The organism is Streptomyces sp. 130 (genome assembly GCF_007096885.1).
Lineage (GTDB): Bacteria > Actinomycetota > Actinomycetes > Streptomycetales > Streptomycetaceae > Streptomyces.
On record NZ_VJNO01000022.1, the window covers coordinates 56,783 to 107,962 of the forward strand.

The window sequence follows — 51,180 nt, forward strand, 5'->3', positions numbered from 1 at the left end:
GGACCACGGCGCTCGGCCGGGTCACACCGGAGGCGGCGGCCGTCGGCGCCGACGACGGCATGCTGTACGCGGCGGAGGGCAGCGGGCTGCGGGCCTTCGCGACACCCGGCGGCAAGGCGCGGTGGACGCTCAAGGGCGGCCCCGCATCCGCGTTCGGCGTCTCGGTGCCGAAGGGCGACGCGCTCTACACCACCAACCGGAACCACGTCGTCGGGGCGGTCGACCGCGCGAGCGGGAAGGCGGTGTGGCAGCGCTCCACGGAGGCGGCGGGCGACGGCACGCCCGTGATCACCCTCAGTTCCACCGGTGAGACCCTGCTGGCCGCCGAGCACAGCCAGGTCACCGCCTTCTCCGCCTCCGACGGCAAGCGCCTGTGGAAGTTCCAGGACATCGGCGACCAGGGCCCGGACGGCGAGACCGTCAAGGCCGGCTACCAGGTGCTGGCGTACGACAGGACGGCGGTCGTGCGGCGCGGCCGCACGGTGTACGCGTTCCCGGTCGACTGACGGCACCCGGCCGGCCCACCGCCCGCCGCCTTCCGGGCGAATCCGGAGGGCGGCGGAGGGGCGCCACGGCCGCGGGTTCTTGCATCGCCCCGTCGCACGGGTGAGCGTATGGACGAATTGCGCTCACTCATGGGGTAGTCGCACGATTCACCCCGGTTTCGGAGGTGATGTCGTGTCGTCGGGCACCCTGGTGCGTTCCCTCGGTACGGCGGCCCTGGCCGCCGTCGTCGTGGTCTCGCCGGCCACCGCCGTAGCGGCCCCCTCGCCCGCGCCGCCCGCACCCGGCGCTCCGCCCGACGGGGCCGCCGGGCTGCTGAGCGAGCTGCGCCTCCTCTATCAGCAGGCCGAAGAGGCCACCGAGAGCTACAACGGCACGACGGCCGAGCTGAAGAAGCGGGCCGCGAAGGCGAAGAAGCTCGACGCGGCCCTCGTCACCGCACGGCGCTCGCTGGCCAAGGGCCGGGACGCCGCCGGGCGGCTCGCCCGCGAGCAGTACCAGGGCCGGTCCGAGCTCTCCGCGTATCTGCGGCTGCTGCTGATGCGCGACCCGGAGGCCGCCCTGACCCAGGGCCAGGTCATCCAGCGCCTGGCCGCCGGGCGGGCGGCGGCCGTGCGGCGGCTCGGCGCCGCCGAGAAGCGGGCCGACGAGCTGGCGAAGGAGTCCCGCAAGGTGCTCGCCGAGCAGCGGACCCTGACCGCGCGGAAGAAGAAGGAGCGCGACACCGTGCGGACCCGGCTGAGACAGGTGGAGGCGAAGATCGCCACGCTCTCCCCCGACCAGCTCGCCGAGGTCTCCGGGCTGGAGCGGAAGAACACGGACCGGGCCCAGAGCGCCCTGGTGGCCTCCGGCGCGCTCGCCACGTCCCGGCCGCCGACCGCCCAGGGCGGCGAGGCCGTCCGGTACGCGGTCCGGCAGATCGGCAAGCCGTACGTGTGGGGCGCGGAGGGGCCCAGCTCCTTCGACTGCTCCGGGCTCACCTCGCAGGCGTGGGCGAGCGCCGGCCGCGTCATCCCCCGCACCTCGCAGGAGCAGTGGCGGCAGCTGACCAGGATCGCGATGAACGCGCTGCGCCCGGGCGACCTGGTGGTCTACTTCCCGAAGGCGACCCATGTGGCGCTGTACATCGGCAACGGCCTGGTGGTGCAGGCGCCCCGCCCCGGCACCCGGGTGAAGGTCTCGCCCGTGGCGTCCAACCCGGTGCTCGGGGCGGTCCGGCCCGACCCCGACGGCACGCCGCTGGCCTCGTACGAGGGTCCGGAGCTGCCCGCGGGCGCGACGGACGGCTCGGACGAGGGGTACGGGGCCTCCTCGGCCCCGGGCGCGTGACGGCCGGGGCCGGGGGGCCGCGGGGTCAGGCGGCCTGGGCCGCCACCGAGGCGAGGTAGGCGTCCGCCTTCTCGGGCTCGAAGAAGAAGTTCTCGAAGTCCGCCGGGTCGTTGAAGCCGTTGGCGAAGCGGTCCGCGACCGGCTGGAGCTGCCCGGCGGCGCCGATCAGGTTCAGCACGTGCTCCGGCGGGACGCCGAGCATGGCGTTGGTCCACTTGGTGACGTGCTGGGCGGTGTCCCAGTACCGGTCGAAGGTGGCCTGCATCCACGCCTCGTCGAACTCCCGGTCGCCGTGCTCGACGATCGCGTCGAGATAGGCGGCGGCGCACTTGGACGCCGAGTTGGAGCCCTGGCCGGTGATCGGGTCGTTGGCGACGACGACGTCCGCGACGCCGAGCACCAGGCCGCCGCCGGGCAGCCGGCCGACCGGCTTGCGGACGGTGGGGGCGTAGCGGCCGGCGAGGGTGCCGTTGGCGTCGGTCAGCTCGACCTTGGTGGCGCGGGCGTACTCCCAGGGGGTGAAGGCCTCCATCAGCTCCAGGGTCTTCGCCAGGTGCTCGGAGGGGTCCTTGATGCCCTGGAACGCGTCGAGCGGCCCGCCCGGGACGCCCTCCCAGAACAGGATGTCCGCGCGGCCGGTCGTGGTCAGGGTCGGCATCACGAAGAGCTCGCCGACGCCCGGGACCAGGTTGCAGCGGACCGCGTCGAACTCCGGGTGCTCCGGGCGCGGGCCCATGCCGTGCACGTACGCGACGGCCAGCGCGCGCTGCGGGGCGTCGAACGGCGAACGGGAGGCGTCCCGGCCGAACATCGAGACCAGCTCGCCCTTGCCGGCGGCGACCAGCACCAGGTCGTAGGCGCGGGAGAAGTAGTCCAGGTCGGAGACGGCCGCGCCGTGGATGACGAGCTGTCCGCCGCGCTGGGCGAAGGTGTCCATCCAGCCGGCCATCTTGACGCGCTGGTCCACGGACTGGGCGTACCCGTCGAGTCGGCCGACCCAGTCGACGGCCCGCGAGGAGTCGGGGGCGGCGACCGAGACGCCGAGCCCCTCGATGCGGGGGGCCTGGGACTCCCAGAAGTTGAGCCGGAGGTCCCGCTCGTGCTGGAGCGCGGTGTGGAACATGCACTGCGTGGACATGACCCGGCCGGAGCGGATCTCGTCGGCGGTGCGGTTGGACATCAGGGTGACTTCGTACCCCTTGGACTGCAGACCCAGGGCGAGCTGGAGCCCGGACTGACCGGCTCCGACTATCAGTATCTTCCGCATCGCGGTTCTCCGTTGTGTGGTGCTGAGGGGGGAGGTGGGGGGCTACGCGGGGGTGGCGTCGAGGGCGTGGCCGACGAGGGCCAGCAGGGACTCGACCACCGTGATCCGGTTGCGCGCGTCCATGATCACTACGGGCACGTGCGCGGGTACGGTCAGGGCCTCCCGGACGTCCTCCGCCTCGAAGCCCGGCGTCCCCTCGAAGTGGTTGACGGCCACGATGTACGGCAGTCCGCAGCTCTCGAAGTAGTCGAGGGCGGGGAAGCAGTCGGCGAGGCGGCGGGTGTCGGCCATGACGACGGCACCGATCGCCCCGCGCACCAGGTCGTCCCACATGAACCAGAACCGCTGCTGGCCCGGGGTGCCGAACACGTACAGCACGAGGTCGTCGTCCAGCGTGAGCCGGCCGAAGTCCATGGCGACGGTCGTGGTGGCCTTGTCCGGGGTGCCGCTGAGGTCGTCGGTGTCCTCGCTGGCCCGGGTCATCAGGGCCTCGGTCTGCAAGGGGGTGATCTCGGAGACGGCGGTCACGAACGTCGTCTTGCCGACGCCGAAGCCGCCCGCGACCACGATCTTCGTGGCGATCGGGGCCCGGGTGCGGTCCAGCTGCCAGGGCTGGAGCTGCTCCTCGGGCTGCTCCTGCGGGCCCGGCTGCCGCGGTGCGAACAGCGACTCAGAGACGGCGGAGTCCATCGAGCACCCTTTCGAGCAGTGCGCGGTCGGGCTGGCCGGTGCCGTGCCCGGTCCCGTACACGCGGATCTTTCCCTGGTCGGCCAAGTCGCTGAGCAGCACCCGGACCACGCCGAGCGGCATCTTCAGCAGGGCCGAGACCTCGGCGACGGTGCGCATCCGGCGGCACAGCTCGACGATGGCCCTGAGCTCCGGCATCAGACGGGTGGTCAGATTGCCGTTGGTGAGTTCGCGGCGCTCCTCGGGGGCGTCCAGCGCGGCGACGAACGTCTCGACCAGCAGGACGTGCCCGAAGCGGGTGCGTCCGCCGGTGAGCGAGTACGGGCGGACTCGCGCGGGCCGTTTGCCGGCCCCCCGGACGGGCAGCTTGCGGGCGGGTCCGGCCGCGGCGTGGCTCACTGGGCGCTCTCCATCGATTTGCGCAGCTCACTGCGGAGTTCGGGGGTGAGTACGTGTCCGGCGCGGCCGACGAACAGCGCCATGTGGTACGCGATGACGCCCATGTCGCAGTCGGGGGCGGCGTGCACCCCGAGCAGCGAGCCGTCGCTGATCGACATGACGAAGACGCTGCCCTCCTCCATGGCGACCATGGTCTGTTTCACGGAGCCGCCGTCCATCAGCTTCGCGGCGCCGACGGTGAGGCTGCCGATGCCGGAGACGATGGTCGCCAGGTCGGCGCTGGAGCCGCGCGGTCCGCTCCGCGGGGCCTCCGGTCCGGCGGCGGAGTGGTGGTGGCCGGGGTCGGAGGACAGCAGCATCAGCCCGTCGGACGAGACGACGGTGACCGAGTGGACCCCTGGCACCTCCTCCACGAGATTGCTCAGCAACCAGTGCAGGTTCCGTGCCTCGGTGCTCAGCCCGTATGTGCTGGGCGCAGTCAACTGCGTGCCTCCTCGACTGTGTCCCCCGTCTCTCCGGTCCGGCCGTCGCTACGGCCTGCCGGCTCGGCGTGCTCGGTACGTGTGGGGCTCGCGCCCTCGGCGAGTTCGGCCTCGACGTCGCGGCGGCCGTCCCTGGCCCCCTGCTGGAATCCGCCGAGCCTGCGCCGCAGGGCCTCCTTGTCGACGCTCCCCCGCCGCTCGGCGACGGGCGCCCCGGCGGGCCGGACCACCTTGGGCGTCCGCTTGGGCAGCCCCTTGTCGGTGACGGGTCCGGCCTCGGGCCGACGCGGGCCGGGGACGGTGTCCGCTGCCTCGGGGGCGGCGGGGGCCGGGCCCAGGGGCGGGGCCTCGTCGGCGGCGCGCTCGTGGCGGTCGGGCCCGATGGCGTACGGACCGGCGGCGGTGGCGTCCGGCACCTGCGGCGGGCGAGGCAGGCGAACCTGGAGAGTCCGCTCGGGATCGGCCTCGTTGGGGGCGGGGGCGGGGGCGGGAGTGGGCTGGGGGGCGGGGGCCTCGTGGGCCTCTGCGGGCTCGTGGGCCTTGGGGGCCTCTGCGGGCTCGGAGGCGGCGGGTTCCGGGGCGGGAATGGGCTCGTGGGCCTCCAGGGCCTCGGGGGCCTCTCCGGGCTCGTGGGCGGGCGCAGGCTCAGGGGCGTGGGCCTCGGAGGCCTTGTGGACCTCTGCGGGCTCCGGGGCGGGGGGGGGCGCCGGAGCGGGCGCAGGCTCAGGGGCGGGGGCCGCGGGGGCCTTGTGGACCTCTGCGGGCTCGTGGGCCTCGGGGGCCTCGCGGGCCTCCGTGGCCTCGGGGGTTGCGCCGGCCTCAGGCACCTCCGGCGTCTCGGGAGCCACATCGGCCTCGGGGGCCTCATCGGCCTCGGGGGCCACCAGCGTCTCACGGACCACCGGCGGCTCCGCCGCCACCGCGAGGGCCCGTTCCGCCGCGGCGATCATCGGGTCGTCGGAGGTCGGCCCGGAGCGCCCCGGCAGGGTGTTGGAGTTGGCCTCGGCCACCGAGCCCGGCAGGTTCAGCGCGGGCGCGTCGCCCGGGGCGGTGACGGGCGGGGGCGTCGCCGCCGGAAGGGCCTTGGGCAACAGGGCCTCGGGGAGGACGACGACGACGGTCACCCCGCTCCCCTTCTGCTCGCGCAGCTCCACGCGTACGCCGTGCCGGGCGGCGAGCAGCGAGGTGACCTGGAGGCCGAGCCCGGCGCCGTCCGCGTTCTGCTCGCCGGCCGCGAAGAGCGCCGGGTCGGCCAGGCGGGTGTTGAGCTCGTCCATCCGTACGGACGACATGCCGATGCCCTCGTCCTGGACGGAGAGCATCACCTCGCCGCTCTCCAGGAGCCAGCCGGAGAGCTGGACGTGGGAGTCGGGCGGCGAGAACGAGGTGGCGTTCTCCAGGAGCTCCGCGACCAGGTGGCTGAGGTCGTCCGCGGCGAACCCGGCGACCTGGGCGTGCGGCGGCAGGGACTGGATGGTGACCCGCTCGTACCGCTCGATCTCGCTGACGGCCGCGCGCAGGACGTCGACCAGCGGGATCGGGCCCGGGTGGCCGGGTCCGTGGTCCGCGCCCGCGAGGACGAGCATGTTCTCGCTGTGGCGGCGCATGACCGTGGCCATGTGGTCGAGCTTGAAGAGCGTGCCGAGCCGTTCCGGGTCCTGCTCGCGCTCCTCCAGGGACTCGATGACGCCGAGCTGCCGTTCGACCAGGCCGAGGGTGCGCAGCGAGAGGTTGACGAAGGTGTGGTGGACGGTGTTCCGCGCCTTCTCCAGCTCGGCCGTCAGCTCCTCCGTACGGGCCTTGAGTTCGGCGCACCGCGCCGTGAGGTCTTCGCGTCCGGCGAGCAGTTCGGCACGCTCGGTCTCCAGGTGCGCGAAGCGCCCGTCGAACTGCTGGAGCAGCTCCCTCAGGCGGCCGTGCAGGGCGTTGATGGAGCGGACGGTCTGGGCGAACTCGTCGTTGCGGCCGGCGTAGCGGACCGGTTCGGCGGTGGCGGGTTCGGCGGCGAGCCGGGCGGCACCGATCCGGAGCACGGCGAGCGGCTGGGTGAGGGTGCGGGCGACGGCGGTGGAGACGGCGACCGCGACGAGCAGGCAGCCGCCGAGGAGCGCGACGCGCAGTTCGAGGGCGGTGACGTCGTCGTCGCGGAGCTCTTCGAGGCTCTGGACCTGGGCGGTGCCGAGCGCGGCCTCCACGGAGCGCATCCGGTCGACGCGGGCGGCGAGGGCCGCGGCGACCTTCTTGTCGCTGACCTTCAGGTCGGAGTCGGACAGCTCGGGGCGGTCGGTCAGCTCGGCGAGGTACTTCTCGGCGCTGTTGACCTCCGGTCCGGTGACGGTGGAGGCCAGCTTGTCGCGGGCGGTGGCGCCGGCGGACTGGTCGAATTCGGCGAGGGCGGAGAGTTCGCCGACCCGGGCCTGCTGGGCGGCGGCGCTCAGCGCGTTCCGGGTGCGGTCCTCCTCGGTCTCGCCCTCGTCCTCGCTCTGCACGGGCAGCCCGGTGAACGGGTCGATGCGCGGCGGGGCCGGCTCCGGGCGGGGCACGGCGAGCGCGGCGAGCAGCAGCCCCCGGGCGGCGGACGCCTCCTCGGTGGCCCGGCCGAGCGCCTGCGGGGTGCGGGCGGCGTCGGCGGCGCGCGGCGGGGTGGAGCGGGCCAGCTCGTCGGCGAGGCCGTGGAGTTTCGCGATGACCTCGGAGTACGCCCGGTGGGCCGCCAGGGCCGTGCCCTTGCCGCTGATCGCGTCGCGGCGCAGGGACGGGATGGTGGACAGGTCGCGCAGGAGGTCCGCCGGGGCCGCTTCCCGGATCTCGTCCACCTGCTGGTCGACACGGGCGCCCCGGCTGCCCGGCTCGCCCTCGCGGCCGGCCGCGATGTAGACGGTGACCTCGTCGCGCTCGTCGGCGAGGGAATGGGCCAGGGAGATCGCCTGCTGGTTCAGCTCGGCGAGGGTGACCAGGTGCTGGGAGTCGGTGAGGTCGGAGGAGGCGGCGAGCACGGCCGGGGACCCCGCCGCTATGACGGTGATCCCGACGACGGCGACGCCCGCGACCAGCCGGCTGCGGACGCGCACACGGCGACCGCCCTCGGCCGGGGTCGTCGGCGCCGCCTCGGAACCGCTGTTGCTGGCGCCCTTGCTCCGAGGCCGCTTCTTCTGCACCGGTGCTCGCAATCTCGACTCGTCCGCCCTTGAAGCAGAGGTGACGCACGGTCACATGAACGAGCGTCCCGCCCCCTGGTACGGCTCCCGACCATTCCAGTGCTTTTCAGGAGGGGACGCGCATCAACCGCTCCGCCACACGAACGAGTGAACAACACTCCCGAGTTGGCGAACAAGTCTCCCCAGCGGGACCCCGCGCCATGCGCGGACACCGGCTGGAACTTCCGCACGGGCTTTGGCAGGATGCCCGCCCGCACCTTGGGGCGGAGTGGCTCCTTCCGCCTCGGCCGACCTTCTGACCTGCTGGTACACACCAAGCGCGGGACCGTGCAGGCACGGTGAAGGCATCGTGCAGACTGGCCGCATGCGCATCGAACTCGCAACCGCTCCCGGCGCACCGGACCGCCCGAACGAGGACTGGACGGCCTCGGTCCTTCCGGCTTCCGGTCGGGGCGGGGGGCTGGTGCTGCTCGACGGTGTGACCCCGCCGCGGGGCGATGCCGGTTGTGTGCACTCGGTTCCGTGGTTCACGGCCCGGCTGGGCGGCGCGCTGGCCGAACTGTCCGGTTCGCGGCGGGATCTGACCTTGCGGGAGATCCTCGCGGAGTCCATCCGGCGCACCGCGGACGCCCACCGCTCGACCTGTGACCTTTCTCACGTACGTACGCCACAGGCGACCGTCGTCGTGGTGCGTTGGGACGAGGACGGGGTGGAGCACCTGGTGCTGTCCGATTCGGTGCTGCTCCTCGAAGCGCCCGGCGGGGGAGTCCGCGCGGTGCTGGACGACCGGCTCGACCGGCTGCCCCGGGATCTCCTGGTCTCGGACGCGGTGGCCGACGCCCGGGCCCGCAACAAGGAGGGCGGCTTCTTCACGGCCGCCGCCGACCCGGCCGTGGCGGAGCGCGCGGTCACCGGGCGGACGCCGCGGGCGCAGGTGCGGGCCCTGGCCACGATGACGGACGGGGCGAGCCGCTGGACGGAGATGTTCGGCGAGGGCGACTGGGCGGCGTGCCTGGCGGTCCTGGAGGAGGAGGGCCCGCAGGCGCTGATCGACCGGGTCCGCGCTCTGGAGGACGCGGACACGGAGCGTAAGCACCTCCGGGGCAAGACCCACGACGACGCGACGGCGGCGTACGTACGCCTGTAGGCGGACCTCAGTCCTCGGCGCGGGCGTTCAGCTGGTGCAGCAGGCGGGCGAGTTCCGCGACCTCGGCGCGGTCCCAGTCGGCCAGCTTGCGGACGTAGCGGTCGCGGCGGGCGTCGCGGACGCTACGGAAGCGGGCGAGCCCTTCCTCGGTGAGGTGGACGAGAAACGCGCGCCCGTCGGCCGGATCGGGCTCGCGCGCCACCAGGCCGAGCGCCTCCAGGGCGCGGAGCTGCCGGCTCATGGTGGCCTTGCCGACGCCGAAGTAGGCGGCGAGATCGGTGGCCCGCTGCCGGCCGGCGGACTCCAGGCGCACGAAGAGGCCGTAGGCGGCGGCCTCCAGTTCGGGGTGCACCTCGCGCGCCATCTCGCCGGAACTGGCCCGCGCCCGGCGCAGAAAGACGGCCAGCTCCAGCTCCAGTGCGAGGAATTCGTGGTCCACACCACTTCCCCCGGTAGCGCCGCGTTCACGTCCGCTTTCGCTCCCGTGCACGTCAACTCCCCTCAAGAGCTTTCCCGCAGATGAAAGTTTCTTCCGCCGACGGCCATCACCGCAGCTCCGCCAGTATTTCGCAGGAGTAGACCAACGGCGCCGCCCAGGCCCCCTTCCGCCGAAAGGGTCTACGTGCGTAGCGTCATGCATGGCATGTCCACACCATGGCATGCATCCGGGGTCGCCGCGCGGCGCCTCCCGGGTCGGCAGATCCCCCCACCGAGGTCTCGGAGGCACGCAATGCCCGTGCACAGATCCGGCTCCAAGAAGTCCCGCCGCTCGCGCTTCGCCGCGGCCGGCACCCTGCTCGCAGCGCTCTCCCTCCTCATCGCGCTCCCCGGCGCGTCGAACGCGGCGGGCGGCGACCCCACCGCCCCCGCACGCGGCACCGCCACCATGGGCATGGGCGTCGTCGCCCACGACGGCAAGGGCGGCCTGCCCGTCGGCTCCACCGTCACCCAGACCGAGGGCGTGGACGTCAGCAGCCACCAGGGCAACGTCGCCTGGTCCACGCTCTGGAACAGCGGCGTGAAGTGGGCCTACACCAAGGCGACCGAGGGCACGTACTACACGAACCCCTACTTCGCGCAGCAGTACAACGGCTCGTACAACGTCGGGATGATCCGCGGCGCGTACCACTTCGCCACGCCCGACACCACGAGCGGCGCCACCCAGGCCAACTACTTCGTGGACCACGGGGGCGGCTGGTCCAAGGACGGCAAGACCCTGCCGGGGGTGCTCGACATCGAGTGGAACCCGTACGGCGCGCAGTGCTACGGCAAGACAGCGGCCCAGATGGTCTCGTGGATCCGTGACTTCGTGAACACGTACAAGGCGCGCACCGGGCGCGACGCGGTGATCTACACCGCGACCAGCTGGTGGCAGTCCTGCACGGGCAACAACGCGAGCTTCGGGACGACCAACCCGCTGTGGGTGGCCCGGTACAACAGCACGGTCGGGACGCTCCCGGCCGGCTGGGGCTTCTACACGATGTGGCAGTACACGTCCTCCGGCCCGACGGTGGGCGACCACAACCACTTCAACGGCGCCCTCGACCGCGTACAGGCGCTCGCGAACGGCTAGCCTCCCGGCCCGCGAAGCCCGGCGACACAGTCCGTCGCCGGGCTTCGCCGTGTCCGGCCACCCCGCTATGAACCCCGTGTATACAGCACAGGTATAGTCGCCGCTCAGGTCGCACACGAGTGCGACCGTGCACCAGAAGGGGTGGCACGCCGTGCCCAGGAAGAGGAAGTCGACCGGGACGGGGTTGGCCGTCGCTCTAGTGACAGCGCTCACTCTGACGCTGAGCGGCTGCACGATGGAGACCACCGCGCCCGGCTCGGCCCGCGACGACGCCGCCGCGGACGCCAAGGCGCCGATGGGCCCGGTGGACTGCCGCGAGGCCAAGTGCATCGCCCTGACCTTCGACGCGGGCCCGGGCGAGGACACCCCCCGCCTGCTGGACATCCTCAAGGAGAAGAAGGTCCACGCGACGTTCTTCCTGCTCGGCGAGAACCACGTCAAGAAGCACCCGGACACCGTGCGGCGGCTCGCGGCCGAGGGCCACGAGATCGCCAACCACACCTGGTCGCACAAGATCCTGACCGACCGGAAGCCGGCCGAGATACGCGCCGAGCTGGAGAAGACGCAGGACGCCATCGCGGCGATCACCGGGAAGAAGCCCCGGCTGATGCGCCCGCCGCAGGGCCGCACCGACGACACGGTCTCCGGCATCTGCAAGGACCTCGGGCTCTCCCAGATCCTGTGGAGCGCCACCGCCAAGGACTACTCGACCACCGACTCCGCGCTGATCAGGAAGCGGATAGTCGACCAGGCGGGCAAGGACGGCATCATCCTGCTGCACGACATCTACAAGGGCACCGTGCCCGCCGTGCCCGGGATCATCGACACCCTGAAGAAGCAGGGCTACACCTTCGTGACGGTCCCCCAGCTGATGGCCCCCGCCGAGCCGGTGCCGGGCACGATCTACCGCCCGTAGGCGCGGCCGTACGCGCGACGGCCCGCCTCCCCGCGTGGGATGAGGCCGGCCGTCCGCGCGACGGCCCGCCTTCCCGTGTGGGAGAGGCGGGCCGTCGAGGGCCGTTACGCCGCGGCCGGAATCCTGCGCTCCGCCGTGGCCGGGGCGAGGGCGATCTCCAGGACCTGGCGGACGTCGGTGACCGGGTGGACCTCCAGGGTCTCCAGCACCTCGGCCGGCACGTCGTCCAGGTCGGCCTCGTTCCGCTTGGGGATCACCACGGTGGTGATGCCCGCCCGGTGCGCGGCCAGGAGCTTCTGCTTCAGGCCGCCGATCGGCAGCACCCGCCCGGTCAGCGAGACCTCACCGGTCATCGCCACATCCGTGCGGACCAGCCGGCCGGAGAGCAGCGAGGCCAGCGCCGTCGTCATCGTGATGCCCGCGCTCGGGCCGTCCTTGGGGACCGCGCCCGCCGGGAAGTGGATGTGCACGCCCCGGTCCTTCAGGTCCGCGACCGGCAGCTCCAGCTCCGCGCCGTGCGACCGCAGGAAGCTCAGCGCGATCTGCGCGGACTCCTTCATGACGTCGCCCAGCTGGCCGGTGAGGGTCAGCCCGGACGCCCCGGTCTCCGGGTCGGCGAGCGACGCCTCCACGAAGAGGACGTCCCCGCCCGCCCCGGTCACCGCGAGTCCGGTGGCCACGCCCGGCACCGACGTACGGCGCTCGGCCGGGTCCTGCGCGGACTCGGGCACGTGGTGCGGGCGGCCGATGAGACCGCGCAGGTCGTCCGCGCCCACCGTGAACGGCAGCTCGCGGTCGCCCAGTTCGCTCTGGGCCGCGACCTTGCGCAGCAGCCGGGCGACGGCACGCTCCAGATTCCGCACGCCGGCCTCGCGGGTGTACTCGCCGGCCAGCTTGCGCAGCGCCGGTTCGTCCAGGGTGACCTCGTCCTTCTCCAGGCCGGCCCGTTCCAGCTGGCGCGGGAGCAGGTGGTCGCGGGCGATGACGACCTTCTCGTCCTCGGTGTAGCCGTCGAGCCTGACCAGCTCCATGCGGTCCAGCAGCGCCTCCGGGATGGCCTCCAGGACGTTGGCGGTGGCGAGGAAGACGACATCGCTGAGGTCGAGCTCGACCTCCAGGTAGTGGTCGCGGAAGGTGTGGTTCTGCGCGGGGTCCAGCACTTCGAGGAGGGCGGCGGCCGGGTCGCCCCGGAAGTCGGAGCCGACCTTGTCGATCTCGTCCAGCAGGACGACCGGGTTCATGGAGCCGGCCTCCTTGATGGCGCGCACGATGCGCCCGGGCAGCGCTCCGACGTACGTACGCCGGTGGCCGCGGATCTCCGCCTCGTCCCGGACGCCGCCGAGCGCGACGCGGACGAACTTGCGGCCCATGGCGTGCGCGACGCTCTCCCCGAGCGAGGTCTTGCCGACACCGGGGGGCCCGACGAGGGCCAGCACCGCGCCGCCGCGCCGCCCGCCGACGACGCCGAGTCCGCGGTCGGCCCGGCGCTTGCGCACCGCGAGGTATTCGGTGATGCGCTCCTTCACGTCCTGCAGGCCGGCGTGCTCGGCGTCCAGGATCTCCTGGGCGCCCCTGATGTCGTACGCGTCCTCGGTGCGCTCGGTCCAGGGCAGTTCGAGGACGGTGTCGAGCCAGGTCCTGATCCAGGACCCCTCGGGGCTCTGGTCCGAGGCGCGCTCCAGCTTGTCGACCTCCTTGAGCGCGGCCTCGCGGACGTGCTCGGGCAGGTCGGCGGCCTCGACGCGGGCCCGGTAGTCGTCGGACTCGTCCTCGGGGTCTCCGTTGAGCTGGGCGAGCTCCTTGCGCACGGCGTCGAGCTGGCGCCGCAGCAGGAACTCGCGCTGCTGCTTGTCGACGCCCTCCTGGACGTCCTTGGCGATGGACTCGGCGACGTCCTGCTCGGCGAGGTGTTCGCCCAGCCACTGGATGGCGAGCTTCAGCCGGGCGACCGGGTCGGTGGTCTCCAGCAGGCGGACCTTCTGCGCCGTGGTGAGGAACGGGGAATAGCCCGAGTTGTCGGCGAGCGCGGAGACTCCCTCGATCTGCTGGACCCGGTCCACGACCTGCCAGGCGCCGCGCTTCTTCAGCCAGCTGGTGGCGAGCGCCTTGTACTCCTTGACCAGCTCGGCCACGGCCCCGGGCAGCGGGTCGGGGACGGATTCGTCCACCCGGACCCCCTCCACCCAGAGGGCGGCGCCGGGGCCGCTGGTGCCCGCTCCGATGCGGACCCGGTCGCGGCCCCGGATCAGGGCGCCCGGGTCGCCGTCGGAGAGCCGCCCCACCTGCTCGACGGTGCCGCGGACACCGATCCCGGTGTACGTCCCGTCGATGCGCGGGACCAGCAGCACCTCGGGCTTGCCCCCGCCCTCCCGGGCGGCGGCCTGCGCGGCCTCGACGGCGGCGCGCACCTCGGTGTCCGAAAGATCCAGCGGCACCACCATTCCCGGCAGCACGACCTCGTCGTCGAGCGGCAGCACGGGCAGGGTGAGCGGTGTGACGGCGTTGGACTCAGTAGCCATGATCTCCCCTTCGGCAGTCAAGTTGAGCTATACAGGCTCAATGCTTATGAGCCCTGCAATGTTCCCCAAGCCCTGTTCGCTCTGAGCGATCAGGCTGCGGCCCACCGGGACGGTCGCCCCGGGCCGTTGTCAGTGGTGCCTGTCACCATGCGGGGAGACCGATTCGCCAGGGAGACACATATGGGTGCGTGGGACGTGGGCCCCTTCGACAACGACACCGCCGCCGACTGGTGCGGCGGCCTGGACGACGCCGCGCCGGAGGCGCGCGAGGGGATGGTCCGGGCCGCGCTGGCCGAGACGGCGGGCACGACGGACTACCTGGACTCGGACGTGGCGAACGAGGCGATAGCGGCGGCGGCCCTGGTCGCGGCGCAGTGCCCCGGGGGCGCCCCCGCCGACTCCGCGTACGGCCCGGACGAGCCCCTTCCGGACCTCACCGGCCTGCGCGAGCTGGCGCTCCGGGCCCTGGACCGGGTCCTGACCGAACCGTCCGAGGCGCTGGAACTCTGGGAGGAAGCGGAGGACGGGCCCTGGCACACGGGGGTCAACCAGCTGCGCGAGGTCCTTATGCCCCGGGCGTGAGCGGCCCCCGTATCCCGTGCAGCACCGGCATATCCCGTGGAGCACCGGCCCCGCGCCGGACAGGATGGCCGCATGACCGAGACCCCGCTCCCCGTGCAGGCCCTGATCGTCGTGGACGTACAGAAGGACGGGGTGACCGGCCCGGGGGCCGTGCCCGCGGCCGATGTGCTGCTGGACCGGACAGCCGGGCTGCTGGCGCGGGCCAGGCGCGCGGGCGCGGTCGTCGTCCACCTCCAGAACGACGGCCCGCCCGGGGCAGGCGACGAGCCGTACACCCCGGGCTGGGCGCTGCACCTGCCCGTCGTGGCGGGGCCCGCGGAGTCCGTGATCCGCAAGACCCGGGACGACGGCTTCGCGGGCACGTCCCTGGGCGCCGTCCTGGCGGAGGCGGGCGTCGAGGCGCTGGCGGTCTGCGGGGTCATGTCGGAGATGTGCGTCCAGGCGACGGCCCGCACCGCCCTGGAGCTGGGGCACCGGGTCGTCCTCCCGTACGACGCCCACGCCACGCACGACGTCCCGGCCGCGCCCGGCATCAGCGCCACGGTCCCGGCCGCCGTCGTCTCCCGGGTCGCAGCCTGGGCGATCAGCGCGGACGCGGACGTCACCACGCCCGCCTCGGCCGTACGGTTCACGGCGCCGCCCGGGGCGTGAACCGGGCGGTGGACGGCCGCCGATAGAGGGGGTGTGAGCGACTTGCGCCCCTCGGGGGACGACCGGAGCGACGAGGCGCTGCTGCGTGCCGTCGCACAGGGGGACACGGCCGCCCTGGCGGCGTTCTACGACCGGCACGCCGGCTGGCTGCTCGCCCGGCTGGCCCGCCGGTGCCCGGACCCGGAGACCGTACGGGAGGTCGTGCAGGACACCTTCGTGACGGTGTGGCGCTCCGCTGCCACACACCGGGGCACGGCGGCGGGCGGCTGGCTCTGGGTGATCGCCGCCCGCCGTCTGATCGACGCCCAGCGGGCCCGGGCCCGGGCGGAGCGCGCGACGGCGGCCGGACAGGCGGACGCCGTCCGCTGGGCGGCCCCCGCTCCGTCCGCCGAGGACAGGGTCCTGGCCGGCCTGGAGTACGGGGACGTGGGCGCCGCGCTCGACCGGATCTCGCCCGAGCTGCGGGAGGTCCTGCGGGCCACGGTGGTCGACGGCCTGACCACCGTGGAGGCCGCCCGGCAGCTCGGCATACCGGAGGGCACGGTCAAGACCCGGGCCATGCGGGCCCGCCGCGAGCTGCGCGCCGCCCTGGACCGGCTGGTCACGGAGAACGGTCCCCTGGGAGGCACGGCATGACGGGATGGCACGTGACGGACGACCTGGTCCTGCGGTACGCGCAGGGCACGGCCCGGGAGACGGACTCCTGGTCCCTGGAGAAGCACGTCGAGTCCTGCACTCGGTGCGCGGAACGCGTGACGGCGGTGGTACGCGACCGGGCGGCCGGAGCGGCGGTGCTGGACGCGGTGAGGGCGGCGGTGCTGGCGACGGCGGAGGCGGAGCAAGCCCCGGCGGGGGCCGGACGGAGGGCGTCCGGGGCGGGCTCGGCGCCTCGGACGCACGGCCGCCCCCGCTTCGGCCGGGTGCTCTGGGCCGCCGGGCCCGCGCTGCGGGGGCCGTGGGCGGCGGCTCTGCTGCTCGTGGTGTGCGCGGCCGTGGCACTGGCGTACGGAGGCGGGCTCGGCGGTTCGGCGCGGGCGCTGCTGCTGCTCGTCGCGCCGGTGCTGCCGCTCACCGGGGTCGGGGTCTCGTACGGGCGCTCCGCCGACCCCCTGCACGAGATCATCGCCACCTCGCCCGGCGGCGGGCTGCGGCTGCTGCTGACCAGGACGGCCGCGGTGCTCGGGGTGACCGTCCCGGTGCTCGCCCTGGCCTGGGCGGTGCTGCCCGCGTCGGCCGGCGGGCCGGGGCCCCTGGCCTGGCTGCTGCCCGGACTCGCCCTGACTCTCGCGGCCCTGGGGCTCGGCTCGTACGCCGGCTGCCGCACCGCGGCCCTCGTCGTCGCGACGGGCTGGGCGGCCGTCGTCACCGTACCGGCGGCGCTCGACAGGTCGCCTTCCGCCTTCCTCGGCGGGACGCCGACGGCGCTCCGTTACTTCGCGGGGCTCCCCGCGCAGGGGGCGTGGGCGGGGGCGGCCGTGCTCTGCGCGGCGCTGCTCGTCATACGCCGCCGATCCTTCGACCACCTGGAGACGTCATGAGCGTGATCGTGTGAACAGCACCGTCAAGGTCTCGGGGCTGACGGTGCGGCACCGCCGCCGGACCGCCCTGGACTCCGTCGATCTCGCCTTCGGGCCCGGTGTGCACGGACTTCTGGGTCCCAACGGGGCGGGCAAGACCTCGCTGATCCGTGTCCTGTCCACAGCCGCCGCCCCGGACGCCGGGCGGATCGAGCTGCTGGGCGCCGAGGTGGGGTCGGCGTCCGACCACCGTGCCCGGGCGGAGGTCCGGCGCAGGCTGGGCTATCTGCCGCAGGACTTCGGCTACTACGCGGGGTTCACCGTCCGCGAGTTCGTCGCCTATGTGGCATGGCTCAAGGAGATGGACGGCACCCGCGTCGGCACCGCCGTCGAGCGCGCGGTGGACCGGGTGGGTCTGGCCGGCCGGATCGACTCCCGGATGAAGACGCTGTCCGGCGGCATGCTCCGGCGCGTCGGCATCGCCCAGGCGATCGTCAACGAACCGGAGCTGCTGCTCCTGGACGAGCCGACCGCCGGGCTCGACCCGGAACAGCGCGTCGAGTTCCGCGCCCTGATGCGGGACCTCGGGAGGGACGCGACGGTCATCCTCTCCACCCATCTGGTCGAGGACGTGGTGGCGGCCTGCGAGGACGTGGCCCTGATCGAGGCGGGCCGCGTCGCGTACCGGGGGACGACGCGCGAGCTGGCGGCCCTGGGCAGGGACGGCGACGACCCGGAGGCGCTCCACGGCAGCCCGATCGAACGTGGCTACACGGCGGCCCTGCGGTCCCACCGGGCGACGGCGGGCACCCGATGACCCTCACCGAAACCCCCGTGCGGCGCAAGGCTCCCGATCCGGCGCTCCCCGCGCTGCGGGCCGAGACGCGGCGCGGGATCGGCCCGTGGGCCGGCCTGTCCACGGCGCTCGTGCTCGGCGTGACCATGGCCGCCGAGGCCGACGCCTGGCAGGGCGACTGGATCGAGACGCAGAGCCTGCTGCACTCCGGCGCCACCCTGCTGGCCGGCCCGCTGGTGGCCGCGACGGCCTGCTGGCAGGGCGCGCGCGACCACCGGCGCTCCACCGGCGAGCTGTGGCGTTCGACGCCGCGTGCGCGGTGGCAGCGCATGGTGGTCGCCGCGCTGCCGCTCGCGCTGTGGGCGGTCGTCGGGTACGCGCTCGCGCTGGCCGGTGCGCTGCTGGCCACCTGGCCGTACGCGGGCGGCGGCGGCCCGCTCCTCTCCGTCGTCGTCGTGGACGCCGTCTTCCTGGCGGCCGCGGCGCTGCTCGGGTTCGCCGCCGGTGTGCTGTGCCGGTGGCGGCTGGCCGCGCCCGTGGTCGCCGCGCTGATGTACCTGGTGCTCGGGGTGCCCACCTACTCGGAATCCCCGGCGCGGTACCTCGACCCGGCCGTGAACCTCGCACTGGACGACAGCGTGCCCGTGTGGTGGTACGCCCCCGCCATGGCGGCCTGGACCTGCGGACTCGCAGCCGCCGTGCTGACCGCCGTCGCGGCCCGGCGCCGGCTCGCCGCCCTCGTGCCGCTCGCCGTGGCCGCCGTCGTCGCCCCGCTGATCGTGGCCACGGGCGAGGACCTGTTCCGGGACGACCCGGCGGCCGTCCGCCTCGTCTGCACCCAGGGGAGCCCGCAGATCTGTCTGAGCGGGCGGCAGGAGCACCTGCTGCCCCAGGTCGCCGAGGCGCTGTCGGGGCTGACCGGGCGGCTGAAGGGGGTGCCGGGCGCACCGGAGCGTTACGTCGCCCGGCTGCCCCTCCACGGCCCGGACGAGGCGTGGATACCGCCGCCCAACCCCGGTTGGTACCTCCTGCGCGGGCGGTTGCAGGACACCGGGGACTACGCCTGGCAGGTAGCGGCCAACATGACGATGCGGGACTGTTCGCGGCACCACGAGGATGGCGACGGCCGCCACGAGCCGGCGCCCGACGAGGCTGTCGGGAAGTGGCTCGCCCCCGCCGGGCTCGCCCCCGGTACAAACAAGTCCCCCGAGCTCCGCCGCCTCGAAGCCATGCCCGACGCCGAGCGCCGCGCCTGGCTGGGCCGCTACATGACCACCCGTACCAGCTGCGATCCCTCAGAGGTGCCGTCGCTGTGAACCTCCCCGCCCTCTATTTCCGCTCCCGCGCCCTCCCCCGCACCGCCGCCGCCGTCGCCTGCGTCGCCCTGCTCGCCGCCTGGGCCGCCCACTGGATCCGGGCGCAGCCCACCTTCGACCACAGCGCCCGCGTCCCCGTCCTGGTGCTGGCCCCGCTGCTGGTCTCGTCGGCCATCGGGACGAGCCTGTACGCCGCCGCCGACGAACTCGACCGGACGGCGGTCCGGCGCTGGTGGCCCCGCCGGCTGGCGCACCTGCTCGCGCTCACCGTGCCGGCCGCCGCAGCCCTCGCGCTGGCCGTCCCCGGGCACCCGGAGGCGTTCGGCGCTCCCGGCATGGTGCGCAACGTGCTCGGCGCGACCGGGGTCACGGCCGCTTCGGCCGCCCTGATCGGGGCCCGGCTCAGCTGGCTGCCGGTCACCGTGTACACCGGGGCGGTCTATCTGGCCGCGCCGCGCACCCCGGGCGGAGCCGCCTCCGTGTGGGCCTGGCCGATGCAGCCGGGGCCCCAGGAGTGGGCATGGGTCGCCGCGGCGGGGGCGTTCGGGGCGGGGGCGGCACTCTTCGCGGTACGCGGGACGCGCCGCGAACGGGGCTGACCCCGGGCCGGCGCTCTTCGCCGTACGCGGGACGCGCCGCGAACGGGGCTGATCCGGGCCGGTCCCGCTGGCCCCCGCCCGGGTCGGTCCCGCTGACCCCCGCCCGGGTCGGTCCCGCTGACCCCCGCCCGGGTCGGTCCCGCTGACCCCGGGTCGGTCCCGCTGACCCCCGCCCGGGCCGGTCCCGCTGGCCCCCGCCCGCCTCGGCGCGACAGGATGGCGGGGTCAGCGACCACCGCCACCGGAGAGCAGTGCCATGCCCCACACGTTCGGCCCCGACGCCGACGCCCCCGTCACCCTGGACCGCCGCGAGGGACCGTACGGGGAGGTCGTCCTGCGCAGGCGCGGTGAGGACTTCGAGATCATCGCCAACGGGTGCTTCCTGATGGACACCTCCGACGGGCGCTCCGAGCGGCTGCTGATCGACGCCGCGCTCGCCGCGCTCCCGGCCGGCCGCTCCGCGCCCGCCGTGCTCATCGGGGGGCTCGGCGTCGGGTTCTCGCTCGCCCGGGCCGCCGCCGAGCCGCGGTGGGGCCGGATCGCGGTCGCCGAGCGGGAGGAGGCGATCGTGGACTGGCACCGGCGGGGGCCGCTGGACCGGATCTCGGGGCCCGCGCTCGCCGATCCCCGTACGGAGATCCTGACGACCGACCTCGTCGCGTATCTGCGGACGACTACGGACCGTTACGACGCTCTGTGTCTGGACATCGACAACGGGCCGGACTGGACGGTCACCGAGGACAACAACGACCTCTACTCCCCCGCCGGTCTCGCCGACTGCCGCGCACGGCTCAACCCGGGCGGGGTGCTCGCCGTCTGGTCCGCGCAACCGTCCGCCGCATTCGACCAGGCCCTACGGAATGCCGGGTTCCAGGGGGTACGGGCGGAAGAAGTGGGCGTTGCCCGAGGTGTGCCCGACGTGGTCCATCTCGCAATCCGGGGCGACTGAGATCCCCCCGCCGGGTATCGGAAGCCCCCGGACTCCCGGCAGGCGAGCCCCTCGACCGCGTCCCTCCGCCCCGCGCGGGGGCCTGTCGCGGCGGCCCGGGCTTGCACCCTGCGTAGCCGGAAACCCTCCGCTGCCTCTACGCTGCTGACCGGTAACGGGATCACCCACGAAATTCACGAGCGAAAACCGTACGTCCGGGGGAATGGCCTCCGTGAGAACGGGCAGGGGCGGGGCGATGGAACAGACACACACCACCCACAACGGCGTCGCGGCCACCCCGGGTGCGCAGCGCCGGGTGCTGGTGGTCGAGGACGACGCCACGATCGTCGATGCCATTTCCGCCCGGCTGCGGGCGGAGGGCTTTCTCGTGCAGACCGCGCTCGACGGCCCGGCCGCCGTCGACGCGGCCGAGGCCTGGCAGCCGGACCTGATGGTCCTCGACATCATGCTGCCCGGCTTCGACGGCCTGGAGGTCTGCCGCCGGGTCCAGGCCCAGCGGCCGGTGCCGGTGCTGATGCTGACCGCGCGGGACGACGAGACGGACATGCTCGTCGGGCTCGGGGTGGGCGCCGACGACTACATGACCAAGCCGTTCTCGATGCGTGAGCTGGCCGCCCGGGTGCACGTGCTGCTGCGCCGGGTGGAGCGGGCCGCGCTGGCCGCCGTGACGCCGCGCAGCGGCATACTCCGCCTCGGCGAGCTGGAGATCGACCACGCGCAGCGCCGGGTGCGGGTCCGCGCCGACGACGTGCACCTGACCCCGACCGAGTTCGACCTGCTGGTCTGCCTGGCCAACACCCCGCGCGCGGTGCTCTCCCGGGAGCAGCTGCTGGCGGAGGTGTGGGACTGGGCGGACGCCTCGGGCACCCGGACCGTCGACAGCCACATCAAGGCGCTGCGCCGGAAGATCGGCGCGGAGCGCATCCGTACCGTGCACGGCGTCGGCTACGCGCTGGAGACCCCCGCGCCATGACCGCGCCCGGAACGGGGCTGCGGCCGTTCTCGATCAAGGCCAAGCTGGGCACACTGGTCGTGGTCTCGGTGTTCATCACGACCGGGCTGATCATGGTGGCCTTCCGTACCCGGACCGAGCTGCGGTTCATCACCGTGTTCTCGGTCATCGCCACCCTGCTCATCACCCAGTTCGTGGCGCACGGTCTGACCGCGCCGCTGGACGAGATGCGCGCGGTGGCCCGGTCGATCTCGCACGGCGACTACACGCGGCGGGTCAACGGCGCGGACCGGCGCGACGAACTCGGCGACCTGGCGCAGACCATCAATCTGATGGCCGACGACCTGGCGGCCGTGGACCGGCACCGCAAGGAGCTGGTGGCGAACGTCTCGCACGAGCTGCGCACGCCCATCGCGGCGCTGAGAGCCGTCCTGGAGAACGTCGTGGACGGGGTGTCCTCGGCCGATCCGGAGACGATGCGCACCGCGCTGAAGCAGACGGAGCGCCTGGGCCGCCTGGTGGAGACGCTGCTCGACCTGTCCCGGCTGGACAACGGCGTCGTCACGCTGAAGGCCGGCCGCTTCGAGGTCTGGCCCTATCTGTCCGGGGTGCTGAAGGAGGCGAACCTCGCCGCCGCGCACCGCCGGCTCTCCTCCGGGTCCGGCAACCACTCCCGTACGGACGTCCATCTGCACCTGGACGTGTCGCCGCCGGAGCTCACCGCGCACGCGGACGCGGAGCGGCTGCACCAGGTGGTGGCCAATCTCATCGACAACGCCGTCAAGCACAGTCCGCCGCACGGCCGGGTCACGGTGCTGGCCCGGCGCGGCCCGCAGCCGGAGTCCCTGCACCTGGAGGTGGTGGACGAGGGCCCGGGCATCCCGGAGTCGGAGCGCCACCGGGTCTTCGAGCGGTTCAACCGGGGCGAGGTGGCCTCGCCGCACGGTCCGGGCAGCGACGGCGGTACGGGGCTCGGCCTGGCGATCGCCCGCTGGGCGGTGGATCTCCACGGCGGCCGGATCGGAGTGGCCGAATCTTCTCGCGGCTGCCGAATCCGCGTCACCCTTCCGGGGATTCCGCAACCGCGAAGTTGACATAGGGTTCGAACCGGAAGGCCGGGTTCTACGTGTTCCGGGAACGGGATACGGTCCAGAGGGCCGCTGCGGCGGCCTCGCGTACCCGGAGCGAAGCGGAACCATGCTTGTTTCCCGCCATTTCCTGCGCCGAAACCCGCCTTCCGATGTGACTTGCACGACGAAGACCTCCCCGGCCTGCAAGGAACGGCCACGGAGGCGTAGCCTTGATTCCCGCTGTCCATCACCTTGCGAAGCGGAAGAGGGCGGTCACCGCCGTGTCGTCTCAGTCCCCCAGTAACTCGAGCATCTCGACCGACCAGGCCGGCCCGGGCACCAACCCGGCCGCGGCTTTCGGCGCCAATGAGTGGCTCGTCGACGAGATCTACCAGCAGTACCTCCAGGACCCCAATTCGGTCGATCGTGCCTGGTGGGACTTCTTCGCCGACTACAAGCCGGGCAAGACCGGCACGGCGGACAAGACCGGCGCCGCAGCCGCGGGGGCTGCGGCACCCGCGGCCCCGGCCGCCCCCACCACCGCCCCGGCGGCCCCTGCGCAGCCCGCGGCCCAGACCCCGGCGGCGCCCGCCGCCCCGGCACAGGCCGCCCCGGCCGCTCCCGCCGCGCCCAAGGCCCCGGCTCCGGCCCCGGCCGCACCGGCGAAGGCCGCCCCGGCGCCCGCCGCGAAGGCCCCCGCCGCGAAGGCCAAGGCCGCCGCGGACACCGAGGCGCCGGCCGGACCGGAGTACGTGACGCTGCGCGGCCCGTCCGCCGCGGTCGCGAAGAACATGAACGCCTCGCTGGAGCTGCCCACGGCCACGTCCGTGCGCGCCGTCCCGGTGAAGCTGCTCTTCGACAACCGCATCGTCATCAACAACCACCTCAAGCGCGCCCGCGGCGGGAAGATCTCCTTCACGCACCTCATCGGGTACGCGATGGTGCAGGCGCTCAAGGCCATGCCGGCCATGAACTACTCCTACGCGGAGAAGGACGGCAAGCCGACCCTCGTCAAGCCCGAGCACGTCAACCTCGGCCTCGCCATCGACCTGGTGAAGCCGAACGGCGACCGCCAGCTGGTCGTCGCGGCCATCAAGAAGGCCGAGACGCTCAACTTCTTCGAGTTCTGGCAGGCGTACGAGGACATCGTCCGGCGCGCCCGCAACGGCAAGCTCGGCATGGACGACTTCACCGGCGTCACCGCCTCGCTGACCAACCCGGGCGGCATCGGCACCGTCCACTCGGTGCCCCGCCTGATGCCCGGACAGGGCCTCATCATGGGCGTCGGCGCGATGGACTACCCGGCGGAGTTCCAGGGCACCTCCCAGGACACCCTGAACAAGCTCGGCATCTCCAAGGTCATGACCCTGACCTCGACGTACGACCACCGGGTCATCCAGGGTGCCGCGTCGGGCGAGTTCCTGCGCATCCTCTCCCAGCTGCTGCTCGGCGAGAACGAGTTCTACGACGAGATCTTCAAGGCGCTGCGCATCCCCTACGAGCCGGTCCGCTGGCTCAAGGACATCGACGCCTCGCACGACGACGACGTCACCAAGGCCGCGCGGGTCTTCGAGCTGATCCACTCCTACCGGGTCCGGGGCCACGTCATGGCCGACACCGACCCGCTGGAGTACCACCAGCGCAAGCACCCCGACCTCGACATCACCGAGCACGGCCTCACCCTGTGGGACCTGGAGCGGGACTTCGCGGTCGGCGGGTTCGCCGGCAAGTCGATGATGAAGCTCCGCGACATCCTCGGCGTCCTGCGCGAGTCGTACTGCCGCACCACCGGCATCGAGTTCATGCACATCCAGGACCCGAAGCAGCGCAAGTGGCTCCAGGACCGGGTGGAGCGCCCGCGCCCCAAGCCCGAGCGCGAGGAGCAGCTGCGCATCCTGCGCCGGCTCAACGCCGCCGAGGCGTTCGAGACGTTCCTGCAGACCAAGTACGTCGGCCAGAAGCGGTTCTCGCTGGAGGGCGGCGAGTCCGTCATCCCGCTGCTCGACGCGGTCATCGACTCCGCCGCCGAGGCCCGCCTCGACGAGGTCGTCATCGGCATGGCCCACCGCGGCCGCCTGAACGTCCTGGCGAACATCGTGGGCAAGTCGTACGCCCAGATCTTCCGCGAGTTCGAGGGCAACCTCGACCCGCGCTCGATGCACGGCTCCGGCGACGTGAAGTACCACCTGGGCGCCGAGGGCACCTTCACCGGGCTGGACGGCGAGCAGATCAAGGTCTCGCTGGCCGCCAACCCCTCCCACCTGGAGGCGGTCGACCCGGTCCTGGAGGGCATCGCCCGCGCCAAGCAGGACATCATCAACAAGGGCGGCACGGACTTCACCGTCCTGCCCGTCGCCCTGCACGGCGACGCGGCCTTCGCCGGCCAGGGCGTCGTCGCCGAGACGCTCAACATGTCGCAGCTGCGCGGCTACCGCACCGGCGGCACCGTGCACGTGGTGATCAACAACCAGGTCGGCTTCACCGCCGCCCCGGAGTCCTCGCGCTCCTCGATGTACGCCACCGACGTGGCGCGCATGATCGAGGCGCCGATCATCCACGTCAACGGCGACGACCCCGAGGCCGTCGTCCGGGTCGCCCGGCTCGCCTTCGAGTTCCGCCAGGCGTTCAACAAGGACGTCGTGATCGACCTCATCTGCTACCGCCGCCGCGGTCACAACGAGGGCGACAACCCGGAGTTCACCAACCCGCAGATGTACACCCTGATCGACAAGAAGCGCTCGGTGCGCAAGCTCTACACCGAGTCCCTGATCGGTCGCGGCGACATCACCCTGGAGGAGGCGGAGCAGGCGCTCCAGGACTTCCAGGGCCAGCTGGAGAAGGTCTTCGCCGAGGTCCGCGAGGCCACCTCGCAGCCCGCGCAGCCGCACGTCTCCGACCCGCAGGCGCACTTCCCGGTCGCCGTGAACACCGCGGTCTCCACCGAGGTCGTCAAGCGGATCGCCGAGTCGCAGGTCAACATCCCCGAGTCGATCACCGTGCACCCGCGTCTGATCCCGCAGATGCAGCGCCGTGCCGCCTCGGTGGAGAACGGCACGATCGACTGGGGCATGGGCGAGACCCTGGCCATCGGTTCGCTGCTGATGGAGGGCACCCCGGTCCGGCTCGCCGGCCAGGACAGCCGCCGCGGCACCTTCGGCCAGCGCCACGCGGTGCTGGTCGACCAGGTCACCGGCGAGGACTACACCCCGCTCCTCTACCTGTCGGACGACCAGGCCCGTTACAACGTCTACGACTCGCTCCTCAGCGAGTACGCGGCGATGGGCTTCGAGTACGGCTACTCGCTGGCCCGCCCGGAGTCGTTGGTCATCTGGGAGGCCCAGTTCGGTGACTTCGTCAACGGCGCGCAGACCGTCGTGGACGAGTTCATCTCTTCGGCCGAGCAGAAGTGGGGCCAGACCTCCGGCGTCACGCTGCTCCTGCCGCACGGTTACGAGGGCCAGGGCCCGGACCACTCGTCCGCCCGCCCGGAGCGCTTCCTCCAGATGTGCGCGCAGGACAACATGACGGTCGCGATGCCGACCCTGCCGTCGAACTACTTCCACCTGCTGCGGTGGCAGGTGCACAACCCGCACCACAAGCCGCTGATCGTCTTCACCCCGAAGTCGATGCTCCGCCTCAAGGCGGCGGCGTCGAAGGTGGAGGAGTTCACCACCGGCGGCTTCCGTCCGGTCATCGCCGACGACTCGGTCGAGCCGAGCGCGGTCCGCAAGGTCGTCTTCTGCGCCGGCAAGGTCTACTACGACCTGGAGGCCGAGCGCCAGAAGCGGGGCGTCACGGACACCGCGATCATCCGCCTGGAGCGCCTGTACCCGCTGCCGGGTGCCGAGATCCAGGCCGAGATCGCCAAGTACCCGAACGCCGCGAAGTACCTGTGGGCCCAGGAGGAGCCGGCCAACCAGGGCGCCTGGCCGTTCATCGCCCTGAACCTGATCGACCACCTGGACCTGGCCGTCGGCGCGGACGTCCCGCACGGCGAGCGCCTGCGCCGCATCTCGCGCCCGCACAGCTCGTCCCCGGCGGTCGGCTCGGCCAAGCGCCACCAGGCGGAGCAGACCCAGCTGGTCAACGAGGTCTTCGACGCCTGACCGGCAGCCCGTACGCCCGAGGGGCCCGTCCCGCGATGCTTTCGCGGGGCGGGCCCCTCGGCCGTACGGGGCTCAGATGACGAGTGGTTCGAAGGGCCAGAACCGGGGAGGCGGGGCCGCCGGACCGGCCGTGAGCACCTCACGGCAGGCCACGGCCAGCGGGTGGCCGGGCCCCAGCACCGCGTCGGCCCGGACGCTGTTGTCGCGCCCCAGCCGATCCGCGTACGCGGGTCGTACCAGCACCTGGTTCAGCGCCCAGCCGATCGCCCAGGGGTGGTCGTCGCCGACGGCCCGCGCCATCCGGACGCACGCCTGCCCGACGTCCTCGGCCCCCCGGTCCCGGTCCCCTGCCGTCCACCGCGTCAGCCCCAGGTTCCCCCGCGTACCGATGGTGTACGGGTGCTCGTCGCCCAGCATCCTGGCGTAGCCGGCCACCACCTGCTCGTGCAGTTCCAGGGCCGCGCCGGGCTCGCCCGCCTCCCGTTGCGCGGTGGCGGTTCCCGCGCTGATCATGAGGGTGAGCGGGGCGTGCTCGCCCAGGGTCCGCAGGGCGTCCCGCCTGATGCGGTCCAGGTCCGCGAGCACGGCAGGGGCGCCCCTGATCGCGGACCGGCACAGCGCCAGGTGGAACCGGCCGCGCAGGGTCTGCGGGGCGTTGCCCCCCAGCACCCGCAGATGGTGGTCGACCGTTTCCCGCAGCGCGTGTTCCGCCTCCCGGTACCGGCCGAGGAGCCGCAGGTCCATGGCCAGGTTGATCTCCGAGTACAGCGCCGGCGGCGCGTCCGGTGACAGCACCGCCCGGCGGAGTTCGAGGCAGTGCTCGTCCAGGGCCAGGGCGTCCGCGTACCGGCCGAGGAGCCGCAGGGAGACGGCGAGGTTGTTCTCCGCGTTGAGGGTGCGCGGGTCCTCGGGGCCGAGGAGCCGGCGGTCGCGTTCCAGGATCGACGCGGACAGCTCCGCCGCCTCCTCGTAGCGGCCGAGCCCGCGCAGGTCGGCGGCGAGTCCGCCGGCGGCCCGCAGATGGTCCAGGTCCAGCGGGCCGCGCTCGGCGGCCAGGAAGTCCGCGGTGGCGCGCTCGACCTTCTCGCTGGTCCGGTAGTCGCCGAGGGCCCGCAGCAGATTGGCGTAATGGTGGCGCAGGGCCCAGATCCGCGGGTCGGCGGCGCCGAGGGCGCTCTCCCAGGACCGCATCGCGGTTGCGGCGAACCGGATGCCGCTGCCGTATTCGCCGGAGAGGTACATGTAGCGCAGGCAGTTGAGCTCCAGTCGGTGCACCTGCGAGTCCGAGCTGTCCGCAGCCTCCACCCATTCGAGGTGGGTGGTGAGTCCGGCGTACGCGGGCCAGTGGCGGATGTCGGAGGGGTCGCCCGGGTCGGCGGCGGCGAGCGCCCGGGCGGCACCGGCGGCGAGCGCCCGCCGGTCCTGCTCGGGGATGTCCTCGCGGATGATCTGGCGGACCATGCGGTGGAGGTAGACCGACTCCTCGCCCTCGGCGCCCCGTGGCTCGACGCGGATCAAGGAGCACTGGCGCAGTTGGCGGGTCGCGCTGCCCCACAGCACCGGATCGCGCATCAGACGCGCGAGCCCTTCGGGCAGCACCACCGGAGGTGCGGCTCTGAGCAGCCGTACGGGGACGGAGCCGGGTGCGAAGAAGCTGGAAAGGCGCAGCAGGTCGACTGCTTCCGGAGCGGTCTCGCGGAGCCGGTTCAGCAGGATCGACCAGGCGGTCCGGAAGGCGAGCGGGAAGTCGGAGTACACGCCGCCGGCGTCCTGGCCGGCGCCTTCGTCGAGCAGCCGGATGTACTCGTCGGCCGGCATGGCCGCTTCGCTCAGCCAGCCCGCGGTCTGGTCGAGCAGGAGCGGGAGGCCGTCCAGAGCCTCGGCCAGCCGGGCGGCGTCGTCCTCGGAGAGGCGGGGGGCCCGGCGGCGTACGAAGGCGACCGACTCCTGTGTCGTGTACGGGGGGACGTCGAGGGCGGTGCAGCCGTGTTCGGTCCACGAGGGGTCGCGGGAGGTGATCAGGACATGGCCGGGTCCGGTGGGCACGAGGTCCCGGATCTGCTCGGGTTCGTCCGCGCCGTCAAGGACGAGCAGCCAGCGCGCGTGCGGCTCGCCGCGGCGCAGTGCGTCCCGTACGGCGCGCACGCGTTCGCCGTATTCGGCGCCGGTGGAGAGCCCCAGCTCCGGGGCGAGGTCGGCGAGTTCCTGCCGGAAGGTGGCGCGCCGTTCGGCCCGCACCCACCACACCACGTCGTACGCCGGGCCAAAACGGTAGGCGTACTCCGCCGCAAGCTGTGTCTTGCCGATCCCCGGCATGCCGTGCAGGACGACCCGGCCGTGCCGAGTCCCGGCGGCGTGGAGGAGGTCGTAGACGGCCGTCAACGACTCGTCGCGGCCGGTGAAGCGGGTGTTGCGGCGGGGGACGCCTCCCCATACCCCGGGCGGGTGGTCGGGGAAGCGGGGCTGCGCCGCACCGGCCGCGTCCTCGGCCGCCGGCCCGGTGGGCAGCCCCAGCCGGCCGAGGAGCCGCCGCTCCGCTTCCTCCGCACCGGCGTTGGTCAAGTCGGCCACGCCGACGGCGGACGCGGCCCGGGGAAGCGCCGACGTCGTCACGCACACGGCCGCGAACCGGTCCGGGTGGGCGGCGACTTCCGTGCGCAGGACCCGGTCCCACTCCTCGTGGCTGCGCGGGCCCCACTGGAAGGAGGAGTCGCTGAGCAGCAGCAGGACACGGCCCGGGGCGCGGGCGAGTTCCCTCAGGGCCTCCTCCAGCGGCACTTCGGGCGGCGGGTCCCAGCGCCGCTGCACCACGGGCACCCCGCGCCGCCTCAGCCGGTCCCCGATCCACGCCGCCCACGCCCGGTCGTGTCCGGCGGAGCTGATGGTGACGCTCGCGTCCGGCCGCGGGGGCCCGGGCTGGAGGCCCGACGGGTTCCGGCGGAGCGCGGCCACACCCCGCACCACCGCCCCGGGCGTGACCGACTCCGTGATGGCGCAGGGAAGTTCCGCCTTGCGGACCGAGGCCCCCCACTGGTTGAAGATGGTCAGCCGCAGCACCCCGGGGCCGGCCGAGGGCCCCGCGGTGACGAGGAACGTCGCGGGCCCGTACGTACCGCCGAAGCGGTGCAGGACGAGGCCGGGCTCCTCGATCGCCTCGCAGACGAAGTGCGGCGCGCCTTCCAGGGCGACGCTGAACGTCAGTTCCTCCTCGTCGTACGGCCAGGCGTCGCCGTCCGTGTCCCCGTGGGCGTCGAGCGGGCCGCGCAGGTCGACGCTGACGCACTGGACGAGGCCCGGCTCCACCTCGGGGAGCCAGCCCACGACGGGTTCGATCAGCAGGGGGCGTGCGTCACGGGTCATGGCCGCCCGCCCGCCTCGGCCGGTACGGGAGCGCCCGGCCGGCGCGCGGTGAGGCGCAGGGTGCTGAGCGGGTGCCCGTAGTACTGGAACATCAGGCTGTACAGCAGGCGCAGCACGTTGCGCTGCCGGTCGGCGTCGAAGGTGCCGTCGTCCTTGACCATCATCGGGACGCCGCCGCCGGCGAGGAAGGTGTCGTGGACCTCCGCGCGGAAGGCCCGCAGGGCGCCCGCGACGGGCCGGCCGGGGTCCTCCGTCACGGTGTCGACGATGCGCCGGATCATCACCCGGGCCTCGGGGTCGCCGACCGCGCCCGCCGAGACGATGCAGCCGCCCGCGCCGTTGCGCAGGAAGATCTGGGTGAAACCACGCAGATACCGCCTGCCGTCGCCGCCGTAGTCGAGGAAGCGTCCGGAATGGCAGGCGTTGAGGCAGACCAGGGCCTCGTCGCGGCCCAGCAGCCGCATGTCGAGGTCGTGGTAGTCGGCCCAGGTGCCGCCGCCGAGGGTCAGCTCGCTGAGTTCCTGGGCGAAGGTGCCGTGGCAGCCCATGTACACCAGGCCGGTGCGCTGCTCGGCGAGGTCGTCCAGGGTGTTCAGGAAGCTCTCGATGCCGAAGTGCGGCCGGTGTTCGTACGGGGCGAAGAACTCCTGGTCGCGGGTCATGTCGGCGTGGTAGAAGCTCAGGACCCGGCCGTCGGGGGCGACCGCCCGGTCCGGGAAGTCGTCCAGCCAGCGCGCCACGTCCACGAGGGCGCCGAGCGGCCCGCCACGCAGGCCGGCGCCCGGCTCGGGGGGCAGGTCCAGGGCCTCCCAGGGGAGTTCGAAGCCGGTCTGGTCCAGGACGACGATCTGGAGGGCGTCGCCGTGGACCCGCCGGCACCGGTTGATCCAGTCCGTCAGCCGGTGCTGGTATTTCGACCAGCGCCGGATGGCCCGGAAGAGCTCGGAGGGCGGGGTGCCGCCCCGGCGCGCGTGGCCGAACCCGATGTCCGCGGGCCGGAGCTGGCCCGGCCCCGTGGTGTACGGGAGGTGGTCGACGCCCGCGCACCACGCCTCGATCCCGAACGCGTCGGGCGCTTGGGGCCCGGTGTGGTGGCGCGCGACCCGGATGCGGGCGTACGCCGTGTCGGGCGGGCGGCCGGCGTCCACGGGCGCGGCGCCCAGGCCGCGTGGCTCCGGGGGGCGCGGGCCGGGCGGCGGCGCCGGTGCGGCGGCGGTGACCATGCTCCGGATCAGCCGGAGCCGCCCGTCAGCCATGGTGCGCCTCCCGGTCCCGGGCGCCGGGGGCGTCCGCCGCGTCGGCCCGCCCGACGACCCCGCCGCCCAGGGCCTCGGCCAGCGCGGCGGGGAGGCGGGTGTAAGGGGGCCGGCCGGGGTCGACGACCACGCTGCGCAGGCGGCTGCGGCCCAGGGCGCGGATGTGGGCCGCCACGGCCGCGGCGTCGTCGACGCCCGTACGGCCCACCGGGCCGGGCCCCGGACGGCCGCCGCGGCTCACCGCGAGCGGCACGTTGCCCCGGCCGTCGGTGGCGACGACCAGCAGCGCCTCGACCAGTCCGGCGCTGTGGTGCCGGAACGCCCGCCGCAGCGCCTGTCCGGCCAGGTCGAGCCCGTGGGCGAGCGGGGTGGCCCGTCCGGGGTGCCGGGCCAGCGCGGCGGCGATGCGGGGGTCCCGGGTGGAGCGGGCGGTGAAGGCGCGGGCCCGGAGCTCGTCCGGCTCGCCCCCGCCGCCGACCTCGACCACGTGGACGGAGGCCCGGGTGACGTAGGCCCAGCGCAGGAACGGTTCGAGGTCCGGGTACCAGTCCCAGCCGCCCCGGCACGTGTGGTCGAGGACCAGGGTGAGCATCCGTACGGGCTCCGGGGCCCGGACATAGCCGCGCAGGTCCGCCGGGGCGATGACCAGCGGGCCTCCCGCGCCGCCCCGGACGGCCCGGTACTTCGCGGCCTCCATCGCGGTGCGGACCGGGGCCAGGTCCCACAGGTCGCGGGCGCGCCGCACCCCGATGACCGGTCCGCGCGAGGCCCGCGTCCCCGCGTGGCGCCTGGCCGGCACCCGGAGCGTGGCCTCGCCGCGTCCCGGGCCCGCCGCGTCCTCCGGGTACGGGAGGTCCGCAGCCGGTGGCGGTTCCCCGGGCGCCGCCGCCGGGCCGAGCGGCTGCGCGGATTCCGGCCCGTGCACGGGGACGCCCGCTTCGGCCTCCTGCTCCGCGCCGCGAAGGGGCTCCGGGCGCGGCAGCGGGCGGCCCGCGTCCGGCGGCTCGGGGACCTCCCGGTCCGGGGCGCGCTCCGGCCGCGTCCGGGGGCGGAGCGGGGTGCGGAGCCGGATGAGCCGCGCGGCGCGGTCCACGTGGGCGGGGGTGACGGGGAGGGGGCCGGTGCGCGGCTCGTCCGGCGGGGCGTCCGCCCCGTCCAGCCGGGCCAGGGCGCGGGCGATGCGGGCCAGGGCGAGTGCGCGCCGGTTGCCGCCGCCTTCCCGCTCGTCCAGGAGGTCCAGCACGGCCGCGGCGGCCTCGTCGGTGAGTGCGACGCGGGGCCGGGGGGTCCGCGGGTCGAGGGCCGTCGCCCAGCCGGCGGGGAGCGGGCCGAGCGGGTCGGGGCCGGGGCGCGGGCGCAGGCCGGGGGCGGCGAGGCGCAGGGCGAAGCGGTCCAGGAGGTGCGGGGAGAGGAGCGCGGCGTCCTCGGACCGGCAGCACGCCAGCCACCGTGCGCGGGGCCGCCAGTGGTGCCGGATGCCGGAGTGTTCCAGGGCGGCGGTGTCCTGGCCGAGCAGCTGGACGGCGGCGCGCCGGCCGGGGACGCTGAGCCGGGCGAGGTCGGGGACGACGACCAGCCGGGGCCCGTCGTCGGGCTCGGCCAGGGGCCCGGGTCCGAAGGTGAACCCGATGCCTTCCGGGCCCCGGCGCACCCGTGGGCGTATCCACAGGTCCTCGTCCACCGTGGCGGAGTCCAGCACGGTCCGGGGCGCGGGGCGGCCCGCCGGATGCCCGCACGAGCGGCCGAGCAGCTGTGCGAACGCCCGGGCGACGACCGGCAGGTGCTCGGGCGGGACGTCGAAGAGCAGGACTCCGGCGAGCGACGGATCGAGCGCGGCGGAGACGAGCACGGTGTGCAGGCGTCCCAGGTCCCCGTCCGGCTCCTCCGGGTCCTGGTCCCACGCCGCTCGCTCCGGCATCCGCACGTCAGCCGAAGAGCTCGTCGAGCGCGGACTCCTCTTCCGGCCCCCAGGCCGGCTCGGGCCCGTGCACCGAGTCGGGCCTGCGGTGGCGCAGGGCGAGCGGTACCACCCGGCGCACATGGGAACGCTCCACGGACCGGGCGCCGTCCCTCGCGGCGAGGGCGCGGGCCGCCTTGGCCACCAGCAGGTCGCCCCGCTGGCCGACGGCGCCGGTGAGGGCGGCGGCCTCGGCGCAGAGCCTGCTGACGGCCGGGTCCAGCCGGACGGCGGACAGCCGTTCCCGGGCGGCGGTCAGGGCCTCCCGCAGGCGCCTGTTGTCGTCCTCGGCGGCCCGTGACCAGGCGGAGCCGGCGACGAGGCGTTCCTCCTCGAAGGCGAGCACGGTGGTGATCATCCGGTGCCGCTCCTCGATGTCCAGCTCGGCGGCGGTCACCATCAGCCCGAACCGGTCGAGCAGCTGGGCCCGCAGGCTGCCCTCCTCGGGGTTCATCGTGCCGACGAGCCCGAACGAGACATGCGTCTCGGTGTCGATGCCCTCCCGCTGGACGGACAGGACCCCGGTGGAGACGACGTCGAGGATGATGTTGACGATGTGGTCGTCCAGAAGGTTGACCTCGTCGATGTAGAGCAGCCCCTTCTCGTGCGCCTCCTCCAGGAGGCCGGGCTGCCGTCGCGCCTCGCCGTGCATCAGGGCGTCCAGCTCCCAGCCGCCGAGCACCCGGTCGTCGGTCGCGTTGATCGGCAGGGTCACGGGCAGGCATCCGCCGGTCATCAGCGCGAAGGCCCGCACCACGGTGGACTTGGCCGTGCCGCGCCGGCCCGCGATGAGGACGCCGCCGATGGCCGGTGCGATGTAGTTCAGCTCCAGGGCCAGCTTCAGCTCGTCCTGCCCGACGATGCGGCTGTACGGGAGGATCGGCGCGGGTAACGCCTCGGCCGCCGCGTCGCTCACGAGGGCGCCACCACCGTGGACACCCGCTCCTCGCGTCCCGGCTGCCAGCGGAAGGTGACCTGGATCTGCGCCTCCGCCCCGGCCTTGACCACGGCCGCCATCCCCGCCTCGAAGGTGATGCCGACCTGGAGCTCGACCTCGTCGGGCCGCAGCCCGTCCCCGAGGTCGCCCAGCCTGCGCATCGCCTGGGAGGCGCAGCGCCGGGCGAGGTCGAGGCCGTCCCCGTACAGATCGTGCGCCGCCCCGAGCGCCCGGCGGCCGGCCCCGGCCCCGTCCCGGGTCTCCTCGCTGCCGTAGAGGGAGTCGGCATCGGTGACGGGGAGCCCGGTGGCGGCGAACGTCTCCGCGTCCACGACCACCGGGATGGGGCCGTCCTCGCCGGGTGCGGGTGAACCCACTACTACGGCCATCTCTACCCCCGTAACGCCAACTGCCTTGCGTCACAAGGTTACTGATGAAGACTCAGCCGGACCAGCCCTCAGATCATCTGCGGCTCGAAGTCCCAGTACGGCCTGTTCCGGGAACGGGCCGACACGGTGTGCACGTGCTGCGCGCCGAGCGTCGCCACCAGGTCGTCCAGGGCCTCCGTCTCGACCTTCTCGGCGCGCTGCCTCTCCCGGACTCCGCGCAGATCCGCGGCGTGGGCGATGCGGGCGGAGAGCGTCAGGGGATGGGTGCGGCCCAGGACCTCGATGGCGCGCGTGACCAGGGAGTCGGTCAGGGCCGCGGCCCCTTCCACGTCGCCGATCAGATTGCGCACGGCGGAGGCGTTGATGGCGCAGCCCAGCGTCCAGGGGTGGTGCTCGCCGACGGCACGGCCCATGTCGGCGAGCGACTCCTCCAGCAGGTGGTACGCCTGCTGGCGCTCCCCGACGCTGCGGAGGATCAGAGCGTGGTTGGCGCGGGTCCCCGCCACGTACGGGTGCTCCTCGCCCAGCATGTCCACGTAGCCCTGGACGACCTTCTCGCTTATGGCCCGGGCCTGGTCGATGTCGGCGTGCTCACGGGCGAAGAAGCTCTGGCTGGCGGCGAACATCATGGTCAGCGGGTCGTCTTCGCCGAGCACGCGTTCACCGCGCTCCAGCACCCGGGTGAACAGCACCGCAGCCTTGTTCCGCTCGCCCCCGCGGTACTGGCAGAGCGCCAGGTTGTGCTCGGCGCGCAGGGTCTGCGGGTTGTCGGCACCCATCACGGTCCGGTGGACGCGGGCGCTCAGCGACTGAATCGACTGGGCCTCGTGGTACCGGCCGAGAAGGCGCAGATCGGTGGCGTAGTTGATCTCGGAGTAGAGCGTCCAGGCGTGACGCGGACGCAGCAGCTGGCGGCGTGCTTCCAGGGTGCGCCGGTTGAGTTCCAGCGCCTCTTCGTAGCGGCCGAGAAGGCGCATGGACGTACCGAGGTTGTTCTGGGCACTGAGCGTGCGGGAGTCCTGCTCGCCCAGCAGTTCCCGGTACTGCGTCAGGACCCAGCTCGACAGCTCCTGCGCCTCCGCGTAACGGCCGAGCCCCCTGAGGTCCGCCGCGAGACCGCCGGCCGCCCGGAGGTGTTCCAGGTCCTGGGGTCCGCGTTCGTCCCTCAGGTGGTCGACGACCGCCCGTTCGATGGCCTCGGTCCCGGCGTAGTCGCCCACGGCACGCAGCAGGTTGGCGTAGTGGTGGCTCACGTCCCAGACGCGCGGGTGGGTCTCCCCCAGCAGTTCGCGCCAGGCCGTCAGGGCGCGCTCGCCGAGCTTGATCCCGGCCCGGTACTCACCGGAGAGGTACATGTACCGCAGGCAGTTGAGCACGAGGGTGTGCACCGCGGGGTCCGGGCTGCGCAGGACGTCGGCCCACTTCAGGTGCGGGGTGACCTCGGCGTAGCGGGGCCAGAGCCGGGTGTCCGTCGGGCGGCCGGGGTCGGCGGCGGCGAGTGCGCGGCGGACGACGTCGATGAACTCCTGCCGGTCCTGGTCGGGCATGTCCTTGCGCACGATCTGGTGGACCATGCGGTGCAGGTAGAGCGACTCGCCCGACGACGCCTCGTCCACGGCGGACTCGTGGGACTCCAGCCGCACCACGGAGTACTGGCGCAGCTGGCCGATGGCCCTGTTCCACAGCAGCGGATCGTTCAGCAGCCCGGAGAGCTGTTCGGGCAGCTCTCCCGACGGCATCTCCTTCAGCAGGCGTACGGGGATGGAGCCGGGTGCGAAGAAGCTGCACAGGCGCAGCAGGTCGACGGACTCGGGGACGGTGTCCCGGAGCTTGTTCAGCAGTATCGACCAGGCGGTCTGGAAGGCGAGCGGGAAGTCCGCGGACACCTTGACGACGTCCTGGTCGATGCCGCCGTTGAGGAGTTCGATGTACTCCTCGACGGACATGTCCGAGTCGTTCAGCCACCCCGCGGTCTGGTCGAGCAGCAGCGGCAGGTCCTCCAGCGCGTCGGCGAGCTGGTCGGCCTCGGCCGGGGTCAGGCGCGGCGCGCGGCGGCGGATGAAGGCCACGGACTCGTCGCGCCGGTAGACGGGCACCTCGACCAGATTGCTGTTGTGCTCGCTCCACTCCGGGTTGCGGGAGGTGATGAGCACGTGTCCCGGGCCGGTGGGCACCAGGTCCCAGATCTGGTCGGGCTCGTCGGCGCCGTCCAGGATCAGCAGCCAGTGGGAGTGCGGGTCGCCCCTGCGCAGCGAGTCGCGGACGGCGCGGAGCCGTTCACCGTATTCCGGGCCGGTGGACAGGCCGAGTTCGGGGGCGAGTTCGGCGAGCTTCTGCCGGTAGAGGGCGCGCCGGTCGGCGGGGACCCACCAGACGACGTCGTAGTCGGAGCCGAAGCGGTAGACGTACTCGGCGGCCAGCTGGGTCTTGCCGACGCCGGACATGCCGTGCAGCGTCACCACGCCCGCGCCGGTGCCCGCCTCCTGCAGCGCCTGGTACGTCTCGGCCAGCAGCCCCTCGCGGCCGGTGAACCGGGTGTTGCGGCGCGGCACCCCGCCCCAGACCTCGGGGGTGTCCGCGGGGTAGCGGGGCCCGGGCCGCGCGGCGGCGTCCTCCGGGAGCGGGCCGGCGGGCAGCCCCAGGCGGGAGAGCAGCCGGCGCTCCGCCTCGTCCGCACCGACGTTGGTCAGGTCGGCGGCGGCGAACGCCGAGGTCGCGCCGGGCAGGGCCGCGGTGGTGATGGACACGGCGGCGAAGCGGTCCTGATCGGGCGCGACCACCTCGCGCAGGGCCCGGTTCCACTCCTCGTGGCTGCGGGGGCCCAGCTGGAAGTACCAGTCGCTGAGGAGCACCAGGATCTGTCCGCGCGCGAGCATCAGGTCGCGGAGCGATTCCTCCAGCGGCACGTCGACCGGCGGGTCCCAGCGCTGCTGGACGACCGACACCCCGCGCCGCTCCAGCCGGTCCGCGATCCACGCCGCCCAGGCCCGGTTGTAACCGGCGAAGCTCAGGGTGACGGTCTGCGCCCCGTTTGCTCCAACTTGCTTACGCGTAGCGGGCATTCAACCGTCTCCCTGACCTCGTTGTGAGCCGTTTTCAAGATACACCGGGGCATGCTCGCGCCGGTTGCGAACGCGTGGCCGCTCAACTCCTGGATGAGCCGTTCCTCTGCTGCCATATCACTTTGGCGGTGGCCACATACGCCTCCGCACGCGCAAGGTGCCCCGCGGGGGGCGGTGAATCCTCCAGACGGTGGTAGACCGAGATCATCTCGTTGACGAGCGTCCGGCCTTCGGGGGTGAGCGCCGCCGACCCGGCCAGCACCGGCAGTACGGCCCCGACCTGCTGCCGGCAGCGCGCGTGCTCGGCCCAGGCCGCGTCCCGGTGCGTCACGCGCCGGGCGCCCAGCGCGAAGCGCTGCCAGTAGTCGGCGAGCGCGAGGTGGGAATAGGCGCCCTGGAGCAGCCCGTCGAAGGGCCGGGGATCAGGGCGCCAGGGCGCGAAGTGCCGGGGCGTCGCGTCCTCCCGGTGCAGCGGGACGAGGGCGCAGAGGGCGGCGAGCTTCGTGTGCTGGAGCTCGTGCACGAGCGTGGAGGCGAAGTACGCGGGGGTGGCGGGCTTGCTGCTGAGGACCGCGCCGAACGCCTCGCGCCGGGTGCCGCTGCAGTGCGCGGCGCTGCGGCCGGCGGGCCCGGAGCCGGGCGGCGGTCCGAGCGGAACCATGCAGCGCAGCAGGACGGCGGCCTCGGTGAGCCGGTGCTCCCCGCCCAGGCGCAGCAGCGGCTCGACCCCGGACCAGGACTCGATCCACGCCTTGCGCTCCCAGTCGTCGATCTGGGTGGAGCCGCTCAGCCCGTGCGCTTCGAGCCCGCTGCCCAGCGTCCGGTACGGGTCGAGGTCGTCCAGCGCCACGGGTCCCGCCCCGGGCACCACGGCCGGCAGCTGGGCCACGGGCACCCAGCGGGGGTCCGCCGAGCTCGTCGTCCCGTCCTGCTGGACCCGGACGGTGAAGGGCGCGCCGTCGGCCGGGCGCACCGCCAGCTTCCCGTCGCACCGGTGGAGTTCGACCGGTCCGGTCTCCGCGCGCACCGCCCCCAGCGTGGGCAGCGACAGCAGTCCGCCACGGGGACCGAGCCGCACCCGGAACTCCACGCCGGCCCGTACCCCCGCCGCCGCGGCCACCGCCGTCAGGTGGGCCAGGTCGGCCCGGAGGTCCGGTCCGGCCGGGTCGTCCGAGGTGAGTCCGCCCAGCAGCCGCCCGGCCCACGGTCCCACCATGGGGTGGAACAGGACGGTGCGCACCGCTGCCCGGTCCGTGCGTTCGGCGGCTTCGAGGAGCGACCAGTCCGCGCGGAGCCGGTTCAGGAGCGGTGGCGGGCACACATCGGCCGGGGCCGCCTCCGCCGCGTCGAGCACCGCCCGCAGGAGGACGAGGCGGCGGGTGTCCTGGTCGCGGACGAGCAGGCCCAGGGAGGCGGCGTCGCCCTCGGTGCGGCCGAGTTCGCGCAGGACGTGGTCGGGGACGGCAGAACTCATGGGGGGTCTCCAGCGGTTGCTTCGGCGAGCCGGTCCGCGAGGTGGCGGATCAGCCGTTCGAGGTCGGCGCAGTAGACGGAGGGGTTTTGGAAGCCGTTGTCTGCGCGGTAGCGGTGTGCGTAGTGGCCGCCCCCGCACACGTTCAGCAGCGGGCAGGCCCGGCAGGCGGCGGCGAGCGCGCCGGCCCCCGCCTGGCGGGCGGCCACACCGGGGTGGCGCAGCGCCTCGTCGAAGGTGTGGTGGAAGACGTCGAGGCCGGTGGCGGCGGCCCCGTCGTACGCGGACTTGAGCGAGTCGACCTGCTCGATGGAGCCGTCCGTCTCGACCACGACCGCGTTGAGCGGGTCCAGGCCGAGCGATTCGGTCGCCGCGGGCAGCCCGAGGAGCAGCGCGAAGCACTCCTCGAACAGCCGGACGCGGGTCTCTCGCCGGGGCGCCCCCCACCAGCGGTCGAAGACCGCGCACAGCCAGTCGCCGTACGGGGTGGGGCGCCCGGGCCCGGTGGCGGGGGCGAGGCCCGGCGGGGGGCTGGACCAGTTGCCGTGCGGCAGCAGGAGGTCCAGGGCCGGCGGGCGCAGGGCGAGCAGCGATTCGTACATCTCGACCGGGTCGGTGCGCGGGTCGACGACGGTGAGGATGCCCGCGTATGCCTCGGGGTGGTGGTCGGCCAGGAGCCGCGCGCCCCGGGAGGCGGCGGGCCAGGAGGGGCGGCCCGCGTGGTCGGTGCGCAGGGTGTTGTGGGCGGCGAGTCCGCCGTCGAGGCTGATGCCGACGCGGATGCCGTGCCGGGCGAGCGTGCCGATGTCCGGGGCCGTGAGCAGCGTGGCGTTGGTCTGCACGGTGGCGCGTACGGCGCAGCCGGCCGGCACCCGTTCGCGCACCGCGTCGGCGAGGGCCGCCAGCCTGCCCGGCCCGGCGAGCAGGGGTTCGCCGCCGTGCAGGACGAGGGCGACGCTGCCGAGCCGGTGGGCGGCGGCGTGCTCGGCGATCCGGGCGGCGGTGCGGTCCAGGACGGCGGGCGACGCGGCGGCCGGGCGGTCGCGCCAGGTGCGGTCGGGGCCCTCGTACAGGTAGCAGTAGCGGCAGGCCAGGTTGCAGCGGCCGTGCACCTTCACGATGAACTGCCCGAAGGGCACCGGTTCGGCGCCCGGCGCCCCCTGTGCGTCATGCTCCGTGCGCCGTCCCCGCGGCGTCGTCCGTCCAGCCACTCACGCACCCCCGTGCTGTACGCCGGCCGAGGCACCCCCGTACCGGCCCGGGGCGAGTGTTCCCGGTGTGGGACAGCGCCAGGCACACCCGGGTGACGATGTCTCGATCGGGTGCACCACGGGCCGGAATCGTGTGGTGCCGGCAAGCGGCCTCGCCGGCGGCCCGGCTCAGAAGGCGTTGTTGAACCCCCAGAGCGTCTCCTTCGGCTGCTCCGCCCGCCCCCGCAGATCCGCCACCACCTCGGAGAGCACCGGGTGGTCCATCGTCCGCAGGGTCGCCAGGTCCAGGCCGAGCAGGTCCGGCAGTCCGCCCGTGCCCGTTCCCTCGTACCGTGTCGCCTCGCTCATCACGCCTCCCCGTACCGCAGCACCGGGCCGGCCGGTGACCCGCTCGCCGTCGAGCGCGTCCCGCCGGTCCCGCATCCCTGATCCGCTCCGTCGCCTTCCGCCTCGCGTGGACGCCGGGGCCCGGGCCCGCTCACCGTCGAGCGCGCCCTTCGCTCACCGCTCCAGCTCCGCCAGCCGCCCGGCGGTCGCCTCACCCGCCGCGCCGCCGGTGTCCGGCAGTTTGCGCCACTCCTGGCGGGCCGCCCGGTACGCGTCGCGCGCGGCCCGGGGGCGCCCCGCCCTCTCGTACGTCATACCCCGCCAGTGGTGGGCTGTAGCGGCCAACTCCACGGCTTCCTGAAGATGTTGTGGACTCTCCAGCTCCGTTTGCGCCTCGCCGGCCGCGTCGGCGGCCGACCGGAAGGCCTCCGCCGCCTCGTCGCGGCGGGCCGGGCGGTCGAGGACACCGGCGGCCCGCAGGAGCGTCCGGCCCAGCTCCAGCCAGCAGCGGGCGGCGGTGAGCGGGGCGGTCGCCTCCTCGGCGGCGAGCTTGAAGAGGTACTCGGCCTCCCGCAGGTCGACCCGGTCCGCCGTGGCGCGGTGGCGCAGCATCAGGGCGCGGCCCAGCATCAGCAGCCGCTCGGACTGCTGGGCGCCGTCGGCCGGCGTCTCGGAGCGGCAGTCGCGCAGCACCCGGACCGCCGCGCCGATGTGCGCGCGCCCGTCCGGGAGTTCGGCGCGGCGCAGCAGCGTGGCGCCCCACTCGGCGAGCAGGTCGGTGTAGGCGCGGGAGTCGCGGGGGATGCCCCGGGCCGCGCGGGCGAACCACTCGGTGGCGGCGACGAGTTCGGCGGGGTCGCCGGTGTGCTCGTAGCGGGTGACGCGGACGCGGCCGGCCCGGGTCTGGAGCTGGGCGCGCTGCCGCTGGTCGCGTACGGTCTCCAGCGACTGGGCGGTGAGGGTGGCGGCCTCCTCCGGCTCCGCGCCGGAGGCGAGCAGCGCGTCGACCAGGTCCAGGACGATGCGGGTCTCGGTGCCCCTGGTGTGCCCGCTGCTCTGGGCGAACGCGGTGCGCAGCGACCGGGCCGACTGGCGGGCGTACGCGCGGGACTGCTCGCCGTCCTGGGTGGCGCGGGCCAGCTTCAGCAGCGTGCGGCCGTGCTGGAGGGGCAGGACGGCGGGGCGGTTCTCCTGGTCGGGCCAGGCGTCGGCGAACGCCTCCAGCATCCCGCAGGCGCTCTGGAGCAGGGCGGTGTCCCCGTCGAGCCGCCACTGCGCCTCCAGGGCCCGCACGCGTTCCAGGGTGAGGCGGAGGGCTTCGCCAGGCTCCAGGCCGGGGCTGGCGCAGGCCGCGGTGTACTCGCGGTCGGCGCGCCGCAGCAGCTCCAGCGCGCCGCGCCGGTCGCCGCGCCGGCGCCGGTCGTCGGCCGCCGCGTGCAGCACCTTGGCGAGCACCGCGCGTTCGCGTACGGCTCCGGGGCGGGCGGCGGCCCGTTCGGCGGCGCGTTCGGCCTCCTCCAGCAGATCGGCGCCGCCCTGCACCTCCCACAGGCGCAGCACGCAGCGCGCGTACTCCGCCCAGAGCTCGGTGTCGTCGGCGGGGGCCGGGCCCTGCTCGGCGGCGCCTCTGAGCAGCTGTACGGCGTCGATCAGGCGCTGCACCATCTTGTCGGCCTCGAAGTGGCGCACGAGTTCCCGCGCGCGGCGCACGGCGAGGCCGGCGGCCTGGGGGTTCCCGGTGGTCCTGGGCTCCCGGGTGACGAATCGTGGGGGTACGGGCATGAAGCGCTCCAGTACGCGTGCTGCGACTTCGGCAAAGGCATGGGGGACGCGCGGACCCCCGGGTCTCTCGTTCCCCCCGTTCCCCTCGTTCTCCTCACTGTCGTCGGCGTCTTCCGCGTCGGAAGTGCCCGCCGCGCCCGGGACGGGCCACGGGGTGCGGTGCGCGGCGTCGCGGGCGGCGCCGTCGCCGAGCTGGGCGTAGGCGAGGGCCGGGAAGTTGGGCCCGCCCTTGCCGAACCGCTGCTCTATGTATTGCGAACAGTGCTTGAGTACGAGCAGAGCCTCGTCGCGGCCGAGGGGCCCGAGCAGTGCTTCCTGGACATCGGGCTCGAAGGCGTACCACTGTCCGCGTCCGGTGCCGCCCCCGGTGCGCCTGAGGAGTCCGCTGAGCAGGACCTCGGCGAGTTCGGAGGGACCGGAGTGGGGCAGCATCGTGCGCTGGACGAGTTGCATGACGGGCAGGTAGAGGGGGGCCGCCGCGAGGTAGACGGCGAGCTGGCCGGCGGCCGGGGAGGCCGTCGAGCGGAACCGGCTGACCAGCTGCAGCGAGGACGGCCGGTCGCCCGTCCGGCGCGCGGGGGCCGCCGGCTGGTCGGCCCGGACCCAGCCGACCGCGCCCGGGACCGAGGCCGTGCCGGTGCCGGAGAGCAGCCGGGCCCAGGCGGCGAGCGCGTCCGCGACCGGCGGCAGCACCGGCACGGCGAGGGCGCCGGGGTGGGCGGGGCCCGTCCCGGCGTCGCCGGTGACCTTGAGCAGGGTGGCCCCGGCCGGGCCCTCGCCCCGGGTCAGCGAGCCGAAGGTGACCGGCAGCCGGGTCCGGTTCCACATGCGCTGCGGCAGCGGCTGGAGCACGGCGACCGGGGCGAGCCGGGCGAGCTGGTGCAGCAGCCGGTGGGCGTGTCCGGAGCGCCAGAGCGGGCCCGCGCAGTCGCTGACCACGACGGTCACCCGGCGTCCGGTGGGGTCGCTGAGCCGGTCCGCGGAGTGCAGCGGGGCGGCGGCCGGGTCGGGGCTGCGGCTGACCGTGCAGCCGCCGTCCGGGCCGGGGTGCAGATAGCGCATCTGCACGTCCCGGAACGCCCCGATCCGGGCGAAGATCTGCTGGAGCTCCTCGAACAGCCGGTCCCAGACCAGCATCGAGGAGGAGGCGTCCATCACGCACTGCACGACGGCGTCGCCGCGCCGGACCCCCCGGAAGACCGGCATGACCACGCCCCCGGCGCGGGCGCTGCGTTCGGCGGTCGCCGTCTCGTCCAGGACCCGGCGCAGCGGTGCGGAGACCGGGCGGTAGCGCTGCAACGGGCGCAGGGCACGGGTCAGTTCGAGGGGCGCGGGCAGGACGGGGGCGGCCGGCACGCCGAGGGGCAGCACGGTGGCGCGGGCGTCCGCGCCGGGCCGGATGTCCTGCGGGTCCGGTGCCGCGTCCGGGTCGCCGGGCCGCGTACGACCGGGGACGGGGTGCAGGGAGATCCGCTCGCCGTCTGCCGGTGCGGGCGCCTCCGCGCGCCGCTCCCGACGGTCCGCTTCCGGGGTGCGGGCGTCCGGGGCGGGGGTGCGGCGGGGGCCGGGGCGCTGCGCGGGGTCGCGGTGGCCGGGGCGGCGCGCGGCGTCCGGGCCGGTGTCCTCCCCGGGCGCGGACGCGCCGCTGGTCCACCGGGCCAGCCAGAGGGCGTCGCAGAGCTGCTCGACGTCCGGGTCGAGCCCGGCGCCGCGCAGCCGCGCGACCAGCTCGGGCAGCAACCCGCCGTCGTGGGGCCCCGGGGCGCCGGGCCCGCCGGCGCCGTTCTCGTCCGCCGCACCGGACATCAGATCCTCACCTCGGCCGGTCGAGTCGCTGGATGAGCAGGTCGGCGAGCCGGTCGCGGCCCGCCGGTGACGCGGCGTGGGTGAGGTATATGGCGTTCAGCAGCTGGTCCGTGGCGAGGAGTTCGGTGCGGGACCGTTCCAGGAAGTGGGCGATCAGGTCGTCGCTGGCGCGGGCGGCCTCCTCGCCGAGGTGGGCCTTGACGAAGGAGGCGAGGCGCTTGTGGTCGGGGCGGCCGAGCTCCAGATGGATGCAGCGGCGCATCAGCGGGGCCGGGAAGTCCCGCTCGCCGTTGCTCGTGAGCACGACGAAGGGGAAGGCCCGGCACTGCACCCGGCCGCCCTTGATGCGGACCTTGTTGCCGTCGTGGTCCAGCACGTCCGCCTCGCCGTCGGGCAGCCGGTCGGCGATCCGTTCCAGTTCGGGGATGGCGAACTCGCCTTCCTCCAGGACGTTCAGCAGGTCGTTCGGCAGATCGATGTCGCTCTTGTCCAGCTCGTCGATGAGCAGGACGCGCGGCCGGTCCGAGGGCAGCAGCGCGGTGCCGAGCGGCCCGAGCCGGATGTAACTGCCGACGCTCTGTGCCGCGTCGGCCCCCGGCGCGCCGCCGGCCGCCGCGTGGGAGGCGATCTGGACGTCCTGGAGCCTGGCGATGGCGTCGTAGTGGTAGAGGCCGTCCTGGAGCGTGGTGCGGCTGACCACGGGCCAGCGCAGCACCTTGCCGAGTTCGAGCTCCCGCGCCACGGAGTGGGCCAGGGTGCTCTTGCCCGCGCCCGGGTCGCCGGTGACGAGCAGGGGGCGCCGCAGGTACAGCGCCGCGTTGATCATCTCCAGCTCCTCGGCGCCGGGCCGGTGCTCCTCGGCGACGCGACCGGGGATGCCGAGCCTGCGGTCGGCGGACTCGCCGCCGTCCGCCCCGCCGGGCCCGCGGCCTCCGGTGAAGTCGCGCCAGGGCGGCGGGGGCGGCAGCTGGGGCACCTCGTCGTGCGGTTCGCCGATGCCCCGGTAGATGAGCCACTCGCTCGGTTCACTCATAGCGTGTCCCTCGTTGTCACTCGTCCGCCAGGGGCGGCCTGCGTCGGACGTTCCCTACCGTAGCGATCCACCCCAACGCCCGTAAGGGAAAGACCAGTTCGCTTACACGGCTGATGCGTTGCGTGGTGGCTCACGGCGCCTCCAGGAAGTCGGAGCCCGGCAGCGGACGGTGCGGATCGTCGTAGTAGAGGGCGGCGCCGGCGGACCAGTACATCTCGGTCCGTCCCGCGCTCACCCCGCGTCTCAGTTCGTGGATCTTCCACGGCAGCCGGTCGTGGGTGCGGGTGTCCGACACCGCCTCGGCCACGCGCCGGTGGAACTCCTTGCAGACCGTGTCGCCCTCCGCCGCACGCCGCTGGAGCAGCGCCACACCGAAGCCGCTGTCGAGCAGCCGCACCACCCCGGCCGTCACGTCCGGGTCCGGCCGGCTTCCGTAGCGGCACAGCACGGGCACGGTCTCGTGGGCCAGGGTGCGCAGCCACGCCGACTCCGGTACACATACCCGCAATTCGTCCTCGCAGTCGACCACCCGGGCCCGGATCGCGGTCGCCAGGCCCGCGTCCCACCGGGCCGGCCGCTCCTCGGCGGCGCCCTGGTACGGGCTGCGCAGCACCACCGGGCGTACGGCTCCGAGCCGCATCCCGGACGGCGGCAGCACCCAGTCGTCCACCGGGAGGCCGAAGAGCGCGGGCGCGACGACGACCTGGAGCATGGCGGGGCTGTCCGGTTCGTCGCACCGCCGGAACGCCTCGGTCAGGGCGGCGGCGAGCCGGTCCGGGACGGTGCCGAGCGCCGCGCCGCGGCTGTCCTCGTCCACGGGCTCGGCCTCCCCGGCCCGGCGGTCCACGGCGACCCGCCAGTCGTACTGGTCGCGGGCCCAGCCCTGGAGGTCCACGTGGAGCACGACGCAGTCTCGGTCGCCGTAGCGGACGGGGTCGCCCGCCGGGGCGTGGGCGGCCTGCTGGCGGTTCTGCTCCAGGCGGAGCCGGATCGCGGCCCACTCCATGTCCAGCTGCCGGCGCAGGTCGCGGGGGAGTTCGGTGTCGGCGATGCGCTTGACCCAGCCCCAGAGCGCCTTGGCGTTGCGCACGGAGAGCTGGCCGCAGGGGCGGTCGGCCGCGAGGACGCCCATGCAGTAGCGGACGATCAGCTCGAACCGGGCCTCGCGGTCGCGTGCGCGGGCGTCGTAGAGCGCGCCCAGTCCGTCGCGCCAGCCGCGCGGGGCCGGGCGGTGGTCGCGGGCGTACACCCCGGGCAGCCGGTCGAGCAGGGTCAGCAGCGAGCGGGTGCTGGCCGGGGGCGGCAGCTCGGCGAGCCGGCCCAGCAGTTCGGCCCGCAGCTTGGGGCCGAGGATGCCGCCGGGCGGGTCGGGCAGGTCGCTCTGCGCGTCGGTCCAGGTCCGCTCGGCGCCGGCGGAGCTGGTGTGCCGGTCGGCGTGGTAGCGGTCGTGGGCGTGGAAGACGGCCTGGTATATGTCGTCGGTCTCGGTCTCGACGGGCCCGGCCGGCACCTCCAGGGTGCGCAGCCGCTCGACGCCGACGGCGGTGCCGCCCTGGTGGCCGTTGATCTGCGACTTGATGACGCCGACGACCTCGCCCCGGGCCAGGTCGACCAGCGGGCCGCCGGACATGCCGAGCTCCACCCAGTCGCCGTCGATCCTGACGACCTGCTCGGCGTCGCCCGATCCCCCGTACGAACCCTTGACGACGCAGACGCCGCTGCGGCTCCGCAGTCCGCCGCCCTGGACGGGCGCCCAGCCCACGCAGCGCACCTCGCGGCTGCGGAGCATCGCGTCGGACCGCTCGGTGACGTACACGCAGGGGTGCTCGACGGGGCGCTGGAGCTGGATGAGCGCGAGGTCGGGGGCCGGCCAGCCGCCCGGGCCCGGGGGCCGGGTGCCGGGCAGGGCGGCGACGACCCGGCCCGGCACCTCGGTCAGGTCCGTGCTGTAGCGGTCCTTCTTGAACCACACGCCCACCATGCCCCCCTCCCCCCGCATCGCCACGTGCGCGCAGGTGAGGACCCAGCTGGGTGCGACGAAGAAGCCACTGCCCAGGAAGTCCCCTTCCGGCCCGTCCTGGGCATACCCGGACGGCGGGCGATGGATGCGCACGGTGGCGTCCTGGACGAGGTCCATGAGGGCGGCCTGGGCGGGGCCGAGGGCCCCCTCTGCGCCCCCCTGTTCCCCGAAGGTCATGCCCCGCCGCCGTCGGTGTCGTCCGCCCCTCCGGGGTGTGCCGGTGCGCCGGGGGGTGCCCCGGCGGGCGGGTGTCCGGGAGGTGCGCCGGCGCCCGGCGGCGCGGCGGGCGGTGGTGCGGGGGGCGCGAAGGGCGCCGGGGCCGGTGGAGCCGTCTGCGCCGGTACGGGAGCGGGCGGGGGCGGGTCGACGGGCGGCCCGCCGCCGTTCCAGGTCAGCGTGACCGTGATGGCGCCCTTGGCCTCGCCGTCCGCGAGCAGCCCGACGATCTTGCCGGACTTGGCGGTCAGCTCGATGCCGAACTCGACGCTCACCTCGTCCGGCCGCACCGCGCGCAACGGCACGGCGAGCGAGCGCGCGACCCCGGTCACCACGGAGTGCAGGCTCTCGACCCGGGCCTGCACCTGGTCCGCGATGTCCCCGAACCCGGTGTCCGTATAGGTCGGCCCGCCGCGGGGCGCCGGCCCGGCCAGCTCCTCGGCCCCGGAGATCCTGGCCCAGACCGGCGTGCCGTCCGGCAGCTCAATGCGCGTAATTCGGGACCCACTGTCACCCATGACACCCCCCGTTCGCCAATTACCCGCAGATTAACGGCCGTAGTCGGCGGATGCGGGGTGGATCGGCCAGGACGCGGCCCGGGCTGCGCGAAGGCGCCTCTAGACTTGAGCCATGTACTTCACCGACCGCGGCATCGAGGAGCTGGAGAAGCGGCGAGGCGAGGAGGAGGTCACCTTTGAGTGGCTCGCCGAGCAGCTTCGTACGTTCGTCGATCTGAATCCCGACTTCGAGGTGCCGGTCGAGCGCCTCGCGACCTGGCTGGCCCGTCTGGACGACGAGGACGAGGACGAGTAGGGGTCACTCCCCGCCCGCACGGCCCCCGCGTACGCGGTCGTACGCGAGCCCCGGCGCGCCGTGCGCTGTCAGGACGACGAGGACGAGTAGGGGTCACTCCCCGCCCGCACGGCCCCCGCGTACGCGGTCGTACGCGAGCCCCGGCGCGCCGTGCGCTGTCAGGAGCGCCCCGGCGAAGGCCCAGCCGCCACTGCGCCGGACCGCTCCCCACAGGGCGAGCGGCAGTCCGGCCGCCAGCTGGGCGCCCGCCAGCGCCCGCGCCCGCGGGCCCCGCAGCCACGGTCCGAGTCGGCTGCTCTCCACCGCACCCAGATCGACCCTGACCGCGTCGCGCCACCCGGGCCACTCGACGCGCTCGGCCCCTTCCCACGCCTCGCCGCCCGGCTCCCCCGCGTCCAGCCCGGCCGGGAGCGCGAGGCCGGTGCGGGTGAGCACGGCGAGCAGCCCGCGCAGCCGGGCCCGGGCGTCGGCGTCCGGGTCGGGTCGGGTGAGCGCGTCGAGCGACTGCACGTCCAGTACGGGGTCGAGCCCCAGCCGCTCGGCGAACGTGCGCATCGCCTCGTCCTCACCGGCCGGGGTGCCGTCCGCGAGCCAGACGTAGCCCACCGGGCGGCGGAACCCCGAGGCGAGCGTGTAGCCCGCCCGGTCGCCGTCCCACCACAGCGCGAGCACCGGCCAGGTGGAGCCGACGGCGAGCGCGGTGGCCCAGCCGCCCAGCACCCGGTCGACGGGGTCGGCCCGCTCGCCCTCGCCGGCCCGGGCCGGACGGCCGCCCTGCCAGGGCTCCCCCTCCGGTACGAGAACGCTCCAGCCCGGTCCGGCCGGCGCGAGCAGCAGCGGTTCGCGCAGCAGCCGCGCCACCGGGCGCACGGCGTCCGGCACGGTCCGGCACAGCAGCAGGGCACCCACGGGTGAGGTCGCGTCCATGCCTCACACCGTAGGCCACCTTGTCCCCTTATGGGGGCTTTCGCGCGCCCCGGCCACCCGCCCCCCATCGCTTCTTCTTGACTTCCCACAACCGCGATATATCGTGTTCTTCAAGAGACGCGATATGTTGCGTCGCCAGTGCTATCGGGAGGTCAGATCCATGCCTGTCTCGACATGGGCCGTCGCCGAGCCTCGGAAACTGGCCTTCGACGAGCCCGTCACCGCCCTGAAGGTGCGCATCGTGAACGGCACGGTCAACGTGGTCGGCACCGACGAGCCGGCCGCGCGCCTGGAGGTCTCCGCCATCGACGGTCCGCCGCTGATCGTGACGCAGCAGGACGGCGTCCTGACCGTCGCGTACGAGGACCTGGCCTGGCAGAACCTCCTGAAGTGGCTGGACCGCAAGGAGTGGCGCCGCACCGCGGTCGTCTCCCTCGCGGTCCCGGCCGGCTCCTCGGTCGAGGTCGGCGTGGTCGGCGCCGGGGCCTTCGTCTCCGGCGTCCGGGGCCGTACGGAGGTGCGCGGAGTCACCGGTGACACCACGCTCGTCAAGCTCTCCGGGCCGGTCGGCGCGGAGACCGTGTCGGGCAGCATCGAGGCCCAGTCCGTCACCGGCGACCTGCGCTTCAAGTCGGTCTCCGGCGAGCTGACGGTGGTCGAGGGCGCGGGCGCCTCCGTGAAGGCGGAGTCCGTCAGCGGCGGCATGGTGCTCGACCTGGACCCGACCGGGAAGCCCACGGACATCCGGCTGACCACGGTCTCCGGCGAGATCGCCATCCGGCTGCCGCACCCCGCCGACGCGCGGGTGGAGGCGAACACCGCGAGCGGTTCCGTCTCCAACGGCTTCGAGGACCTGCGGGTCAGCGGCCAGTGGGGCGCGAAGAAGATCACCGGCACGCTGGGCTCCGGCACCGGCACCCTGAAGGCGACGACCGTATCGGGGTCGATCGCGCTCCTGCGCCGCCCGCCGGGCGAAGAGGAACCGTACGAGTCCGCGCCGGCCGGAAAGGTGCTGTGACATGCCCCCCGTTTTCGCCCACGGCCGTCTGCGGCTGTACCTCCTCAAGCTGCTGGAAGAGGCCCCCCGGCACGGCTACGAGGTGATCCGCCTGCTGGAGGAGCGCTTCCAGGGCCTGTACGCCCCCTCGGCCGGCACGGTCTACCCCCGGCTGGCCAAACTGGAGGCCGAGGGCCTGGTCACGCACGCCACGGAGGGTGGCCGCAAGGTCTATTCGATCACCGACGCCGGCCGCGCCGAACTGGCCGACCGCACCGGGGAGCTCGCCGATCTGGAGCTGGAGATCCGGGAGTCGGTCTCCGAGCTGGCCGCCGAGATGCGCGACGACGTGCGCGGGGCGGCGGGCAAGCTGCGCAGCGAGATGCGGGCGGCGGCCGACGAGTCGCGCCACACGCCGGGCGCCGCCCCGGGCGGCAGGGAGCCGTTCGGCGGGTTCGGTGACTTCGGCGACCACGAGACGTGGCGTGCCGCCAAGGACGAGCTGCGCAAGGCCAGGCAGGAGTGGAAGGAACAGGCCCGCCGCGCGAAGGACGAGTCCCGGCGCGCCCGCCAGGACGCCCAGCAGGCCCGCCGCCAGGCGAAGGAGGCCCAGGACCGGGCGCGCGAGCAGATGCAGAACGCCGCCCGCCAGGTGCAGGAGCACTTCGCCCGGGGCGACTGGCCGGCCGGGGTCCGCGAGGGCCTGGCCGAGATCACCGGCCAGCTGGGCGGCTTCGCCCGTACGGGGAGCTGGGGGCCCGCCGGCCAGCCGGACGCCACCGGCCCGGACCCCGAGTGGGGCAGGGACACGGGCGGCACGGGCGACCCGTCCCGCGATCTGGACCGGCTGCTCGACCGCTTCCGCGACGAGATCCGCGACGCGGCACGGGACCACGGGGTGACGGAAGCCCAGCTCGCCGAGGCCCGCCGCCACTTGGCAACGGTGGCGGCCCAGGTGGGCGCGGTGCTGCGGGGAGACGGGGAGAAATAAGCGCGGGGGGGGGGCGGGCCGCCCGCCCCCCCCGCCCGCCCCACCCCCCGCGCCGGCCCGGCCCCCCCCCCCCGGCCCCCCCACGCCCGCCCCCCCCCGCCCCCC

Annotated in this window: 40 protein-coding genes (1 of these 40 running past the window's edge); 19 read left to right on the forward strand and 21 right to left on the reverse strand. The window is 74.1% G+C overall.

Annotated elements, in window-relative coordinates:
* Both FKN01_RS19725 and FKN01_RS19730 read left to right on the forward strand, forming a co-directional pair.
* Positions 1–506, forward strand: partial view of a PQQ-binding-like beta-propeller repeat protein gene (locus FKN01_RS19725; protein WP_143622410.1) — the end only. The gene continues 2,158 nt to the left of window position 1, outside the view; 506 of the gene's 2,664 nt are visible here — the last part of the coding sequence; its start codon lies beyond the left edge, outside the window; the stop codon is at positions 504–506.
* 172 nt (positions 507–678) lie between these two features.
* A complete protein-coding gene (locus tag FKN01_RS19730; RefSeq protein WP_143622412.1) occupies positions 679–1,833 on the forward strand; it encodes a C40 family peptidase in 1,155 nt (384 codons plus the stop codon).
* 25 nt (positions 1,834–1,858) lie between these two features.
* Here the strand turns inward: FKN01_RS19730 and FKN01_RS19735 are convergent, their stop codons facing one another.
* Genes FKN01_RS19735 through FKN01_RS19755 form a run of 5 tightly spaced genes read right to left on the reverse strand, consistent with a single transcriptional unit; the run spans position 1,859 to position 7,827 of the window.
* Entirely contained in the window at positions 1,859–3,100 is a 1,242-nt protein-coding gene (locus FKN01_RS19735; RefSeq protein WP_143622414.1) for a styrene monooxygenase/indole monooxygenase family protein, read from the reverse strand.
* A gap of 42 nt (positions 3,101–3,142) precedes the next feature.
* Positions 3,143–3,790 (reverse strand): ATP/GTP-binding protein, encoded by a 648-nt coding sequence (locus tag FKN01_RS19740; protein ID WP_143622416.1) that lies wholly within the window; start codon positions 3,788–3,790, stop codon positions 3,143–3,145.
* Complete coding sequence (locus FKN01_RS19745) at positions 3,771–4,187, reverse strand: DUF742 domain-containing protein (protein WP_143622418.1); 417 nt, start codon at positions 4,185–4,187, stop codon at positions 3,771–3,773. Before FKN01_RS19745 ends, FKN01_RS19740 begins: the two co-directional genes overlap by 20 nt.
* Complete coding sequence (locus FKN01_RS19750) at positions 4,184–4,669, reverse strand: roadblock/LC7 domain-containing protein (protein ID WP_143622420.1); 486 nt, start codon at positions 4,667–4,669, stop codon at positions 4,184–4,186. The genes FKN01_RS19745 and FKN01_RS19750 overlap by 4 nt, the downstream gene beginning before the upstream one ends.
* Positions 4,666–7,827, reverse strand: a complete 3,162-nt coding sequence (locus FKN01_RS19755; protein ID WP_143622422.1) for a nitrate- and nitrite sensing domain-containing protein — start codon at positions 7,825–7,827, stop codon at positions 4,666–4,668. The genes FKN01_RS19750 and FKN01_RS19755 overlap by 4 nt, the downstream gene beginning before the upstream one ends.
* 364 nt (positions 7,828–8,191) lie before the next feature.
* Between FKN01_RS19755 and FKN01_RS19760 the strand changes: the two genes are divergently transcribed.
* Positions 8,192–8,974: a protein phosphatase 2C domain-containing protein gene (locus FKN01_RS19760; protein WP_143622424.1), complete on the forward strand. Its 783-nt coding sequence runs from the start codon at positions 8,192–8,194 to the stop codon at positions 8,972–8,974.
* A gap of 7 nt (positions 8,975–8,981) precedes the next feature.
* Here the strand turns inward: FKN01_RS19760 and FKN01_RS19765 are convergent, their stop codons facing one another.
* On the reverse strand, positions 8,982–9,464 hold the full coding sequence (locus FKN01_RS19765; RefSeq protein ID WP_143622426.1) for a MarR family winged helix-turn-helix transcriptional regulator: 483 nt from the start codon (positions 9,462–9,464) through the stop codon (positions 8,982–8,984).
* A 240-nt stretch (positions 9,465–9,704) separates the two neighbouring features.
* Here FKN01_RS19765 and FKN01_RS19770 point away from each other — a divergent pair, with 240 nt between their 5' ends.
* Together FKN01_RS19770 and FKN01_RS19775 are read left to right on the forward strand one after the other, a co-directional pair.
* Positions 9,705–10,547, forward strand: a complete 843-nt coding sequence (locus FKN01_RS19770; protein WP_143622428.1) for a lysozyme — start codon at positions 9,705–9,707, stop codon at positions 10,545–10,547.
* A gap of 235 nt (positions 10,548–10,782) precedes the next feature.
* Complete coding sequence (locus FKN01_RS19775) at positions 10,783–11,463, forward strand: polysaccharide deacetylase family protein (RefSeq protein WP_398932805.1); 681 nt, start codon at positions 10,783–10,785, stop codon at positions 11,461–11,463.
* Between the two features lie 104 nt (positions 11,464–11,567).
* On the opposite strand, the gene lon is transcribed toward FKN01_RS19775, so the two are convergent.
* The gene (gene lon / locus FKN01_RS19780) at positions 11,568–13,982 is read right to left on the reverse strand and encodes an endopeptidase La (protein ID WP_143622432.1); all 2,415 of its coding nucleotides are present in this window, start codon (positions 13,980–13,982) and stop codon (positions 11,568–11,570) included.
* A gap of 180 nt (positions 13,983–14,162) precedes the next feature.
* On the opposite strand from lon, the gene FKN01_RS19785 reads away from it, so the two are divergent.
* The 11 genes from FKN01_RS19785 (at position 14,163) to FKN01_RS19835 (ending at position 26,520) form a co-directional block, all read left to right on the forward strand.
* Positions 14,163–14,564, forward strand: coding sequence for a DUF4259 domain-containing protein (locus tag FKN01_RS19785; protein ID WP_143622435.1), 402 nt, complete (start codon positions 14,163–14,165; stop codon positions 14,562–14,564).
* A 72-nt stretch (positions 14,565–14,636) separates the two neighbouring features.
* Positions 14,637–15,215, forward strand: a complete 579-nt coding sequence (locus FKN01_RS19790) for an isochorismatase family protein (protein WP_143622437.1) — start codon at positions 14,637–14,639, stop codon at positions 15,213–15,215.
* 33 nt (positions 15,216–15,248) lie between these two features.
* Positions 15,249–15,851 carry an RNA polymerase sigma factor gene (locus tag FKN01_RS19795; RefSeq protein ID WP_143622439.1) on the forward strand — a complete coding sequence of 201 codons (603 nt, stop codon included), beginning with the start codon at positions 15,249–15,251 and terminating at the stop codon, positions 15,849–15,851.
* Entirely contained in the window at positions 15,848–16,753 is a 906-nt protein-coding gene (locus FKN01_RS19800; RefSeq protein WP_143622441.1) for a hypothetical protein, read from the forward strand. Before FKN01_RS19795 ends, FKN01_RS19800 begins: the two co-directional genes overlap by 4 nt.
* A 10-nt stretch (positions 16,754–16,763) precedes the next feature.
* Positions 16,764–17,549, forward strand: coding sequence for an ABC transporter ATP-binding protein (locus tag FKN01_RS19805; protein ID WP_143622443.1), 786 nt, complete (start codon positions 16,764–16,766; stop codon positions 17,547–17,549).
* Entirely contained in the window at positions 17,546–18,844 is a 1,299-nt protein-coding gene (locus tag FKN01_RS19810) for a hypothetical protein (protein WP_143622445.1), read from the forward strand. The genes FKN01_RS19805 and FKN01_RS19810 overlap by 4 nt, the downstream gene beginning before the upstream one ends.
* The gene (locus FKN01_RS19815) at positions 18,841–19,443 is read left to right on the forward strand and encodes a hypothetical protein (RefSeq protein ID WP_143622447.1); all 603 of its coding nucleotides are present in this window, start codon (positions 18,841–18,843) and stop codon (positions 19,441–19,443) included. Before FKN01_RS19810 ends, FKN01_RS19815 begins: the two co-directional genes overlap by 4 nt.
* Positions 19,444–19,699: 256 nt before the next feature.
* Positions 19,700–20,392, forward strand: a complete 693-nt coding sequence (locus FKN01_RS19820) for a spermidine synthase (RefSeq protein ID WP_143622449.1) — start codon at positions 19,700–19,702, stop codon at positions 20,390–20,392.
* A gap of 235 nt (positions 20,393–20,627) precedes the next feature.
* Positions 20,628–21,365, forward strand: a complete 738-nt coding sequence (locus tag FKN01_RS19825; RefSeq protein WP_014154105.1) for a response regulator transcription factor — start codon at positions 20,628–20,630, stop codon at positions 21,363–21,365.
* Positions 21,362–22,438: a HAMP domain-containing sensor histidine kinase gene (locus FKN01_RS19830; RefSeq protein ID WP_143622451.1), complete on the forward strand. Its 1,077-nt coding sequence runs from the start codon at positions 21,362–21,364 to the stop codon at positions 22,436–22,438. The genes FKN01_RS19825 and FKN01_RS19830 overlap by 4 nt, the downstream gene beginning before the upstream one ends.
* A 257-nt stretch (positions 22,439–22,695) precedes the next feature.
* Entirely contained in the window at positions 22,696–26,520 is a 3,825-nt protein-coding gene (locus tag FKN01_RS19835) for a multifunctional oxoglutarate decarboxylase/oxoglutarate dehydrogenase thiamine pyrophosphate-binding subunit/dihydrolipoyllysine-residue succinyltransferase subunit (protein WP_143622453.1), read from the forward strand.
* 72 nt (positions 26,521–26,592) lie between these two features.
* Here FKN01_RS19835 and fxsT (FKN01_RS19840) read toward each other — a convergent pair whose 3' ends face one another.
* The 13 genes from fxsT (FKN01_RS19840) to FKN01_RS19900 form a co-directional block, all read right to left on the reverse strand.
* Complete coding sequence (gene fxsT, locus FKN01_RS19840) at positions 26,593–29,880, reverse strand: FxSxx-COOH system tetratricopeptide repeat protein (protein ID WP_143622455.1); 3,288 nt, start codon at positions 29,878–29,880, stop codon at positions 26,593–26,595.
* The gene (locus tag FKN01_RS19845) at positions 29,877–31,136 is read right to left on the reverse strand and encodes a CHAT domain-containing protein (protein WP_143622457.1); all 1,260 of its coding nucleotides are present in this window, start codon (positions 31,134–31,136) and stop codon (positions 29,877–29,879) included. The genes fxsT (FKN01_RS19840) and FKN01_RS19845 overlap by 4 nt, the downstream gene beginning before the upstream one ends.
* A complete protein-coding gene (locus FKN01_RS19850; protein ID WP_143622458.1) occupies positions 31,129–33,054 on the reverse strand; it encodes a hypothetical protein in 1,926 nt (641 codons plus the stop codon). Before FKN01_RS19850 ends, FKN01_RS19845 begins: the two co-directional genes overlap by 8 nt.
* Positions 33,055–33,061: 7 nt before the next feature.
* Positions 33,062–34,009, reverse strand: a complete 948-nt coding sequence (locus FKN01_RS19855; protein ID WP_143622460.1) for an AAA family ATPase — start codon at positions 34,007–34,009, stop codon at positions 33,062–33,064.
* Complete coding sequence (locus FKN01_RS19860) at positions 34,006–34,419, reverse strand: CU044_2847 family protein (RefSeq protein WP_260696951.1); 414 nt, start codon at positions 34,417–34,419, stop codon at positions 34,006–34,008. Before FKN01_RS19860 ends, FKN01_RS19855 begins: the two co-directional genes overlap by 4 nt.
* A 68-nt stretch (positions 34,420–34,487) precedes the next feature.
* Positions 34,488–37,481, reverse strand: a complete 2,994-nt coding sequence (fxsT, locus tag FKN01_RS19865; RefSeq protein ID WP_143622462.1) for an FxSxx-COOH system tetratricopeptide repeat protein — start codon at positions 37,479–37,481, stop codon at positions 34,488–34,490.
* 82 nt (positions 37,482–37,563) lie between these two features.
* A complete protein-coding gene (locus FKN01_RS19870) occupies positions 37,564–38,955 on the reverse strand; it encodes an aKG-HExxH-type peptide beta-hydroxylase (RefSeq protein ID WP_143622464.1) in 1,392 nt (463 codons plus the stop codon).
* Positions 38,952–40,091, reverse strand: coding sequence for an FxsB family cyclophane-forming radical SAM/SPASM peptide maturase (locus FKN01_RS19875; protein WP_143622466.1), 1,140 nt, complete (start codon positions 40,089–40,091; stop codon positions 38,952–38,954). The genes FKN01_RS19870 and FKN01_RS19875 overlap by 4 nt, the downstream gene beginning before the upstream one ends.
* A gap of 240 nt (positions 40,092–40,331) precedes the next feature.
* Positions 40,332–40,586, reverse strand: a complete 255-nt coding sequence (gene fxsA / locus FKN01_RS19880; RefSeq protein WP_143622468.1) for an FxSxx-COOH cyclophane-containing RiPP peptide — start codon at positions 40,584–40,586, stop codon at positions 40,332–40,334.
* A gap of 78 nt (positions 40,587–40,664) precedes the next feature.
* Positions 40,665–44,078, reverse strand: coding sequence for an SAV_2336 N-terminal domain-related protein (locus FKN01_RS19885; RefSeq protein WP_143622470.1), 3,414 nt, complete (start codon positions 44,076–44,078; stop codon positions 40,665–40,667).
* 7 nt (positions 44,079–44,085) lie between these two features.
* Complete coding sequence (locus FKN01_RS19890) at positions 44,086–45,111, reverse strand: MoxR family ATPase (protein ID WP_143622472.1); 1,026 nt, start codon at positions 45,109–45,111, stop codon at positions 44,086–44,088.
* A 130-nt stretch (positions 45,112–45,241) separates the two neighbouring features.
* Positions 45,242–47,308: a trypsin-like peptidase domain-containing protein gene (locus tag FKN01_RS19895; RefSeq protein WP_143622474.1), complete on the reverse strand. Its 2,067-nt coding sequence runs from the start codon at positions 47,306–47,308 to the stop codon at positions 45,242–45,244.
* Entirely contained in the window at positions 47,305–47,865 is a 561-nt protein-coding gene (locus tag FKN01_RS19900; RefSeq protein ID WP_143622476.1) for a CU044_2847 family protein, read from the reverse strand. Before FKN01_RS19900 ends, FKN01_RS19895 begins: the two co-directional genes overlap by 4 nt.
* 112 nt (positions 47,866–47,977) lie before the next feature.
* Here FKN01_RS19900 and FKN01_RS19905 point away from each other — a divergent pair, with 112 nt between their 5' ends.
* The gene (locus tag FKN01_RS19905; protein ID WP_003961784.1) at positions 47,978–48,160 is read left to right on the forward strand and encodes a DUF6104 family protein; all 183 of its coding nucleotides are present in this window, start codon (positions 47,978–47,980) and stop codon (positions 48,158–48,160) included.
* 93 nt (positions 48,161–48,253) lie between these two features.
* On the opposite strand, the gene FKN01_RS19910 is transcribed toward FKN01_RS19905, so the two are convergent.
* The gene (locus FKN01_RS19910; protein ID WP_143622478.1) at positions 48,254–49,087 is read right to left on the reverse strand and encodes a hypothetical protein; all 834 of its coding nucleotides are present in this window, start codon (positions 49,085–49,087) and stop codon (positions 48,254–48,256) included.
* A gap of 160 nt (positions 49,088–49,247) precedes the next feature.
* On the opposite strand from FKN01_RS19910, the gene FKN01_RS19915 reads away from it, so the two are divergent.
* Together FKN01_RS19915 and FKN01_RS19920 are read left to right on the forward strand one after the other, a co-directional pair.
* Positions 49,248–50,105, forward strand: coding sequence for a DUF4097 family beta strand repeat-containing protein (locus tag FKN01_RS19915; protein WP_143622480.1), 858 nt, complete (start codon positions 49,248–49,250; stop codon positions 50,103–50,105).
* A 1-nt stretch (position 50,106) separates the two neighbouring features.
* Positions 50,107–51,075: a PadR family transcriptional regulator gene (locus FKN01_RS19920; protein WP_143622482.1), complete on the forward strand. Its 969-nt coding sequence runs from the start codon at positions 50,107–50,109 to the stop codon at positions 51,073–51,075.
* Positions 51,076–51,180: the final 105 nt, after the last annotated feature.

Coding starts and splice junctions, on each gene's coding strand:
- FKN01_RS19735 (WP_143622414.1), bottom strand. CDS start 3,100: ATGCGGAAGATACTGATAGTCGGAGCCGGTCAGTCCGGGCTCCAGCTC.
- FKN01_RS19740 (WP_143622416.1), bottom strand. CDS start 3,790: ATGGACTCCGCCGTCTCTGAGTCGCTGTTCGCACCGCGGCAGCCGGGC.
- FKN01_RS19760 (WP_143622424.1), top strand. CDS start 8,192: ATGCGCATCGAACTCGCAACCGCTCCCGGCGCACCGGACCGCCCGAAC.
- FKN01_RS19770 (WP_143622428.1), top strand. CDS start 9,705: ATGCCCGTGCACAGATCCGGCTCCAAGAAGTCCCGCCGCTCGCGCTTC.
- FKN01_RS19775 (WP_398932805.1), top strand. CDS start 10,783: ATGGAGACCACCGCGCCCGGCTCGGCCCGCGACGACGCCGCCGCGGAC.
- lon (WP_143622432.1), bottom strand. CDS start 13,982: ATGGCTACTGAGTCCAACGCCGTCACACCGCTCACCCTGCCCGTGCTG.
- FKN01_RS19785 (WP_143622435.1), top strand. CDS start 14,163: ATGGGTGCGTGGGACGTGGGCCCCTTCGACAACGACACCGCCGCCGAC.
- FKN01_RS19790 (WP_143622437.1), top strand. CDS start 14,637: ATGACCGAGACCCCGCTCCCCGTGCAGGCCCTGATCGTCGTGGACGTA.
- FKN01_RS19800 (WP_143622441.1), top strand. CDS start 15,848: ATGACGGGATGGCACGTGACGGACGACCTGGTCCTGCGGTACGCGCAG.
- FKN01_RS19810 (WP_143622445.1), top strand. CDS start 17,546: ATGACCCTCACCGAAACCCCCGTGCGGCGCAAGGCTCCCGATCCGGCG.
- FKN01_RS19820 (WP_143622449.1), top strand. CDS start 19,700: ATGCCCCACACGTTCGGCCCCGACGCCGACGCCCCCGTCACCCTGGAC.
- FKN01_RS19825 (WP_014154105.1), top strand. CDS start 20,628: ATGGAACAGACACACACCACCCACAACGGCGTCGCGGCCACCCCGGGT.
- FKN01_RS19830 (WP_143622451.1), top strand. CDS start 21,362: ATGACCGCGCCCGGAACGGGGCTGCGGCCGTTCTCGATCAAGGCCAAG.
- fxsT (WP_143622455.1), bottom strand. CDS start 29,880: ATGACCCGTGACGCACGCCCCCTGCTGATCGAACCCGTCGTGGGCTGG.
- FKN01_RS19845 (WP_143622457.1), bottom strand. CDS start 31,136: ATGGCTGACGGGCGGCTCCGGCTGATCCGGAGCATGGTCACCGCCGCC.
- FKN01_RS19850 (WP_143622458.1), bottom strand. CDS start 33,054: ATGCCGGAGCGAGCGGCGTGGGACCAGGACCCGGAGGAGCCGGACGGG.
- FKN01_RS19860 (WP_260696951.1), bottom strand. CDS start 34,419: ATGGCCGTAGTAGTGGGTTCACCCGCACCCGGCGAGGACGGCCCCATC.
- fxsT (WP_143622462.1), bottom strand. CDS start 37,481: ATGCCCGCTACGCGTAAGCAAGTTGGAGCAAACGGGGCGCAGACCGTC.
- FKN01_RS19870 (WP_143622464.1), bottom strand. CDS start 38,955: ATGAGTTCTGCCGTCCCCGACCACGTCCTGCGCGAACTCGGCCGCACC.
- fxsA (WP_143622468.1), bottom strand. CDS start 40,586: ATGCGGGACCGGCGGGACGCGCTCGACGGCGAGCGGGTCACCGGCCGG.
- FKN01_RS19885 (WP_143622470.1), bottom strand. CDS start 44,078: ATGTCCGGTGCGGCGGACGAGAACGGCGCCGGCGGGCCCGGCGCCCCG.
- FKN01_RS19890 (WP_143622472.1), bottom strand. CDS start 45,111: ATGAGTGAACCGAGCGAGTGGCTCATCTACCGGGGCATCGGCGAACCG.
- FKN01_RS19895 (WP_143622474.1), bottom strand. CDS start 47,308: ATGACCTTCGGGGAACAGGGGGGCGCAGAGGGGGCCCTCGGCCCCGCC.
- FKN01_RS19900 (WP_143622476.1), bottom strand. CDS start 47,865: ATGGGTGACAGTGGGTCCCGAATTACGCGCATTGAGCTGCCGGACGGC.
- FKN01_RS19905 (WP_003961784.1), top strand. CDS start 47,978: ATGTACTTCACCGACCGCGGCATCGAGGAGCTGGAGAAGCGGCGAGGC.
- FKN01_RS19910 (WP_143622478.1), bottom strand. CDS start 49,087: ATGGACGCGACCTCACCCGTGGGTGCCCTGCTGCTGTGCCGGACCGTG.
- FKN01_RS19915 (WP_143622480.1), top strand. CDS start 49,248: ATGCCTGTCTCGACATGGGCCGTCGCCGAGCCTCGGAAACTGGCCTTC.
- FKN01_RS19920 (WP_143622482.1), top strand. CDS start 50,107: ATGCCCCCCGTTTTCGCCCACGGCCGTCTGCGGCTGTACCTCCTCAAG.